The organism is Ammoniphilus soli, from assembly GCF_040813775.1.
The window spans coordinates 113,395-171,065 of record NZ_JBEGDL010000009.1; the positions used below are offsets into that span (position 1 = coordinate 113,395).

A 57,671-nucleotide genomic window follows, 5' to 3' on the forward strand; every position below is an offset into this window, starting at 1 on the left:
AGATTTTAGATGACCGAACAAGAATGAAGATAAGCAGAAAGAAAGGGTCTTGGAAAGAATGGATTGACGTCATGAAGGCAGCTAATCGCGAAGGGCTGCATACGACAGCTACAATGGTGATCGGATTCGGGGAGACCTACGAAGAAAGAATCCTGCACATGCTGCGCATTCGTGAAGCCCAGGATGAAACCAAGGGCTTTAAGGCTTTTATCAGCTGGACTTTCCAGCCGGATAATACGAATCTGAAGGCGGAGCGCGTATCCGCAGATGAATATTTGAAAACAGTTGCGATCAGTCGGCTTATGCTGGACAATATCGCAAACTTCCAATCCTCGTGGGTCACGATGGGGCCTGAAGTCGGCAAACAATCCCTTCGCTTCGGATGCAATGACTTCGGATCCACAATGATGGAGGAAAATGTTGTATCCGCTGCGGCCTGCACGCATAAGGTGAATACCAATGAAATCTTGCGGCTGATTCGCGAAGCAGGAAAAATTCCGGCCCAGCGCAATACGAAATACGAGATCCTGCGTGTCTTTAAAGAAGGTGAATCGGCAGAGACGGATTTTGTCATGCAAAATTAAGCTAGGAGATTGGTGAATCATGAGCTGGGGATTTTTAGTATTTACTCAAATTGTTATCGTTCTAGCCGTGCTTGGCTTGCTTGGCTGGTCTTTAATGGTTGTCGTGCGATCTCTTACAAGAAAAAACGGAAAATAGGGGTTTAGATCCCAAATAACGGGAGATAATAATAAGGAAGACAAGAGCTTCACTATTATGTTTCTCTCTCCCTTTTACCAACCACTTGATTAGCATCGAGTGGTTTTTTTTCATATTTAATTGAGGGAGCAATCAATTCTTAATCATGACGTATAACCCCTCTATGTGTTCATATACTATGAAATAAAGAACCAAAATTTAACACATCCATTAGCAGGGGAGGTGGGCCATGAAAGTGATTCAGGTTGCTTTGCCTAAAAATGAAAAGAATCTGTCCCAATTCAGGGATATTTTACATAGTGAGTTGCGTTCATTAACGAATAAGCTCGTTAAATATCATATTGATGAGCGTGAAGACTCTGAGCGAATTTTTTTCCATTGCCAATTTTGGCCGATGCATGAACATACGGTTGATACGTTTGATATCATCCGTCAAGCGATGAGTTTTGCGCTTGCTGAGTTTATTGTTCAGCATAAAGAGAAGGATATTCTGCGTGAAATACTTGTTCAGGAGTTTGCTCTTGATGATGAGAAGCAGATTGACGATATATCCAAATATACCTTTTTTCTTCTGAACCTGGATGAGCTGGGCGAGGAAGCGGAAACGGCCAGGAAGTCTCAGCTCAAGCAAGGGATAGCTGCCAAAGCTATGGACTTTTTTTTGCTTGAGAACCAGTTGGCCGTAGAAGGGTTCATCCGGTTTCGATTAAAGGAGCAGTGGGAGGGCTGGAGGTCAGCCATAGAGCACGCACTTGATGAATATTGGGTGGAAAAGGAGAATAAGGAGTTTATTTGCCTTTTGCGCCACTTTTTGAACAATAAGGAAAGTGTGCATCCCCTGGTCCATCTTATTCACATTGATGACCGCAATTTGTTGCTGTATAATCAGGGATGGACAATGATTCATCCGACAGTGAATGAAAAATCGCCGGAAGCAAAAGCGAGTTATGAAGATGCGATTTTGCATTCTCTCATTTCATTGGCACCGGAAAAGCTAGTCGTACATACGGAGCAACCAAACCACCATATCATTTACACCATTAGGCAAATATTTGAACCGAATATTCAAGTTTGCCGTACCTGCAAGAAGTGTAAAGGGCTTTTAAAGAGCGATGGAGCATCTTCTTTTACGAATTAATTAATTTTGAAGTTGACTTTTCTAGATCGTTTGTTATAATTAGAAATTGTTAAGCGAGAATAACGGGTAATCAAAGCAGAAGCGTCCGCTTCTCACCTGATGCGACGTCCATTGGATTGTTGACAGGTCAATGAATGAAGTTCTTTTATTTGAAGAACTATTATGCGGGCGCCTATGGTGTCTGCATTTTTGCTTTGTTTCCGTTGCTTGATTGAAGTAATGAGGGTAGCAAGAGTTTCACATATCTTGCAAAAAACTGTGGAGGTGGCAGGCAATTAGTAAGGAACATTTAATCAATGAGGCGATTCGCGCAAGGGAAGTTCGGGTTGTTGGTGCTAATGGTGAACAAGTAGGTATTATTCCTTTGAGAGAAGCTTTGCAAATGGCTCAAGAGGCTAATCTTGATTTGGTTGCAGTGGCGCCGACGGCAAAACCGCCTGTATGTCGTGTTATGGACTACGGCAAATTCAGATATGAGCAGAGCAAGAAAGATAAGGAAGCTCGTAAGAACCAAAAGGTGATCAGCATCAAGGAAGTCCGCTTGTCGCCAACAATTGAAGAACATGACTTTCAGACTAAATTGCGCCATGTTCAGAAGTTCTTGGAGCAAGGTGATAAAGTGAAGCTTAGCATCCGTTTTCGCGGACGGGCCATCACTCATTCTGAAATAGGAAGAAATGTTTTGGAAAAGCTGGCTGAACAGGTGAAAGAACTTTGCATCGTGGAGCGTTCCCCTAAAATGGAAGGACGCAGCATGCTCATGATCTTAGCACCTAAGGCCGATAAATAGCTGCATCTGTAGATGGGAGGATATTTCAAATGCCAAAGATGAAAACCCATAAGGGAGCTCAAAAACGCTTTAAAAAGACCGGTTCCGGTAAAATTCGCCGTCACCATGCCTATACGAGCCACTTGCTAGAGAGCAAGACTTCTAAGCGTAAGCGCAAGCTTCGCAAGGGCGCTATCGTAAGCAAAGGCGACCAAAAACGCATTGAGCAAATGTTAACTTATTTGTAATTGAACACTGATTGATCGTATAGATTCTAGGAGGGAAATGTTATGCCAAGAGTTAAAGGTGGTACCGTTACTCGCAAACGCCGCAAAAAGGTTCTTAAACTAGCTAAAGGTTATTTCGGTTCCAAACACCGTTTATTTAAAACTGCAAAAGCTCAAGTCATGAAGTCTTTGCTTTATGCATACCGTGACCGCCGTCAGCGCAAGCGTGATTTCCGCAAATTGTGGATCACTCGTATCAATGCAGCTGCGCGCATCAATGGTTTGTCTTACAGCAAAATGATGCACGGATTGAAAGAAGCAGGTGTTGATGTTAACCGCAAGATGCTTGCTGACCTTGCTGTAAATGATAAGGCTGCTTTTGCTGAACTTGCGAACGTGGCTAAACAAAAGGTGAACGCTTAATATAGCAAGTACAAAGAAGAGGACGAGCGAATCGTCCTCTTCTTTTTTTTTTGGGCTTATCTCTTCTGGGTTTAACATCACTATTGGGTATCAACCTATATGTCCCAGTGCATAGAATATGTACGGAAAAGGCGATTACTAGGGAGGTGTCTTATGGAAATTCTGGATTTTTCAATAGAAGAAGTGAACCGTTCCATGAAGGATGAATCTCCTCATAAATTGCTGCGATGGGCTTACCAGCAGTTTGGCGAACAGATGGTTCTGGCCTGCAGCTTTGGGGCAGAGGACGTAGCGCTTGTTGATATGCTATGCAAAGTCGTAGAGAAACCGAGAATCTTTTATTTGGATACAGATAAGCATTTCGAAGAGACGTACGAAACAAGGGATCGCTTGGCTGCAAAATATAAGATAGAGTTCATTCAAATGAAGCCAGCGATTACCTTAAAGGAACAGGCAGAATCGTTTGGTGATCAACTGTGGGCTACAGATCCGAACCGATGCTGTGCCATTAGAAAGGTTGAACCGCTGACGAGGATATTAAAAGAGCAAAAGGCGTGGATTACTGGAATTCGCAGAGAACAATCCGTCACGCGGGCAAATGCTGAACAGGTTGAGTGGGATGAAAGGTTTCAGCTAGTTAAAATTAACCCGTTGGTTTATTGGAGCCTAGAGGATGTTTGGAACTATATCCATATATTTGAGGTTCCCTACAACTCACTTCACGATCAAGACTATCCGAGTATTGGCTGTTCGGTCTGCACCAAGCCTGTTCGGCCAGGCGAGGATCCGCGTTCCGGGAGATGGAGCGGTTTTGCTAAGACTGAATGCGGATTGCATAAGGGGGATTAGGATGGCACCGATTACTCCGCACGGAGGAGAACTTGTTAACCGCATACTCGCTCCTGAAGATAAAGAGTATTACCGGAAAGAAGCAGAGGGATTATTTTGCATCCCTTTAGATCCTTGGGCACTCTCTGATATCCAATGCATTGGGATCGGTGCCTTTTCGCCATTGACTGGATTTATGTCAGAGGAAGATTACCAGAGCGTCGTGAGCCATATGCGTTTAGCTGATGGGACCGTTTGGAGCTTGCCCATTACCTTGGCGGTAGATGAAAATCAAGCGCGCTGCATTCGTTTAGGTGATCGTATCGCATTGCAGGACAGAGAAGGGGTTATTCGTGCTTTCATGAAGGTGGAAAGCATGTTTGAACCGGATAAAGTGTTGGAAGCCAAAGAGGTCTACAAAACGGCTGATGAAGCTCACCCGGGTGTAGCACACCTTTACCGCCGGCCTAGTATTTACTTAGGGGGCCCTATAAGTGTGTTTGAAAGGCCGTCAGGGGGAGCATTTGAGGAGTATTATTTTACCCCTGCAGAAACTCGAGAAATCTTCGAAAAAAAAGGGTGGAGGACAGTAGTTGGCTTTCAGACCCGCAATCCGGTTCATCGGGCTCACGAATATATTCAAAAAGCAGCGATGGAGGTTGTAGACGGTTTGTTTCTCAACCCTCTGGTTGGAGAAACCAAATCAGACGATATTCCCGCACAAGTCAGAATGGCGAGCTATGAGGTCCTTCTTCGGAACTATTATCCGGAGCAAAGGGTTTTCCTAGGCGTTTTTCCCGCTGCTATGCGCTATGCAGGGCCTCGTGAAGCGATCTTTCATGCCATGGTAAGGAAAAACTATGGATGCACCCATTTCATTGTAGGACGGGATCATGCGGGGGTTGGGGATTATTATGGAACCTACGAAGCACAAGAGATTTTCAAACAGTTTACATCAGAAGAGTTAGGCATATCGCTGCTATTCTTTGAACACAGCTTTTTTTGCAAGAAATGTGCCGGTATGGCCTCCTATAAAACTTGTCCTCATAGTTCCGATGACCGCATCGTTCTCTCTGGTACAAAAGTGAGAAAAATGCTAAAAGAAGGAATAATGCCCCCGCCAGAATTTTCCCGCCCTGAAGTGGTTCAAGTTCTAATAAATGGTCTGCGAAATGGATAGTGACTCCCTTAAAAAATCTACGAAACCTCGAGTTTCGTAGATTTTTTGCTGTGAAATGAATAATACCCGATAAAAACCAAAATAATAATTCTGAAAATGGTTGACGAAATCCGCCCGTATTACTATAATAACTCCTAACATCATAATTTTTTGTTTTGTATTTTTTGATTTTTTGTCTTATACAGGCACTGAAGAGGATAACGATAAAGGAATGTTTGTTTAAAGAGAGTCCGGGATGGTGGAAACCGGATAGCAATGCCTTTTTCTACTCACCTCTGAGCTGCTTCTCTGAACGGTTGCAAGTAGGGGAAGACGTTTGGCACGCGTTAAGTGCGACGGTGCAATATTGCACCTGCTGAGGCTGTCATCGCGAGGTGATAGTGAATTTGGGTGGTACGCGGACCTTTTCGCCCCAAGAAATGCACATAATAGTGCAGGGGTGAAAAGGCTTTCTTTTTTTGTACTGTCAGAAATTTATAACTTCGTTTTGGTTTATGATATCAAGAATCCAGGAGGAGAGAACATGAGCAGAGATGTGGCTTTGGTTGTAGGCAGACCTGAGGTTCCCCCGATTGAGCAAGGGGAAGTCATTACCGGGTCAGATGCTTTGTTGAGGTGCTTGCTGCTGGAGAACGTAGAATATGTATTCGGTTATCCGGGAGGGGCAGTGCTTCCTATCTACGATTCTCTTTACGGCAGCCATCTAAAGCACATATTAACAAGACATGAACAAGGAGCTATTCATGCGGCGGACGGTTTCGCCAGAGCAACAGGCAAGCCCGGTGTAGTCATTGCCACTTCTGGGCCAGGGGCAACAAATTTAGTTACGGGAATTGCTACAGCCTATATGGATTCGATTCCGCTGGTTGTCATCACGGGAAATGTACCTCAATCCCTTATTGGGACTGATGCCTTCCAAGAAGCGGATATTACGGGAATCACCTTACCCATTACGAAGCATAACTTTTTTGTTCGGGATGTGACGGAGCTCCCTCGAATCGTGAAGGAAGCCTTTCATATTGCGACAACCGGTCGCCCTGGACCTGTCCTAATCGATGTTCCGAAAGATGTCAATAATGCATCCGCCCCGTTCTATTATCCCGAAACAGTTAATCTTCGAGGATACAATCCGACCATAAAACCGAACAAGATGCAGGTTGATCGGCTGATCAAGGCGATTTCTGAAGCCAAGAAACCTGTTATCATGGCAGGCGGAGGCGTGATTGCGGCAGGTGCGGAAAAGGAGCTTATTGCTTTTGCAGAGAAGACTCAGATCCCGGTCATCTGTACGCTGATGGGATTAGGCAGCTTTCCGGGAACACATCCCCTGGCACTTGGCTGGCCGGGAATGCACGGGAACTTCGTTTCCAATCAGGCTATTTTAAACTGTGATCTCCTCATCGGTATCGGGAACCGATTTGATGATCGGATCACCATGGGACGAACCAAAGAGTTTGCTCCTAATGCAAAAATTATCCATATCGATGTCGATCCAGCAGAAATAGGCAAAAATGTAGAGACGATGATCCCGCTTGTAGGGGATGTTAAGGTGGTACTGGAAGTAGCCCTTCCTAAGGCGGTTCAAGCTGAAACTTCCGAGTGGCTTCAGCAATTGAATGAGTGGAAGGAAGCCCACCCCTTCTCCTATAAGAAGAATGGAAATCTCAAGCCGCAAGCGGTTATTGAGATGATCTATGAAACAACGGAAGGGGAAGCGATTGTTACGACGGATGTTGGGCAGCATCAGATGTGGGCCGCTCAATATTATAAGTTTAGGCATCCACGCTCCCTTATCTCGTCCGGTGGACTAGGAACCATGGGATTTGGTTTCCCCTCAGCCATTGGCGCCCAATTTGCCCATCCGGAACGCACGGTCGTGTCCATTAATGGAGATGGCGGATTCCAGATGAACATCCAAGAGCTGGCCGTTGTATCGCAGCATAATATCCCTGTCAAGATTGTGATTATCAATAACAAATGTCTTGGCATGGTAAGACAATGGCAAGAGCTCTTCTATGATAACCGTTATAGCCATATTGACTTGTCTCACAGCCCTGACTTTGTAAAAGTCGCTGAGGCTTACGGAGTGAAGGGATTGCGTGCAGAAACTGAAGAACAGGCACGCGAGGTGTGGCAGGAAGCCCTGAACCATAAGGGACCAGTTGTGGTAGAATTCGTCGTAGAGCCGGAGGAAAATGTATATCCAATGGTAGCGTCCGGTTGTACATTGGATCAGATGACAATGGGAGATGAGGAGTAGATGCAAAAACATACCATATCCGTAATGGTTAATGATCAGCCTGGGGTATTAGCTCGCGTTGCGAATCTTTTCGGTAGGCGCGGATTTAACATCGACAGCATTACTGTCGGAAGCGCCGAGGAAAAGGGCCTTTCCCGCATGGTTATCGTGACCACTGGAGATGAGAGAACGCTCGAACAAGTCATGAAGCAGCTTCATAAGCTGATCGACGTGATCAAGGTCCAGCACTTAAGTGCTGGATCGATGGTCTCTCGAGAAATTGTTCTCATTAAAGTGGACGCAAGTCCAGCTACCCGCATGGAAATTACCGGTATTGTAGAACCGTTCCGCGCAGCCATCGTGGACGTCGGTCCTCAATCGGTAATTGTCCAGGCAACCGGGGATTCAGAAAAAATTGATGCCTTAACGGAATTGCTTCGCCCGTATGGCATTCGTGAATTAACCCGGACTGGTCTCACCGCTATGGCCAGAAGTATGGCTGCAGTGAAAGTATAAAGTGTAGTATAGAAGATGAGGTAATACCAAGCAATTATTGTGTAAGATAAGCTAACATTAAACCAAACAATGAAAACACACTAGGAGGAATAAACAATGGTAACTATGTATTATGAAAAGGATGTAAATCGTCAGGTATTAGAAGGAAAGACAATTGCTGTAATCGGATATGGAAGCCAAGGTCACTCTCAAGCTCAAAACCTAAGAGACAGTGGATTCAACGTTATCATCGGACTTCGTCCAGGACGCTCTTGGAACCAAGCGGAGCAGGATGGTTTCCAAGTATTCCCTGTAGCTGAAGCTGTAGCACAAGCAGATTTAGTACAAATTCTTCTTCCAGACGAAACGCAAGCGAAAGTTTACAAAGAAGATATTCAGCCTAATTTAAAGAAAGGCGCTGCCCTTTTCTTCTCCCACGGATTTAACATCCATTTCGGACAAATCCAGCCACCAGCTGATGTTGACGTTGTAATGGTAGCTCCAAAAGGACCAGGACACCTAGTTCGCCGCGTATTTGTTGAAGGTTTCGGAGTACCAGGTCTTATCGCTGTAGAACAAAATGCTTCCGGCCAAGCAAAGGAAATCGGATTGGCTTATGCAAGCGGAGTTGGAGCTACTCGTGCGGGTGTTATTGAAACAACTTTCCGTGAAGAAACAGAAACTGACTTGTTCGGTGAGCAAGCTGTCCTTTGCGGAGGAACTGCTGAATTGGTAAAAGCAGGTTTTGAAACATTGGTTGAAGCTGGATATAAGCCAGAAATCGCTTATTTCGAGTGCTTGCATGAATTGAAGCTTATCGTTGACTTAATGTACGAAGGCGGATTGGAGTACATGAGATATTCCATCAGTGATACAGCTGAATTCGGGGATTACAGCACAGGTAAGCGAATCGTGAATGAAAATACAAAAGCAGAAATGAAGAAGGTATTGGCTGAAATCCAAGACGGTACTTTCGCTCGCAATTGGATCCTTGAGAACCAATCGAACAGAGCAGCGTTCAGTTCTCGCCGCCGTATCGAGAGCGAACACCAATTAGAGCAAGTAGGTAAGCAATTAAGAGAAATGATGGCTTGGATTAAGAAGTAATAAAATTAAAATGCCGTGGAGGTGGTAGCACCATGCGAAAAATTGAGATCTTTGATACAACTTTGCGTGACGGAGAGCAATCCCCGGGCGTCAACCTGAGTACGGACGAGAAGATCGAGATTGCTTTACAGCTAGAAAGACTAGGTGTAACGAGGATGGAAGCAGGATTTGCTGCTGCTTCCCCCGGCGATTTAAGATCTGTACAGGAAATTGCTAAGAGGATCAAGAATTCGACCGTAGTAAGCCTATCACGATCCGTCCAAAATGATATCGACAAGGCCTGGGAAGCATTGAAAGGTGCTGAAAGTGCTTGTCTTCATGTTTTCATCGCGACATCTCCCATTCATAGGAAGCACAAGCTTCGCTTGAATAAGGAGCAAGTAATTGAACAGGCGGTTGCTGCTATCAATTATGGGAAGAAATTCTTTTCCCAAATTGAATTTTCAGCAGAAGATGCCGCACGCACAGAAATCGATTATCTTTGTGAAGTAGTCGAAGCTGCGATTAAAGCAGGAGCCAAGATTATCAACATTCCAGATACCGTTGGGTATATGACGCCGCATGACTATGGAAATATCTTTAGGCAATTGAGGCAGAATGTACCTGGAATCGAAGAAATTAAGCTAAGCTGCCACTGCCATGACGATCTTGGAATGGCTGTAGCTAACAGCTTGGCTGCCATTGAGGCGGGGGCTACGCAAGTAGAGGGAACGATCAATGGCATCGGCGAACGCGCGGGGAATGCAGCATTAGAAGAAGTGGCGCTGGCGCTTGAAACCCGCAAGGATTACTATCAAGCAACAACAGATTTAAATCTTGTTGAAATTGCCCGCACAAGCAAGCTTGTCAGCCGCCTAACGGGAATGATAGTTCCAGGAAATAAGGCGATTGTAGGCGCGAATGCTTATGCTCACGAATCAGGCATTCACCAGGATGGGGTACTGAAAGAAATTACGACTTATGAAATTATCCGCCCTGAATCGGTCGGCATCAAGTCTAACAAGCTGGTCTTAGGAAAACACTCCGGCCGCCATGCATTCAAGGATAAGATTTCAGAACTCGGATACCACCTAGAGCAAGAGCAAGTCGATGAAGCTTTCAAGAAATTTAAAGATTTGTGTGATAAAAAGAAGGAAGTTTCCGATGAGGATATCATTGCCTTGCTGGATGCGAAAATTGTGGAAATCCCTGAAACCTACGTTCTTGAATCCCTGCAGCTTTCTTATGGGAATTTGTCCGTACCAACGGCAAGCGTGAGGGTCAGATTGGCGAATGGCGAGCTAAAGGAAGAGGCTTCCGTAGGAAATGGGTCTGTTGATTCCATTTATAAAGCCATCGACCGAGTAACGGAAGAAGAAGTAAGCTTAGATGATTACAAGATTGTTTCCGTTACACATGGTAAAGATGCCCTAGGGGAAGTGTATGTCAGACTTAGCCAAAACGGAATTTCTGTCCAAGGGCGGGGAGTTAGTACGGATGTACTGGAAGCGAGCGCTAAAGCTTATATCCGTGCAATCAATAAGATCATTGCCAAACGAGGAGATGCAGTGGCCATCTCTGACCAAGAACCAATGAGTACGACACTAAGCTAGGACAAGAAAAGAGGCTGGAAAGAAAGATGAGAGAATTTAAAATTGCTGTCCTGCCGGGAGACGGAATTGGACCAGAGGTTATTGAGCAAGCCATTAAGGTATTAGCTGTTGTTGCAGAACAAGAACAAGTTAAGTTCAATTTTGAATATGGCCGTCTTGGCGGATGCGCTATCGATGAGGATGGAACTCCGCTTCCTCAGGCTACAATCGATATTTCCAAAAATGCCAATGCCGTCCTTCTTGGTGCCGTTGGAGGTCCAAAGTGGGATAATAACCCAGGACATCTTCGCCCTGAAACAGGTCTGTTGGGTATTCGTAAAGCGCTTGGCTTATATGCGAATCTTCGTCCAGCCATGATGTTTGAATGTATGGCTAAAGCTTCCTCATTAAAGGAGGAGGTTGTGGCTGGGGTAGACCTCATGGTGGTTCGAGAGTTGACTGGCGGAATCTACTTTGGTGAGAAGAAGAGATACCAGGATGAGAATGGCCGCGATGTAGCTGTAGACACCCTCATTTACAATGAAGATGAAGTGGAGCGCATCGCACGAACTGCCTTTGAGATCGCTCGTAAGCGGGATAAGAGACTAGTCTCCGTCGATAAGGCGAACGTGTTGGAGAGCTCCCGTCTATGGAGAAGCGTAGTGGATAGAGTGGCTGCGGACTACCCAGACGTAGAGTTAAGCCATATGTTAGTCGATGCTTGCGCGATGCAATTGGTTCGTGCTCCGAAGCAATTTGACGTTATTGTAACAGAAAACATGTTTGGGGATATCCTAAGCGATGAGGCTGCCATGTTAACAGGTTCTATCGGAATGCTGGCTTCTGCAAGCCTAAGTGATGGAAGTCTCGGATTATACGAGCCGGTTCATGGATCTGCGCCTGATATTGCAGGAAAAGGAATTGCGAATCCAGTAGCTACCATTCTTTCTACAGCCCTTATGCTTCGTTATTCTTTAGGGTTGGATGCAGCTGCTCAAAGAATTGAGAATGCAGTAGAGAGCATCCTGAATAAAGGAATCCGCACCGGCGATATCGCTGAAGATAAGGATAGCGCAGTAGGAACTGAAGAAATGACCAATTTCATTATTGAAGCCATGAAGCAATAATTGCGATTGGCATTAGAAAGGGGCTGACTCCATCGTATGAGTCAGCCCCTTTAATTATGGCTAGCGATCACTGATTCTATCTTGCAAAAATTCCTTAATGGGACTTTTCCACGAAATCTCTGCAAATGGATATCTTCCGTGAACCAGTTGCTTAAGGTCCTCAAAGTCCTTTTTTTCCAGGCCAACTAATTTCTGATTGTCTCTCGCCCAAATATGAATCTTGATGATTCGAAAGGCATCCGGCGTGGTACCCATATACTTTTCCCCTTCGAACAGTACCCCTTTATAGGCAATCAGGATATTTCGATGGACACTGCTCTTATCGTCCATGATCAGTGTTCGTTTTTCTTGGAGAGCTTGAGCAAGCTTACGCTGAGGATTTAAGAAAAATCGAAAGCACCAGTAAAAAGCAATCGCTATAAGGATGAATAATAACGTGCGAAAGATAAGAATCAAGGTCCTTCCTCCAAACTATGGCGAGATTAGAACAGCTACCTTTATATACGGATGGATGCTGCAAATAGATTCATTGAATTTAAACTTAATAGTGAGATAAAATGAAATGATCGCCAAGGTGACTAAAACCTGGTCCCGGAGGCAAAACCAATAATAACCGCGAAAGGGAAGGAGGTTTACGTTGTGAATACGGTTATTGCAACCTTGAATGCCAAATACATACATTCATCATTAGCCCTTCGCTATCTGAAAGCCTATTGTCAGAAGGATTTCCCAATTGAGATGAGGGAATTCACGATAAAAGACACACCGATGAATATTGTGACCGACATATTTCTTCACGAGCCTGATGTGGTGGGTTTTTCCTGTTATATCTGGAACATCGAAGAGACCATTATCGCTATTGATATGCTTAAGAAGATTAGGCCCGAACTGAAGGTGGTACTAGGGGGACCAGAGGTCTCTTACGACGTGGAATACTGGATGGAGAGACTGCCTTCCGTTGACTTTATCGTGGTGGGGGAAGGGGAGGAGACGTTCCATCACCTGCTGCAGGAGATCTCAGGTGATCAAAAATACCATATGGTTTTTGGACTGGCCTATCGGAAAGACGGGACAACCGTAATCAATCCTCCGCGACCGAAACTGGAATTAAATGATATTCCTTCCCCTTTTCAAGGATTTGAGGATATCCCTGAGCTGCGAAACAGGGTGGCCTATTTTGAAACCTCAAGGGGATGTCCTTTTTCTTGCAGCTTTTGTTTATCCTCTATCGAGGTCGGGGTTCGATACTTTCCTATCGAGCGAACCAAGCAGGAACTGAAATATTTGATAGACAATGGGGTCAAGCTGATCAAGTTTGTGGACCGGACCTTTAATATTAAAAGGGATTATGCATTGGAGATTTTTGAATTTCTTATCCAAAACCATAGCGGTACCGTCTTTCAATTTGAAATTACGGCGGATATCATGCGACCGGAAGTATTAGATTACTTAGCCAAAAATGCCCCTCCCGGGATTTTTCGTTTTGAAATCGGGGTTCAATCCACAAGGGATGAAACAAATCTGATCGTTAATCGGAAGCAGAATTTTCAAAAGCTCAGCCATACGGTAAAGACAGTGAAAGAAGCAAAAAATATAGACCAGCACCTTGATTTGATTGCTGGACTTCCCGAAGAGGATTATCAGTCTTTCCGAAAGACATTTAACGATGTTTTTGCCTTGCGGCCAGAGGAACTGCAGCTAGGCTTTTTGAAGATGCTTAGGGGGACAGGGGTCCGCTTGAACGCAGAGAAGTATGGGTATGTGTGGATGGAGCATTCTCCCTATGAAATTTTGGGCAATGATGTTTTGCCATTTAGCGATATCATTAAGATTAAAAGGGTAGAGGATGTGCTGGAAAAATATTGGAATGCCCATCGGATGGATCTGACCCTTGAGTTTCTCGTTACGCGAACATTTGAAACCCCTTTTGACTTCTTCCAGCAATTTGGGGACTATTGGGAACAACGAGGCTGGCAAAGAATTGGGCATCAGCTTGAGGACTTATTTACGAGGCTGTATGACTTTCTCAAAGAGGCTCAGGTCGAAAACCTTTCGGTTATTAAGGGCTTGATGCAATTGGATTACTTCCTGTCCCAAAAGAATAAGCCGCGTAAGACTTGGTGGACGTTTGACATGGAAAAGCAGGAGCAGCAGCGCTATATGCGTCTTGTGGCGGACAATCCTTTATGGTTAGGAGGAGAGTTTGCCGGCTTGGGCTTGGATGAAAAGGCGCTTCATAAGCATGCGGTTCTCGAGGTGATTCCTTTTGATTTGCCGCTTTACTTAGAGCAAGGGGAAATTAAGGAAGAGCCTCATTTGTTAATTGTCTATTATGGTACAGGCAAAGGGCCAGTGTATTTTACGGGTGCTCTATCCAATGTGCAAATACTGGAAAATTAAGTTATAATGAATGGAATAGGGCATGATAAGCCCCAACCGTAATAAGGAGGGATAGAATGGAAGATAAAACTTTAGAGATGTTTAAAGAACTGACGGAGACTCCTGGGGCTCCAGGACATGAAGGACCTGTTAGAGAAGTGATGAAAAAGTACATATCTCCTTATGCGGATGAGGTATATACCGATAATTTGGGAAGTTTGATTGCTAAACGAACCGGCAATGTAGAAGGACCGAAAGTGATGGTAGCCGGGCACTTGGATGAAGTGGCATTTATGGTTACGATGATTACGGATAAGGGATTTTTGCGCTTTCAGCCCCTTGGGGGCTGGTGGGAACAAGTCATGCTAGCCCAAAGAGTAACTGTTTTGACTCGGAAGGGGCCGATTGAAGGAGTGATTGGATCCACACCGCCACACATCCTTTCGCCTGAGGCGAGAAGAAAACCGGTTGATAAGAAGAATATGTTCATTGATATTGGCGCCTCCAGCCGGGAAGAAGCTGAGGATTTTGGTGTAAGGCCAGGGGACACCGTCGTACCGATTTGTCCTTTCACGGTCATGAAAAATGAGAAGCTGATGATGGCGAAAGCTTGGGATAACCGAATTGGCTGCGCTATTGCGATTGAAGTCCTTCGTCGTTTAAAAGAGGAAGGTCATCCCAACGAGGTTTACGGCGTCGGAACCGTTCAGGAAGAAGTCGGGCTGCGTGGAGCGCAAACGTCCGTTCATGCTGTAGGGCCAGACATTGCTTTTGCTGTCGATGTCGGTATCGCGGGGGATACGCCAGGAATCAAGAAGGAAGATGCACAGTCTAAGCTTGGGGGAGGACCTCAGCTTTTATTGTTTGATGCTTCCATGATTCCACATCGGGGGTTGCGCGACTTTGTGGTAGAAACGGCGGAGCAGTTGTCCATTCCTTACCAGTTCGATACCGTGGCTGGTGGAGGGACTGATGCTGGTCGCCTACACCTGCATAACAAAGGGGTTCCTTCCATGGTTATTAGTATCGCAACGCGTTACATCCATAGCCATGCGGCGATCCTTCATCGGGATGATTTCGAGAACGCGGTTAAGCTATTGGTTGAGGTCATTAAGCGCTTGGATCAAGCCAAGCTAGAGGAAATAAAGCAGGTTTAGTTGCTTTGAGAAAAACAGCTCCTTTGTTGTTCATTTATACAACGAAGGAGCTGTTTCTTTTGGTCAAACTGCAAAAGGGCAGGAAGTTGCCCCCTGCCCAAATGAGGAAAAAATAAATGTTTAGCAAGTGGTTATTTCTGTCCTAGCCCCTGATGCAATAACTGCAACATTTCACCTTGCTTGGAAGGATCAGATTGGTTCCAGAGAACTTCAAACAGAACTCCGAGTCCAGGTAGCGTCTTGTCTTCTTGGCTTTCAATGGCATCGACGATGGTGCTTCTCAATTCGCCAAGGGATGAATCAGCGACATTGGCAATGACAGCTTGCCTTAAGTTAACTTGGCTGATACTCATCTTTAAGCGCGGCCTCCTTTTGTTGGATTTAATAAGGCGGGGACATCGGGCTAAATGGAATGAGGCAGGGTTGAGATAACAGGAGAAAGTCCGACTTTTTTTAAAAATGGATAATTTTTAGCGGAAATAGTTAAGGTTTAGCCGGAAAAAGTCCGCTTATTTTACACTTCTTCAGTCTAAAGTGGTTGGATAGTCGGAATAACTCCCGTTATCAACCAGCCTGCCCCCCTTGAAATGCCTACCATCCCCTATTAGATCTAATAGTTCATCACTTTTCTATTGTTTGTGACCTACCCCCTTTTCATCCTGACCCTAAAAAAGATGATTCCATTCGCATTCCTAAAAATGGCTATGCTATAATGAAGCATTATATCCGGTACAGGGGGAAAAATTCATGGCTGCGAAGACATTTGCGGTTATTGGGATGGGGCGTTTTGGCTCTAGTGTCGCAAAGACCTTATATGAGATGGGCTATGACGTGATGGCGATTGACTCCAGCGAGGAGAGGATTCAGGAGCATATCCAATATGTTACCTACGCTGTTCAAGCGGATTCGACCGATGAGCATTCGCTAAAGGAATTAGGTATTCGGAACTTTGATGTTGTTGTCGTGGCAATAGGTGAAGATATCCAGGCAAGTATACTGACATCACTCATCCTCAAAGAACTTGGAGTTAAACAAATTGTTGTAAAGGCCCAAAACGAACGCCATGGTAAAGTCTTATATAAAGTGGGAGCAGATCGCGTGGTTTTTCCCGAAAGAGATATGGGAAGCCGTGTCGCGAATAATTTAGTATCGCCTGGAATTCTGGATTTTATCGAACTGGCAGAGGACTACAGCGTAGCGGAGATTGCAGCTACGGAACGAATGGTGGGCAAGAATCTCATTGAGTTGAACATTCGGGCCAAGTTTGGCGTCAACGTAATGGCGATCAAGAGCGGGCCTAATATCAATATTGCCCCGAAAGCGGAGGACACCATTGCAGATGGGGACATCCTGGTGGTCATCGGTCATAATATAGACTTGAAGCGCATGGAGGAAAAAACGAAATAGGAGTGATTTGTGCGTGTGGGAAACCATCCAGTCCGTTCAAAATACAAAGGTAAAAGAGTGGGCCAAGCTGAGCACAAAAAAAGGCAGGGAAAAAGAGGGGGCTTTTCTCATTGAAGGACCCCATCTCGTTGAGGAAGCATTGAAAAGTGGAGCAGACGTCCGCGTGATTCTAATCGAAGAGGGATATTCACTCCCAAGCGGATTGGAACAGTCCATTTCGGATTTTCAGGGCTTAATCTATCGGATTTCAGAACCTGTGGCAAAAAAACTTTCCGAGACGGAAAATCAACAAGGCGTTTTTGCGGTGGTAGAGATATCATCCAGCTCCTTAGATGAATTACTGGTGGGCACACCCATCCTTTTATTATTGGATGCGGTACAGGACCCAGGAAACTTGGGAACAATCATTCGGACAGCAGATGCAGCGGGAATTCAGGGTGTGATCATGGGAAAAGGAACGGTTGACTTATATAATGCGAAAACGGTTCGCTCAACGATGGGGTCTATCTTCCACATTCCCATTTTCCAGGCCGATTTGGAGTTGCTTTGTTCGAAATTAGCCAGCCAGGATTTTAGACTGATCGCTACGAGCCTAGAGGGGGCAGTCGCATACGATGAACCTATATATGAGGGCAGGGTAGCCATTATTATTGGCAATGAAGCCAATGGGGTATCTTCTGAGGTTCTGAGACACTGCAAAAATAGGGTGAAAATCCCTATTTATGGCCAGGCAGAGTCCCTCAATGCAGCCATGGCCGCGGGAATCATCATGTATGAAGCAGTACGTCAGAGAAAGTAAAGTTGCAACCCATGACCTGATTGATTATAATAAATTTTGAAAATCAAAACGAATGTCAAAAGCTTTGATGGAGACTAGTACATAGGACGTTCTACGAAGTTACGAGGGAGTATTGTCCCGTGGTGACGACATAGGGAGAGAAGGTCGCGACTGAAAGCCTTCTTACGCGTAGGAACCTAAAGAATTCACTCCTGAGCTGTCCCCTGAAATGAAAAGTAGGGGGTACCGGTTTAGAGTCCGTTAACTCGATTAAGTGAGAGCGTAAGTTCATTTTCAGGCTTAGCTCTAATAAGGGTGGTACCGCGACCTCTCGTCCCTTACGGACAAGAGGTCTTTTTTATTTTTTAGCAGGGAGGAAAGAATGTGCGAGATCAATTAGTCGAACTCAAGAGCCGGGCGTTGGAGCAGCTCCAAGCGGCAGGCAATTTGAATGAACTCAATGAGTTAAGAGTCAAGTATCTGGGAAAAAAAGGCGAGCTTACAGATATCATGAAGGGAATGGGCAAGCTTTCCCCGGAAGAGCGTCCGTTGATGGGGCAGCTCGTGAATGAAGTTCGTGATGCTTTGGAGCAAGTGCTGGAGCAAAAGAAGGAATCCTTTGAATCGGCAGCTTTACAAGAACAATTGAAGAGCGAGCGGCTCGATGTCACGCTCCCAGGAAGAAAGCTGTCTAAAGGAAATAAGCATCCGTTAACTCAGATTATCGAGCAAATTGAGGATATATTTATTGGATTAGGCTTTGAAATAGCTGAAGGGCCAGAGATGGAGACCGACTATTACAATTTTGAAGCTCTCAATTTGCCAAAGGATCATCCTGCCAGAGATATGCAAGATACCTTCTATATTACGGAAGACCTACTCATGCGTACCCATACCTCCCCTAATCAGGCGAGAGTCATGGAAAAGAAGCAAGGGGAAGTGCCTGTAAAAATTATTTGCCCGGGTCGGGTATACCGAAGAGATGACGATGATGCGACACACTCTCACGTCTTTACCCAAATCGAAGGCTTAGTCATTGGCAAGGACATTCGCATGAGTGACCTGAAGGGAATTCTTCTTGCTTTCTCCCGTGAAATGTTTGGTGAAGATGTCAGTATTCGCCTGCGGCCAAGTTTCTTCCCTTTCACAGAACCAAGTGCAGAAGTGGATGTTACCTGTGCAGTGTGTAAAGGGGACGGCTGTCGCGTGTGCAAGGATACCGGCTGGCTTGAGATATTGGGTTCAGGGATGGTTCATCCGAAGGTATTAGAAATGTCAGGCTATGATTCAGAAAAATATACAGGCTTTGCCTTTGGAATGGGTGTAGAGCGGATCGCCATGCTGAAATATGGCATCGAGGATATACGTCATTTCTATAACAATGATATTCGATTCTTAAAGCAATTCAATCGTAAGTAGGTGGTGAAAAATTATGAAGGTTTCCTATAACTGGTTAAAGCAATATGTAGATTTGGAAGGAATTGCACCGCAGGATTTAGCGGAAAAGCTAACGCGCAGCGGGGTTGAAGTCGAAAGCGTGGAATCCCGGAATAAAGGGGTATCCAAAGTTGTCATCGGCCATGTCGTGGAGAGGGAAAAGCATCCCGACGCAGATAAATTAAACGTATGCCAGGTTGAAGTCGGAGAGCCGGATCGGCTTCAGATCGTCTGCGGTGCGCCGAATGTAGCCGCAGGTCAGAAAGTTGTCGTCTCGGTGGTTGGGGCAGAGCTGCCGGGAGGATTAAAAATCAAGAAAGCCAAATTGCGCGGCGTGGAATCCCAAGGGATGATCTGTTCAGCGAAAGAGCTGGGGATTAATGATAAGCTTCTTCCAAAAGCCCAGCAGGAAGGGATCATGGTTTTGCCGGATGAAACCGAAGTGGGGCAAGACGCACTCGCTTATCTTGGATTGGACGATTATGTTTTAGAGTTGGGACTGACGCCTAACCGCTCGGATTGCTTGAGTATGGTCGGCGTGGCTTATGAGGTAGGAGCTATTTTAGGGCGCTCCGTTAATCTGCCGCCGACTGCAGTCGAGGAAAGCCCAGACAGCTCGATCAGCGGAAAAGTTCAAGTAGCTATTGATGCACCGGAGCACTGCACGCAATATACTGCTCGCTTAATCTCTAACATTAAGCTTGGATCTTCACCGCTCTGGATGCAAAGTCGCTTGATAGCAGCAGGCATTCGCCCTATCAATAACATCGTGGATATCACCAACTATGTGATGCTGGAGCAAGGCCAGCCCTTGCATGCCTTCGATTATGATCAGGTCAAGGATGGTCAGATCGTAGTACGGCTAGCCAAAGAGGGCGAAAAGCTAATTACTCTTGATGATGTAGAGAGAACGCTGGACGGAGAAATGCTGCTCATCACGGATGGAACGAAACCGGTTGGTATCGCCGGAGTGATGGGTGGTGCCAACTCGGAGGTTTCTGAGCAAACGTCAACGATTTTGCTTGAATCCGCTCATTTTAGCGGAAAATCGATTCGCAGAACGGCCAAGAAGCTAGGGCTTCGTTCGGAGGCCAGCCTTCGATTCGAGAAAGAAGTCGATCCGGAAGCCGTGATTCGCGCACTTGACCGAGCATCCCAGCTCATGGTTGAATTGGCTGGCGGCACGGTAGCCCAAGGGATGGCGGCAGCTGTAGTCAATGAACATAAAAGGGAGCAGGTAACCCTTCGTTTATCTCGCTTAAACATGCTTTTGGGAACTTCTCTGGAGGCCGAACAGGTGGAATCCATTCTTCGCCGTTTACAGTTTGAATTTACGAGCAACGGGGAAGATTTCCAGGTTGAAGTCCCTTCTCGCAGGCAGGATATTACCAGAGAAGTGGATTTAGTGGAAGAAATAGCGCGTCTCCATGGCTATGATCACATCCCGACAAGTCTGCCGATTGGGCCTTCTACTAGGGGAGGACTAACGGATTATCAGGCCTTCCAGCGGAATATCCGGAACTTGTTGACTGGAGCCGGATTATACGAGGTGTCTACGTACTCTTTTACGAACGAGCAGATCATGTATGACTTTGCCTCCTTGTATAAGGAAACCAAAGGTATCCCTCTCGCCATGCCAATGAGTGAAGAGCGGAGCCATTTGCGGGTGAACCTGCTTCCTCACCTGTTGGAAACAGCGGCGTACAACCGCAATAGGCAGAATCTTGATGTAGCCATTTTTGAACTTGGCCGGGTATTTATCAGTGAAGAAGAAAAGTTAAGTGTCCTTCCTCAAGAAAATCTGGGCCTCGCTGGTCTCCTAACGGGAAATTGGGCGGGAGAGCATTGGGCCTCTGCCGTGGAACGCGTAAACTACTATCATGTAAAAGGCCTTGCAGAGCTATTGCTTGAAAGCTTTGGAATCCGCCAAGTACACTATAAGCAGGCTGAGGATCTGAAGGGAATGCATCCTGGAAGAACAGCGGATTTATATATCCAAGATGAACGCATCGGTTATCTTGGTCAAGTTCATCCGGAACTTCAAAAGAAATATGATATTGAGGAAACTTATGTGTTCTACCTAGACGTTGAAAAACTCTTTAGTCATGTTGACAGCATTAAGCAATATAAAGTGTTGCCTAAGTATCCGGCTAGTACCCGAGATCTCAGCATCGTAGTGGATAAAGAAGTTGCTTCAGCTGCCTTGCAGCAAGTTATTGAGGAACAAGCGGGGGACATTCTTGAGAGAGTGCAATTGTTCGATGTCTATACGGGAGAAAAAATTGGAGAAGGCATGAAGAGCATGGCCTTTTCCTTAGTTTATCGGAGAGCGGAAGCCACATTAACGGATCAGGAAGTTAATGAAGCTCATGAACGAGTCGTGCAGGGGCTTGCGGAACAATTTAAGGCTCAGCTGCGATCCTAGATTGAAGGGTGGGGGATTCCCCATCCTTTTTTCTTTTTCAGTTCCACAGCTTTAACAAAAAATGTATAATTATTAGTTGTAAGGACAAGCTGATATTTGGAAGGGGTAATGAAGTCGTGCGTGAGGATGAAAAAGTTAAGATAACTGTTGATATATATGGACACCAATACCGTATGGTCGGAAAGGCAAGTGTTGCCCATTTGCGTTCAGTGGCTCATTATGTAGATGAAAAAATGAGATTCATTGCTAACGGGAACACCCGCTTGGACACGGCAAAAATTGCGGTACTCTCTGCTGTCAATATCGCGGATGAGTATTTTCAGCTCAAGCAGGAGTATGAGGAATTGCTTCGCATTTTGGAGGAGGAGGAAAGACGCAAGGAATGAATACTGTCGATATGGGTCTTATCGGCCTCTTTTTAGTTGGCCTTTTCTATGGACATTATAGGGGGTTTGTCAAGCTTGCTATCGGATTAGTAGGGCTGACGGCTTCCCTTGCTATTGCTTACTCCTTCTCACAGGACACCGCGGTCTTCCTGCAAGAGCAATTTCCTCTCCCGAAAGAAAGTGCCAATCCTCTTTTTCAAGCAATACTGAGTATGGATTCTTTGCACCGATTGGTTTACTCCGCGATAGCCTTTATTTTGTTATTCTTTATGGTCCGCTTTCTCTGCAGGATCCTAGGCAAAGTACTGCAGTCCTTTGCCGAACTGCCGATCATCTCCCTTCTGAATCGTTGGCTTGGAGCCATTTTAGGAGGGCTTTTGATGCTGATGGCTGTGGTTATATCTGTACATTTGGCGGATATGGCTCCGGATGGAAAGTGGAAAAAAGCCTATTACCAATCCGTCATTGCCCAATATTTACTGGAGCTGTCTCCTTTTATTTCCCAACAAATTCGAATGGTTCCAAGTCCCCGCCCACAAGACCGGAGCGATATCCTTTAGTGCCCATGAACCCCTTAATTTTCAGGGCATGAACCTTATGCTCGAAAGGCATTATAAAGGTACACTCAATTAAAGGAGGTTTGCTAAATGGCTAACCGAAACAAATTGATTGTTCCCCAGTCTTCTTCCTTAATCGACGAAATTAAGTATGAGATCGCCAACGAGTTTGGTGTTTACGATTTTGGAGCGTATGCCACAGCTCGCGGAAACGGATCTGTTGGCGGAGAGATAACCAAGCGTCTGGTTAAAATGGCAGAAAGCGCCTTGGCGGGTCAGCAACAGTAAGACCAATTTCATATTATGGAATAAAAAAGAGACTGCATGCAGTCTCTTTTTTTATCTAATTTTTTTCCCAAAAGCGTGATTTCGCAGGAAGAAATAAGTCGATAATTCCAACTAAAAGCGAAGCGAGCAATGCGCCAATCAAGGTGGCGCTCACTCCGTTTACAATGAACTTAGTGAAATAAATAATGAGCGCGGTAGACAAAAAACCTGTAATTCCCCTTCCGTATGGAGAAAGTTCGCCTCCAAAAAACGCCTCGAAAATCCATCCTAAAGCTGCAATTACGGCGGCAGCGACAAGGGCGGTGGAAAAACCCCGGATAGTAAAACCCGGTACAAGGAAGCCTACAAAGTAGAGCACGATGGCGGCTATGAAAAATCGAGCAATATGGCTAACCCATGCCATCATTACCATTCCTTCCCTTAGGAGTACATATAGTTTTTCCAATCCTGGCATTGCCTATACTTTTCTGTTAGGCAATGAATGAGATATAATAGATCAGATATTGTTTGAAAGGGGATTCCGCAGTGGAAGAACGCTTGTATCGGACACTTGAGTTTACAAAAGTGATTCATCAACTTATGGACAACGCCTCTTCCTCTTTAGGAAGAGAAAAAATAGAACAGCTGGCGCCAACTTCTGATTTAAATGAAGCGCGTTCCAGACAGCAATTAACGTTTGAAGGGTATACCGTTCTCCGGTTGAAAGGAAGTGTGCCTTTTGGCGGGATTCGGGATATTCGCCGGTCCCTGTCCAGGGCTAAGCTAGGCGCTTCGCTTAATACGGGAGAGCTTCTCGATGTCGCTGGCACCGTTTACGGAGGCTGGAGACTAAGAAGATACATTGAGGCCTTATTGGAACAGCAGGATCTGCCGATGCTGAATGAATTAATCCAGCAGATCGAGCGGCTGCAAAAAGTAGAGGAAGAAATCAATGACTGCATTGATGAGCATGGCGTTGTGATGGACAGTGCCAGTCCTGCTTTAGGACAAGTCCGTTCTCAAATTCGGGCGACAGAAGGCAGAATAAAGGATCGGTTGGAAAATATCATCCGCTCGACTTCATATCAAAAGATGCTTCAGGAAAACATAGTTTCCATCCGCGGGGATCGCTATGTCATCCCGGTCAAGCAGGAGTACCGCCATGTTTTTGGCGGCATGATCCATGACCAGTCCGCCTCAGGGGCAACGCTTTTTATCGAGCCGGAAGCCGTCGTACAAGCAAACAATCAGCTTCGTGAGCTTCGCTTTAAGGAAGAGCGGGAGGTAGAAAAGATCCTTCAGGCCTTAACGGGTATCGTAGCGGAACATGCGGAGGTGCTGGGACATAATGTAGCGGTACTGGCAGAGCTTGATTTCACCTTTGCCAAAGCTTCCTATGCCCACCGCATCAAAGCTGTTCAGCCAAAGCTTAATGATAAAGGCTATATCAAGCTGAAAAAAGGCAGACACCCTTTGATTCCTCGACAGGAAGTGGTTCCCATCGATGTGGAAATCGGGAGAAATTGCACATCCCTGGTGATTACAGGACCCAATACGGGAGGAAAAACGGTCACATTAAAGACGATTGGACTCCATGCATTAATGGCGGCTTCCGGTCTTCATATACCGGCAGAAGAAGATAGCGAAATGGCTGTTTTCGCTGGCGTTTTCGCTGATATTGGAGATGAGCAAAGCATTGAGCAAAACCTAAGTACCTTCTCAGGGCACATGACCAATATCATCCGAATTTTAAGGGAGATGGACAGCAATAGCCTGGTTCTCCTGGACGAGCTTGGAGCGGGGACAGACCCGACTGAAGGGGCTGCCCTAGCGATGGCGATTTTAGATCACATGTACAGGTTAGGGGCAAGGGTTGTTGCAACCACCCATTATAGTGAGCTCAAAGAGTTTGCCTATAACCGGCCTCAGGTCCTGAATGCGAGTGTTGAATTTGATGTAGAGACGCTTCGCCCTACCTACCGATTGCTGGTCGGGGTTCCCGGACGAAGTAATGCCTTTGCTATCGCCCATCGTTTGGGATTGCCTGAGGACATCATTGAGGACGCCAAGCAGCACGTGAGCATGGAAGACACAACAGTTGAAAATATGATTGCTTCCCTAGAGGAAGATCGTTTAGCGGCAGAGCAAGACCGGCTGAAGGCGGAAGCTCTCCGCAAAGAAATGGAATCCCTTCGGGATCAGCTGGAACAGGAGAGGGCCGCTTTTGCCAAGGAAAAGAACGGACTTCTGCAGAAGGCAGAGGAGGAAGCTGCACGCTCCGTAGCTAAAGCGAGGAAAGAGGCGGATGAGATCATTTCTGAGCTTCGAAAGATGGCTCAAGAAGAACAAGTGGGCATTAAGGAGCACCGATTAATTGAAGCCAAGAAAAAGCTTGAGGAAAGCGTCCCTTCCTTTGAACGGGAAAAGGAAAGAAAAAAGGCGGTACGGGATAAAGATACATTCAAAGTAGGGGATGAGGTCAAGGTACTCTCTATCGGCCAGAAGGGTGAGATTATTGCGGACCTTGGAAACCAGGAATACCAAGTGCAATTAGGGATTATGAAAATGAATATTAAGGCTGCAGACTTGAACTTGCTCAAAGCAAGCAAGAAAAAGGAAGTGGCCCCTTATACCCGCGTCAAATTGTCTAGAGAAACCATTCGCCCAGAACTAGACCTGCGTGGATTTACCATTGAGGATGCGGTTACGGCGATTGATAAGTACTTGGATGACGCCGTCATGTCCAATCTGCACCAAGTATCTTTGATCCATGGAAAAGGGACTGGGGCACTGCGAGTGGGAGTTCATAATTTCCTTAAAAAGCACCGGAGTGTCCAATCCTATAGGCTGGGAGGCCAAGGGGAAGGCGGCCTTGGGGCTACAATTGTTGAGCTGAAGTAAGACAAAGTGCAACCAAATCACTTCACTGCCGTATATTACAGGGGAATGAGCGCAACAAGCAGGGAGGAGGGGGTCCGCCGTGTCTGGTTTATTAGAAAATCCCTATATCTTAACAACGGCATTTTTTGCAGTAGCGATTTTAGCTCTAATTTTGTTTTTGACCATTTTCGAGCTGGTGACACGCTATGATGATTGGGAAGAAATCAAAAAAGGAAATGTTTCCGTAGCCATGGCTGTCGGAGGGAAAATATTAGGAATCACGAATATCTTCCGCTTTTCCATTGAAAGCAATGATACCATTGGGCAGGCACTGATATGGGGAGCTTTTGGATTTATACTATTGCTTATAGCCTACTTTATCTTTGAGTTCATGACTCCAAAATTTAAGATAGATGATGAAATCGCAAAGGATAATCGGGCGGTCGGATTGCTTTCGATGGTCATCTCGATCGGGTTGTCTTATGTGATCGGTGCCAGTATAGTATAATTTTATATTTGATGGCAAAATTTCTTTATTTACGTTAGGCAGAGAAATCGTTAATATGAAGGTAACAACCTAAGGGTTTAGGTTTGAGAGTGAATGGCGGCCATCTTTGGCCGCTTTTTTTTGAGCTAGTTGGAGAAAACCGCCGAATAGTGTATAATTCTTGAATAGTTGACACTTGGAGGACACGCATGTTAAAGAGGTTAACTCTTATACTACTTTTCTTTTCGATTCTTTTTTTACTAAGCGGCGCAGCCTATTGGTACATGACCACGAAATAGATGACCTTCGGAGGAATACATATGGAATCAGCTAAACAACTTAAGTTAGCCGTCATAGGAATGGGGTTTATTGGTCTGCCCTTGTCCTTAAGCTATGCAATGAAGGGGGCTGACGTTTACGGGATTGATGTCTTGCCTCATTTGGTAGAGGAAATCAATGAAGGGAAATCCCATCATCTTGAATATTATCAAGGGAAATCTCTTACAGACATTTTAAAAGAGCAACTGCAAGCAGGTCGTTTTAAGGCGACTACGAGCTATGAGGAAGCAGCAGGTCAGGTCAATGCATATATCATCACCGTCGGCATTCCTGTCGTCCATGGGGATCCTAATTTATCTTATCTAATAAGTGCCTGTGAACAATTGGCTAAGGTCCTGAAAAAAGGAGACAGCGTCATTCTTAGAAGCACCGTAGTTCCGGGAACAACAGAAGAAATCGTGCTCCCTCTGCTAGAGAAAAGCGGCCTTAAGGCAGGATCCGATTTTTACTTAGCCTATTCCTCTGAACGAATTGCGGAAGGAAAGGCTTTTGAAGAATTCATTAACATGCCGTTGGCCTTAGGAGGCATTAATGAGGAAAGTGCCCAAAAGGCGAGGGACATCCTAAGCTTTGTCACCGAAGCTGAAATTACCGTATCGGATATTAAGATCGTGGAAACAGCCAAAGTCATCGAAAATATTCAAAGAGACGTTAATATTGCAATGGTTCAGCAGTTTGCCCGCTTTGCGGAACGGATGGGGATGGACACGTTTGAGCTCATTAAGGTGGCCAACACCCATAAGCGCGTAAATTTGCTTGTTCCAGGACCAGGGGTTGGGGGGTATTGCCTTCCCAATGCTCTCTATTATCTGCAGCCTAAGGCCCGTGAATTGGGCGTCAATATTAATATGCTGGAATTGGCAAGAAAAATTAATGATTCGGTTCCGTCTACCCTTGTGGATATGGTAGAGGAAGAGCTAAAGCGGCAGGGAAGGTCTTTGGTGGGATGCCAAGTGGCTGTGTTAGGCTTAGCCATGAAAGACTTCTCCAACGATGACCGCATCAGTCCGGCTCATCAGGTGGTAGAAGTTCTGATGCAGCGCGGGGCCCATGTCAAAGCTTATGATCCGGCTGTACCGAGCGTTTATCCTTATAAAGTAAATAGTTTAAAAGAGGCCGTATCCGGTTCGACCGTATTGATTTATCTGAATGCTCAAGAGGATTTCTTGGAAATCGATTGGAATGAAGTGATGGAGCTCATGACAGATTCTCCTGTTCTATTGGATGCCAAGCACCGCATTCCTAGCCGTGTTTCTGCTCAAGCCAAACTGATTCGAATCTAATAAAAGTAGTGATAACGATGAACCAATCAAGGAAAGTACTTATCATCGCTTACCTATTTCCGCCTATAGGTGGCGGAGGGGTGCAGCGGGCCTTAAAAATGGCCAGGTATCTCGGCGATTTTGGGTGGGAGCCTCATATTCTGACGGTTGAGCCCAATTACCATGTTTCTTTGGATTACTCTTTGCTGGAGCAGCTCCCGGATGGGGTTCATATCCATCGCTCCCGGGAGATCTTCTTAGGAGCCCCGCCAGCAGCTGCCGGTGCAAAAATGGAACAGGCTGAAGCGGGAAGCGAGGCCATCGGGCTGACCGCCCGGCTGAAGAAGAAGGTGTTCCCAACCCTAAAAAAGTTAAAAAGGCATGTATTGGTTCCGGATGATCAAATCTTATGGTTTCCCTATGCCATGCGAAAAGGTCTTGAAGTGGTGAAAGAGCATCAAATCGATGTGCTGTTTTCAACGTCCGGACCCTATACTAATCATCTTGTCGGACTTTACCTCAAGCGGAAGACAGGGCTTCCTTGGATTGCGGATTTCCGTGATCCCTGGACCCAAAATATGCATCGCCCCGGGATCGCTTGGCGGGAGTGGCTGGAGGAGCGGTTAGAGAGGATGGTTCTGCGGGAATCAGATCTTCTGCTTACCGTCACTCAATCTTTTGCGGATAATTTCCAAGAGAAGTTTGAGGATGAAATTAAGCGGCTAGAGGTCATACACAATGGATTTGACCCGGAAGACTATAAGCAGCTGCAAGGGATAAAAACCGATCATCCGGAGCAATGTACATTTATTTATACCGGTATCTTCTATAAAGAACGCAATCCGCGGCTTTTCCTGCAGGCCATTAAAGAATTGATTGACGAGGGAAAGCTTGCCCGGCATGAAATTCGCATGAATTTTGCCGGTGTCTTTGATTATCCCGGCTATTCCGAAAATGCAGATTGGGTAGGGAAGCTGGGGTTAAATGATCTAGTTCATGTGCTTGGCCATTTGCCGCACCAAGCGGCACTCAAGGAATTGAAGAAATCAGACATTCTCTTGCTTATAGGGGATACCGCCCCTGATTCGGGGGCCTATATTCCTGGAAAGCTATTTGAATATATGGCAATCGCCAAACCGATCCTTGCCTTAAGCCTTCAAGGGGAATCGACGAGGATCATCGAAAGGTATCAGCTTGGCCAGGTTGTCGATCCAGGTTCCCTAAACGACATTAAAGCGGGGATCCTAGCTCTCTATGAACAGTGGAAAAACGGAAATAAGCAAGAGAAGGCAGCAGAGCGCCCATCGACTTTGATTTATGAAAGAAGAGAACAGGCCAGATTGTTAGCGGAATTGCTAGAGGAATTAAACCGAACAGCTCAAAAGAATAAGGAATAGAATGAAAAGGGTGTCCTGGAAGCCGTTGGCTTATGGGACACCCTTTTCATGTGCTGCTGCAGAGTAACAAACTTCCAGTTTAAACCGTCTAAATAAAGAGGAAAATATATTCTACTCTGGGAGGTGCACATGGTAAAAAAAGTATTACTTCTATTTGCACTCGTATTTCTTAATATGAGTATAGCCCCTATGAAAGCAGAGCCTGTCCTGCCCCTTCCTGCTGAAACGATGGAGGAAGCTGTTTTTGGAAATGGACAAGTCCGGGTAAAGGACGTCCGCTTTCCCAATGGCGATCAGTATTGGATAAAGCAATACCAATTCAAGTCCAATGTAAACCAGCCTTATACCGGGAAATTTGACATTCCGGGCAAGGAGGGAACATTTAAATATGTGGCTTTCGAAGAGGGACAAAGGGTTTGGAAGACCATTCCTCTTGAGGGGAAGCTGCCTTTGGCAGCGGGCTTTATTGACACGACGGAAGCTCATTGGTATATTAGCTATCCTGCAAATTTTGTCACAAATGATTCTTTCTTCACCATTACGGAGGTCAAGGGAGCTATACCCGTAGAGGTGACGGAAAGTGACAAGGGTTATACTCTGACTTATTCTTTGCAGCAAATCGCTGGCACGGCGGGAGAAATGTGGGCTACTGGATCCGTGGAGGAATTAGTTCCATGGAATGAGAATCCGAATATGGAGCCGGTCTGGTCTTTGCTGGATATGTCCAGGGATGGTAAATGGTCATGGGAGGGTATGCATGTCAAGGCGCCCAGCACCTATGAACCTACCGGAAATCTTGTGTACTATAGATTCCCTGACAACTTTATTGCCAGGTCCTTTGTTCGGACCGGAGGCAGCCGCATCGCTGAAAATCTGGGCTGGGTCATGCTGGACCAAGGCATAGACAATCAAAATGAGCATGGATATTGGCCAACGGGGCCGAAGTCAAAATGGCTCTGGAAGGATTACCAGATTGGCCCGAATTTTTATGATACGCGGTTTAATACCGACTTTGCCCGTTTGCTGTTAGACGGTTATGCGAAGTATGGGGATGAGAGATTTTTAGATTCCAGTCTGAATTATGCAAAGTGGTTAATGAATCATGCCAATACCCGGGGATATTTTATGAGGCAGCAAGAAGAGATAGGCGTATTAGTGTCTGATTACGCTCATCCGAGCGTACATAAGAAAACGCATGTATCGCTAAACCACCAGCTTAGCGAGATCAACTACTTTTTCGATTTGTTCCGATTGACTCACCAACCCTATTATCAAACTTATGCGAAAAACATGCTGAATGGCATCAAGTGGACAAAAGATAAGTGGTTAAAGAAAAATGGGGACTTGGAATACGGTTTGTTCAATGGGGTGGGGATGGGTCAGGATTATCCCTACTTGACGTATAACGACCTATGGGAAACGCAAAACATCCTGGAAGAGCTGTACGGTAGCCGAGATGCTGATTTAGACTTTCTTATGCAAGTGAAAAAGAAATGGATGGATCAAAATAAAATTACGGGATATAGGCAGTAAGGGCGTACAAATAACAGGACTTTCCTCCGGTTAATGATGAAAACTGAAAAATAAAAGGAGAATCTCCCTTTAATTTCCGTAAAACATACTTTTTTTGTACGTTTTGTAGAAATAAGCGGATTTTCTCCTTTTATTTTGCTTTTAATCCGGCCATTTTTGCTAATAGCCGGATTTTCTCTTGTTATTTCAGGTCGACTGTCTCTAGATCAAGCACCCGAAGCTCTCGCGAAGACTTCTTTACTCCTCATCCGTTACCGGCTGTTCTTCAGGCAAGTCCTTGAGCTCTCCAGCTTTGATTTTTTCTTCGAATTGAGTGACCCATTTCTCCACTTCTTCGGGAGGACTTATGCGGCTATTGATTCCCGGATCGCCAAACTTATAAAAGCGGAAGAAAGTTTCTTGGTCGAAATACCCTCCGCCAGGAAGCGGCATCACGATCCATGTACTGTATTGGTAGATGTATCGGTCTTTTTTGCCAATCCACAAGGTGGTTTTTACAACAGTATTATCGAGCACATTGCCGAGAGAAGGGTCACCTTTAAGCTTTCCTTTCAGTTCCTCAAATAACGGAGAAGTCGATTTCTCAATCCATTCCTTTCCGCTGATTCGAACCTGTATGACATCCGCAGGAATGCTTAATACTTCTTGATCTGGAAGCTTTTGAGCCTCTTCCATCAGCGGTAGCCAATCTAGGAAGCCGCGGAAAGGATCATACGGGAGAACTTCGTCTTCAGAAGCGCGAAACCATACATCTCCTTTTTTCATATAAAAATGGTCTTCCCAGCGATAGTAACTGAAGGGAATACCAGCCATTCTTCCATTGACTAAATAGGCTTCCATTGGGCGAATAAGAATGCCTTCATACATACTTGTTGTCTTTCGATCCCCAATGCTGTTGGAAACATATCCTGTGTACCAAAACTGCGCATTGGAATCGTCCTTATCATCCGGGTGTCCTTCTATAGTTGTTTTCACCGCTTCCTGCAAGAGGCTGCGGGCATCAATGGCAGTCGTCGCATCAGCGGATGGCGTTTCCGCAGTTGTGAAGACGGTTTTACTGGAAGGGACCACGGAACATCCGCTAAGGATCAGTGTCAAGCATAGGCCAGCTAAACAGGTCTTAAGCCGTTTGTTTCCCATGGCGAATCCTCCTTCCCGCTAGATAGATCACGAGCGCGCCAGTCATCCCTATTAACAGGTAGATAACAGGAATGGAATGCCTGCCCCAGACAAAAATCTTATGGGTCCCTTGGATGGACGTAATGAGCTCTTTTTCGCCATCGCCATCGATATCCGCATAGGCCGCATTGTTCATGGTGAGGAACACTTTCCAAGTCTGCTCTAATCCTTCTTGAGTATAGCGGAAACCTGTAAGATAACGGGTATCCTTTGCTCGAACAGCACTTTTGCTCAAGCCGACTAGTTCATGCGTATCACCGGCATGAAGCGAGTCTTCAAAACGGAAGCTTCGCTCCTCTGTACTCCATAGGATGTCCCATGTTCCATCCGGTTGAGGAGATAGTAATGCCGAATAAGGATGCTTCAACATAATTTCGTCTTTCCCGTCGCTGTTAAGATCAATCATTTTATATTGGCTTTGCGCCAAGCCTTTATGCATATTTCTTGTAAGTTCATGCGTAACTTTCATTTTTCCCTCTACCATTTGCAAGAGGTGAACATCTGCTCCAAGCACCAATATTCCTTCCTGCCCATTCCCCATCTTCACCGCATCAATAATTTTTGTAGCAGGAGAGGGAGTCTCGAAGAAGGTACCATCGTATATTCCGCTTAAGGTCCCATTCTTGAGGGTTACATTCTGATATTTGGAACCGACCTGTTCCTTAATATCGTAGGCCCCATTATACTTGTCCAACTCCCGTTCGATATTTTCAATGTTTAACAGCAAGGCCCGGTAAGGAGCAGTACCGAACTGCATCATGCCTTCAGTAAGGGGCTGGCGCTGAATCAGGGGTTCGAGCTCCAATTGCTCATTCAACGTATAATATGGGAAACCAATGTATTCCTTGGGCAGGAGGGAAAGGATTCTTTCACGGTCTAACTGCTCTGGCGGAATGCGATTCATCTGATCGTTTTCCCAAGTGTAAACATAAAGAGATAGCGGCTCTTGCTCCAGCATATAGGTCGGAACAGTCGGCCTTGATGAATCCAACGATGCTTTGACTTCTTCGGCGTTTCCTAGAGTAATAATTTCCTCTTTCCCATCTCCAGTCAGATCCCGCGCAGCTATGGAGAAGTGAGAGGTCATCTCCCCGATATAGAGCTGCTCCGAATTCCACTTCTTATAAAAGTAAGGACTCATCAGCACGGTCTTATGAGGAAAGAGTACATTGAATGTCACAGCAATGACGATGGCGATGGAAAAGGCGGGTAAGCGAATATGGGCATACCAGCGACTTATCGGATAGAGAAACAGGAAGATAAAGAGGACCGATAAGCTGAAAGGAATAAGGTCCAGCTCTCTAAACGCATTTTCCATGGATTGATCCAACAGCAGAAACAGAAAGGTATAAACGATCGCCTTTTTCCGTTCGGTCCGAGGAACCAGCCAAAATAAAATTAAAGCAAAAGGGACAATCAAGAGCCCGTAGTAGGAAAAATCAGCCAAGGCCGGAATCACTAATAATCGATAAATGAAATAAAGGTATATACAGTAAAGCAGCAGCAGGAAATTATTCATAGCTTCCGTCACCTCCCGATTGCTTGTCCTTCAAATATGGGAAGGAAAGCATCATCCCAGTGAGCAGCCAAAAAAAGGTGTTCATAAAAGGAACCTCGAAAATGTTTTCTACAGCATTATGAAGAATCACGGCAACAATTCCGGTGAAGAGGCCTCCGTATAGAAAAAACGAAGAACCCTTCGTTTGCCTTCGCCAGACCTGGTACCCGTTTTTCGCTAAGGTGCCCATGAGCCAAAAATACAGGCCGAGGCCAATCAGCCCCATCTCTGCCAAGGTTTTAAAATAGTAGCTATCCACATAGATTGTACCGAAGTGGCGATCCCCGACAGCGCCGCCGTAATGCCCCAGCCCCAATCCGTATGCGGGGTTGGCTCTCATCATATCATAAGCCCCAAGCCAGCGTCCGATTCGGCCGTCATTAGAGCTTTTCTCAATATACTCCTCACTGAACAGGTTCTCGATGCGGGAAGTGACCGGAGGAACGAAAAGGGTGGTAAGAATGGCAACAATGATTAGCACAATTAATAGCTTACGATTAAAGAATGCCGTGATGAATCCAATGGCCCCGGCAAATGCCAGCCAAGCGCCGCGTGAGTAAGTGAAGAAAAGGACACTGAGCATCATAAGTCCAACGAGCATCCAAAGCCACCGGTTCTTCCCTTTTCGGGTAAGCGCATAGCCAAAGGCAATGGGACTCATGAGCGCCATATAGCTCCCTAGAATGTTAGGGCTTTGTACAATGGAAAAAGCACGGGTCGTAATATTTTCACTAGCATCCACCCAGGCTTTTGGGGTCTCCACTTGCAGGATCACTTGCCCCAATCCATATAGGGCAACGAGTGTTGCTGTAATCAGCAGTTTCTGCAGTACATTTTTCACTTCTTTCCGATCGTCTAATATGTAGAAGCCTATCAAGAAGGCGACCATGTACTGGTAGACAGCACGAAAGCCTTCAATATTTATAAAGAAGTTTTTCATGTCGGATACCCAGAACGCAAGGCCAAGGACGACAAAAGCGACTAAAGGGACTTTAATGGATGGCAGCTTTCTATTGGTTTCAATGACTCTCCAGCTGCAGATGAGAAGCAGGACCACGAGCACAGCTTCGTCCCACAACGAAGAAAGCACAGGAATCGGGACAAGAACTCGGAGAAAATAATCAATAATAGGGAAGAATAAAAGCAAATATAGCCATGAGAAGCGATTAAACAAGATGAATTGGCCCTTAGCGAGCATGGGCAAGAACCTCCTAGTGCAAGACTGATTTTTTGCCTTCTTGCTTCTATAAAATAACTATATAGGCAAAGAAAAGCGAGTGGGTTACCTATACTATTACCGCACATGCGATTATAAAAATCAAGTCTAATGATTGCACAGTGAGGGTGATCTGAGATAAAATTAATTTACTTATTTTTTATTTGTTGTGCCGTCAGGAAGTGAGAAGAAACGATGGAACAGAATAGAACGGTAGTCCATGTGATCGGCGGGGGAGAGTTCGGTGGAGCGGAGCAGCATATTCTTCAGCTCCTTTCTCTTATGCCGCAATATGGCTTTAAGGGGAAAGTCGTTTGCTTTTATGAAGCATCCTTTTCGAAGGAACTGCGAAACCGTGGAATTGAAGTTGAAGTGCTGAAGTTTGACCGTTTTGATTTCCGCCTTTTCACGGGATTGCGCGAGGTGTTTTTGCGGGAAAAGCCGCACATTATACATACTCACGGAGTTAAAGCGAATTTCTTTGGCCGCTTGGCCGCAAGGAAGTTTCCTCAGATTCCCTTGGTAACGACAATACATAGTCTGCTTCATTTTGATTATACCAATCAGTTAGCTTACTTTTTTGCTTACCGTATGGAGAAATGGACTAGAGCATACAATGATCACTTTATAGCCGTATCCCAATCCATTGCTGAATATCTTCGGGAAGACGGGGTAAAAGCTGAGAAACTCTCGGTGATCCACCACGGGATAGATGTGGACCTTTTTTCCAAAGGGAGTCCTGTATTACGCGATGAACTCGGGTTGAGCGATGACGACTACCTAATTGGAATCGTATCTCGCCTGGTCAAGATTAAAGGGATAGACTATGCCATCTCTTCTATGCCTAGCATATTGCAAGCCAATTCAAGGGCACATCTGATCATCGTAGGATCAGGACCGGAAGAAGAGGAATTAAAGGCATTGGCAGAGAAGTTAGGGATCAGAGAGCATGTTCATTTTGTCGGCTTTCGCAAGGATATTGCGAATTGTCTGCATAGCTTTGATTGTTTTGTCAGTGCTTCCCTTTCGGAAGGCTTGGGGTTAAACATCTTGGAAGCAATGGCTGCATCAAGGCCTGTGGCTGTCACAGGAGTAGGAGGGGTGCTGGACTTTACCGAAGATCGGGAGAATAGCTTGATCATCGAAACGCGCTCTTCGGAGGATTTAGCGAAGCATGTCATAGAACTAATGAACAACCCCGATTTTGCCCAGAGATTGGCGGAGGAAGCGCATCGTCAGGTGAAGCAATCGTTTTCTCTGGATGCGATGCTGACGAATACGGTCCGGTTGTATGAACAGATACTGGAGGAAACCGATGGCTAATTTCTTTAAGGCAACCATGATTCTTTTGGCCGTTACCATTTTGGGACGGCTTATTGGTTTTTTAAGAAATGTTTTTGTAACGAATGAATTTGGTTTAGGTATAGAAACCGATGCCTATTTTATGGCTGTAACGATTCCCTTAACGCTGTTTCTTGTGATTCCCGGAGCCATCAATGCCGTGCTTATTCCTATTTTCAAAGGGCTGATGGGCGAGGAACAGCAACAGAGGCGAAATGAGCTGTTTCAAAAGGTAATGACCGCGATTCTGATCCTTTTCGCCGTGCTGACTCTTGGCGGAATGATCTGGGCTCATGAGCTTGTCTCGCTTCTAGCCAAAGAGTTCGATGCCGAAAAGCAGAAGCTAACGGCTGATTTGCTTCGCATCATGATGCCCTCCGTTTTCTTTATTGGGCTGATATCCGTTTTCTCTAGCGTGCTCAATGCCCATAATGAATTCTTTGCTCCTTCCCTGGGGACGGTGATTTCAGGCGTGCTGGTCATTGTTTCGCTGTATACGTTAGCTCCGTGGATTGGGATGAAGGGGGTAGCTTGGGGAACGACCATTGGGTATGTTTTGTTTGCCTTTTATTTGATCGGACCGCTGAAGAAGAGAGGGTATTTTCTAAGGTGGAATGCAGGGTTCAATCAGGATGAACAAATCCGGCTGATGAAGCAAAGATTCCTGCCGATTATGGCTGGGATGGCGATCTCGCAACTATACGTTTTTATTGAGCGTTTCCTTGTTTCAGGACTCGGAGATAAGAAATTGTCCTCTCTTGTGCTTGCCAATAGTATCGTACAATTGCCCATTGCTGTTTTTTCCGGTGCTTTGGTTGTTCCCTTGTTTCCGCTCTTATCCGAATATGTGAAAAAAAAGCAGCTCGATCAGATGAAAGCCGTGATGGGAAAAGGCATCCTTTATCAGTATCACGTCCTGTTGCCTACGACACTCGGGCTGGTGCTTCTTTCGAAGGAAATCGTTGAATTCTTCTATGCGCATAAAGAAACATTTACAGAGGAAGATGTCGCGTTGACTGCCTGGGCCACGATTTTCTATGGGATTGGCATCTTGGGCTGGATGGGCAGAGATATGCTGACGCGCGTGTTTTACTCTTTAGAGAATACAAAAATTCCGGTGATTGCAAACGGCATTAGTGTGATTATCTATATTGGGATTAGTGTCATGCTTATCCCCTTGTTGGATCATGGAGGAATAGCTTTTGCATTTTCCCTTGCTTCGTTTATTAACTTTTCCATTCAAGCCGTTCTTTTGAGACGTGCGATCGGTCAGCTTTTCTCGGCGGCCTTCTATCAGTCCCTTGGGAAAGGGGTTCTAGCTGTTATAGGTATGTCTCTTGGCGTATGGTTCCTGAAGGGGCCAACAGGGGATTGGGGCATGCTGCAAGTGCCTGTCATCGTGCTGGCCGCCATGGTATTGTACTTCGGAATGCTTTACGCCATGAAGGAAGAATCAGTAAAGGAGTTGCTGGGCAGGTTCTTTTCGAAAGTTAAGATCCGACCGCATCGCTGAGTTGGTAGTTTACCAATCGCTCCATGGCCCATTTTTTTAAGTCATCGTGATTTTTCCCAGTGAATGAAGCGAAGATATGCTTATCCGCGCCCGACTCGTCAACGGAGAAAAAGGATAGAATCCATTTCCCTTCATCCTGCTCAATCGAAAATCGGATAAATTGTCCTTCTTTTCTTTTCCAATCAAATAGCAGATGAAGTAGTTCCTCATTGGCATGGTGGATCGCTTTCATGAAAAAAACCTCCCTTAACGTCATTCGTTATTAGGAGGTTTCTCTCTTATTCCAATCTTTTCCTTCCGTCTCTACAAAACAAGTGCTAACCCGACAAAACTAGAACGGATTAGACAAGAAAACTTAGCTATCGCAAGAGAAGAGGCCTGCGCATGTATGCACAAGCCTATATTTTCTCCATTAATTCTATGGCCAAATGACTGCTCTTCTCCGCTTGGTGCAGGAGCTCCTGAATCTTGGGGGATAAGCGTTCTTTGACTAAGGCAAGCTCGTCTAAATTTCGATGGACCACTTCATGCAGGGATTCGTAGGTAAGGGTTTGGATGGATCCAGCGGAATCCATTTCGACCCGCTCAATGAAGCGGTCAATTTTCGGATCGTAGGAAATTCCTACAAACGGAACACCCAGCACAGCGGCTATGATGATGGAGTGGAGCCTCATGCCAATGACAAAGTCCATGTTTCCAATAAAGCTAATGATTTGCTGGAAATTCATTTGTTCATCCAGAAGAATAGCCCCAGGCTCATTCATATATCGGATAATGTCCCTTGAAGGGGCCACATCGGCCGGATATTGCATAGGGAGAAAATATACGTTCCAGTTTTTCTGAATCAGCTCATCAGCCATCTGGGCGATGACTTTTTTATAATTCTCTTCATTTTTCCACTTGCGGATAGAGATCGCTATGGATTTTTTCTCATTGGGAACGAGCTTGGGCTTAGCCAAGCTCAAATCCACATCCGAAGCCCGTATGGTAACGGCCGGGTCTGCCGTAATGTGGATCGGTCGGGTGACGCCCAAGCTTCTCATGTCGTCCGCCGATCCCTGGTCCCTAACGGTGATGACATCTACCTTATTGACAATGGTCTTAATGAGAATTTTGCTTAGCGGGTGCGTGATCGGACCAAATCCTTGGGCAAAAAAGATGACAGGTTTATTTAAGAGCTTAGCCATGGTCACAATGCTTAGGTAATACATCACGCTGCGCGGACTAGTCGCGTCCTGCAGCAAGCTTCCGCCGCCCATAAGCAGCAGATCAGCGCGCTTCAATTGGCGAAGGATGGTTGAAAAACTCCAGCGATTATAGGCAGGGATGCCAAACAAAGCCGTTGTTTCCCTTGGCTTGTTGGAGAGGACAGCAATGTCTATAGCGGGGTGATGTTTTCTGAGGGAGCTGATAATGCCGAACAGGACGGTATCATCGCCTGCATTATCGAATCCATAATATCCAGAGATTAACACCTTCTTCATGAAGCGACCTTCTTTCTTGCGTTACTCAGGAATGAGCGGGATCATTTCCAAAAAAAATGTCGAAGTGTTGCATAGTACACTTTAGTATATCAGTTTGAAATTAGAAAGGGAAGTTTTCACCCGCTCAAGGGGAGTAGATCCAAGAGATTTGTCAAATACTTTAGTTATATGCATAAGAAGGGGCAATAAACATGCGGCGAGTGATTGTACTAGCCATTCTGTTTTTTTTTATAGGTACTGTAGGGGTGGCTGGATATGGCTACTATAAATATAAAGATATGACAGAGCAGTGGTATGAACCATTGGAAGGTGAAAGGCACGAGGAGCAAGAACCCCCCAGCAAGGGGAAGCCTCAGGACAAAGAACAGGAAAAAGCCGAGAAAGTGGAATTGGATTCTTTTTGTGTGATGCTTCTTGGCGTAGATACCCGGGGAGAGAGAAAATCCCGATCGGATACGATGATGCTGGCTGCAGTCAATCCCATGCTGCAAAAAGTTACGCTTCTATCCATCCCTCGGGATACTCTGGCCAATATCCCAGGCTATGGGAAGGATAAATTCAATCATGCCATGTTCTATGGGGGACCGCCCCTGGTAAAAAAAACGATGGAGAACTTTTTTGATATTCAGGTAGATCACTATATCACTTTGGATTTTGAAGGCTTTACCAAGCTTGTGGATGAATTCGGAGGCATTGATGTAGATGTGAAGCGCCGCATGAAATACTATGATCCCACAGACGGAACGAATATTGATATTAAGGCGGGACCTCAGAAACTAGATGGGAAACAGGCCTTAGACTATGCAAGGTTTCGAAAGAGCGATATCGGTTCTGATGCCAGTGATTTTGACCGGATGGACCGGCAGCAGGAAGTCGTGCGGAAGCTAGTGGATAAAGCAACAAGCTTTGCTTCCATTCTAAGGATCTTTCATATCATGGAGATTCTCGGGGAAAACGTAAAGATGGATTTCAGGGAAGATGAAGTGAGAAAGCTAGCCTCGCTTTTTAGAAACTTTTCTTCGTCTGGCATTGCTACGGTGGAAGTCCAGGGAACGAATGAAAGAATGCCGATGCATGGGTATAACATGTGGGTATATAGAGTCAGCCCTGAGGAAAAAAAGAGAATCCAAGGCATTATTCAAGATACGCTGGAAACGCCCAGTGAACCCATAAGTTCTGAACCATAAAGGAGATCCTCTCATCATGAGGTATCTCCTTTTCTTTTAATGGAAATAAATGTTGAAGTAGGAGATGAGCATAAAATATTCACTGGGGGTGAAAGTATGGACAATCCAGAAAGCGGAAAAGCACAAAAAATGACAGAGCTAAGTTCGAAGCTGGAAGAGAATGTTTCCTTCCTCAAGGAAGCTCTTGGTATCGGAAAAAGCTTTGATGTCATACATCGCGAGCTTGAATTTGGCGGGAGAAAGTTTGGGCTGTTTTTTGTTGACGGTTTCGCTAAGGATGATGTGATGAACGTGATTACCATTCATCTGGCGAAGCTCGACCGGGAACAGCTGGCTCCGGATGCTGTATCGAAGCTGCTCAAGACGCATATCGGCTATCTGGAAGTGGAAAAAGTAAAGGAAATGGATAAGATCATTTCCTCCGTTCTGGCGGGGCCATTGGTGCTCGTTATTGATGGAACGAATGAAGCGCTGATGATTGATGCGAGAACCTATCCAGCCAGATCGCCGGATGAACCCGATACTGAGAGGGTGGTACGGGGAGCAAGAGATGGCTTTACTGAGACCTTGATCTTCAACACGGCCCTTACCCGGAGGAGGCTTCGCGACCCTTCTTTGCGGATGGAATATATGCAGGTCGGGGTGCGCTCCAAGACTGATATTGCCATCAGCTATCTGGAGGATGTGGCGGATCCGGAACTCGTCAAAAGCATTAAGGAAAAAGTGGAAAAGATCGAGATTGACGGTTTGCCCATGGCGGAAAAAACGATCGAAGAATTCATGTTTGAAAAAAACTGGAACCCATTTCCCATGGTTCGCTATACCGAGAGGCCGGACGTGGCGGCTGTCCATTTACTTGAAGGACATGTCCTGATTTATACCGATACATCGCCAAGCGTGATGATTACGCCGACTACGTTTTTCCATCATGTCCAGCACGCAGAGGAGTACCGGCAAAAGCCAGTCGTGGGCGCTTACCTTCGATGGGTCCGCTTTATTGCTATGCTAGCCTCTGTATTTATTCTGCCGCTATGGTTACTGGCTGCTTTCGAGCCGCAGCTTCTTCCAAAGGAGCTTGACTATATTGGTGTAAATAAACCTGGCAATATTCCGCTGTTGGTTCAAATCCTGTTTGCTGAAATCGGGATTGACGTATTACGGATGGCCGCCATCCATACGCCTTCCTCCCTGGCGACCGCATTGGGCTTGATTGCCGCACTGATGATCGGGCAGGTCGCGGTTGAGGTGGGGCTGCTATCAAATGAAGTCATCTTATACTTGTCTATTGCAGCCATAGGCACCTTTGCTACTCCCAGCTATGAATTTAGTCTGGCTACTCGGATTGTGCGATTAACTTTGCTTTTGGCGGTGGCATTCTTCCATCTCCCTGGATTCCTAATCGCTTCCGCTGCGTGGATCATTTTACTGATGTTCACCAAGTCCCTTAATACGCCTTACCTTTGGCCATTGCTTCCGCTGAATATTCGGGCACTGATGGATATTATTGTTCGCTCCCCGATGCCAGCGAAAACCAAAAGACCCAAAATCCTGGATCCGCAAGACTCCACCAGATAGAAAAAAAGCACTGCAGCTTACGGGAATGTGTACAAACCGCATTCTCATAAGTATTAGTAGTGCTTTTTTCTATGTCTTTTTTTGGGAGGGGGTTTCATGGACAGTAAGCCTTGGGTTACCCATTATCCCCGTCAGGTGAAGGAGCAGTTGGATTATCCGGATGTCCCGTTAACCCAGTTATTGAAAGATGCAGTCGAGCAATTCCCCAACCATAGGGCGGTACACTTTTTGGGCAAAGATTTAACCTATTCCCAGTTGAATGATAAAGTTCAGCGCTTTGCTTCCGTATTGAAATCGCTAGGCGTGAAAAAAGGGGATCGGGTGGCAATTATGCTGCCGAACTGTCCACAGGCTGTCATTTGCTATTATGGGATCCTCCAAGTTGGGGGAATCGTAGTCCAGACCAATCCGCTTTATATGGAGCGGGAGCTGCTCCACCAATTGAATGATTCCGGGGCAGAGATCATGGTTTGTCTTGATCTTGTTTTTCCAAAGGTGAAGAAAGTATGGGAGCATACCCAATTAAGAGAAGTGATCGTGACAGGGTTGCAGGATTTCCTGCCTTTCCCTAAAAATTGGCTTTTTCCCCTCATACAAAAAAGAAAGGGATTATTCGTCACCATTGATTATACTAGGGAGCCTTGTCAGCCATTCAGTCGCCTTCTTGAAAAGACAACGCCTTACACGGATCAAGAGCCCGTCAATCCGCGGGAAGATCTGGCTCTATTGCAGTATACGGGAGGCACAACCGGGATAGCGAAAGGGGTTATGCTTACCCATCGCAACTTGGTGGCGAACGTCATCCAAGGCAAGGCATGGTTCTATAAAGCGAGGATCGGAGACGAGAGGGTGCTTGCAGCCGTTCCTTTTTTCCATGTTTACGGGATGACCATCGGAATGAACTTCTCCATCCTGTTGGCTGGGTGTCTGGTGATGATCCCACGGTTTGATATCCCATTATTACTGAAAGCCATCCACAAACAAAAACCTACCATTTTTCCCGGTGCGCCTACTATGTATATCGGATTATTAAACCATCCTGGATTGGAAAGATACAATATATCATCAATTGATGCCTGTTTGAGCGGATCTGCAGCATTGCCGCTGGAAGTGCAGGAGAAATTCGAATCCATTACGGGAGGCAGGCTGGTAGAGGGGTATGGCCTGACAGAGTGTTCTCCGGTAACGCATGCCAATCCTGTTTGGGATCGAAGAAAAACAGGAAGCATTGGAGTTCCCTGGCCTGACACAGAAGCGAGAATTTTGGATTTGCAGACAGAAGAGCCCCTTCCCCCTGGGGAGATTGGGGAACTGGCCGTCAAGGGCCCTCAAGTCATGAAGGGGTATTGGAACAGACCGGAGGAAACTCAAGCCGTTATGCGGGATGGCTGGCTGTTGACGGGCGATGTAGCGTATATGGACGAAGAAGGATACTTTTATATCGTGGATAGAAAGAAAGATATGATTAATGCTAGCGGTTTTAATGTCTACCCAAGAGAAGTGGAAGAAGTATTGTTCGAGCATAAGGCTGTGATGGAGGCTGCGGTTGTAGGAATACCCGATCCCTACCGGGGTGAAACGGTAAAGGCATATATTGTACTTAAGGAGGGGGCTGAAGCTACACGCGAGGAATTAGATGCATTTTGCAGGAAAAGACTATCCGCATACAAAGTTCCTAAAGATTATGAATTCCGTAAAGAGCTGCCAAAGACGATCGTTGGAAAGGTGCTGCGAAGAGCGCTTGCCGAAGAAGAAAAGGATCACCGCCCGTAGTCTGGAATAGGGAATCTATTTAGGAAGGTTCCCTATTCTGCAAATTTTTTGTTATAATAGAGGTAAAATTCAAAAAATTAGCAAATAAAAAAGGAAGGGATTGACAAAAAAGGTTGATCTGGATAAACTGAATATTGAATGAATGATCATTCACCTTATCATGGTTAAAGAGGTACATAGCATGGCTAAGAAAACAGGAGAAAAATATCAGGCAATCATTACAGCCGCAGTCAAGGTGATAGCGGAAAATGGATACCACAATGCACAAGTGACCAAAATTGCCCGTGAGGCTAATGTCGCAGATGGAACTATTTACCTCTATTTCGATAGCAAAGAAGATATTCTTATATCCCTTTTTCATGAGAAGATGGGTGAGTTCATCAGAACGTCGAGGCAGCGGATCGAAACAGCCGAAACGGCTTCAGACAAGCTTCGCCAGCTTGTCGTAAACCATTTTGATCATTTGTCCGCTAATGTCGATTTTGCCTTTGTCACACAAGTGGAGCTTCGGCAATCGAATCCAAAGATTCGCCAGGGCATACGCCAATCGATTAAGAGTTATCTGAGCTTGATTGATGAGGTAATAGAGTTTGGGATTCAGGAAAGCGTTTTTCGCGGGGATGTTCCTTTGTTTATCATCAGAAAAATGGTATTTGGAACGCTGGACGAAGCTGTAACGTCTTGGATTATGAATGATAGAAAATACGATTTATTGGCCTTAGCTGACCCGATACACAATCTATTGATTAATGGATTGCGTGTCACAAAATAATCAAGAGATAAAGGATGAAATGGATTGTAAAATATATACATACCTATATTTGGAGGGAGAAACATGGAGTTTGCCAATGTAGGCCTGAAGGCAGTCAACCGAGTGGGTTACGTAACGATTAATCATCCTCCCGCTAATGCCCTTAATGGGGTGACTTTCGCTGGTTTAAACGATTGCTTGGATTACATTCTCAAGCAGGATGAAATCAAAGTGGTCGTTGTTACTGGGGAAGGCAAATTCTTTGTTGCCGGTGCGGATATCAAAGAGTTTGACCAGGCATTCGGGAATGCGGAAAAAGGAAAACAGCTGGCAGAGGTAGGCCAAAGGGTTTTTGATCGCATGGAGCAATTCCCTAAACCGATTATCGCCGCTATTAATGGGGCTTGTTTGGGCGGCGGCTTTGAATTGGCGTTAGGCTGTCATATGCGGATTGCCGCAGAGCAGGCGATGTTAGGCCTGCCGGAACTAAAACTTGGTTTGATTCCTGGGTTTGCCGGTACGCAGCGCTTGGCTCGCATTCTTCCTAAGGGCAAAGCGATAGAGCTTTTGCTTACGAGCCAATTTATTACGGGAAAAGAAGCCGAAAGGCTTGGGCTTGTCAACTATGCGGTTCCGTTGGAAAATGTCATTCCAAAGGCAAGTCAGCTGGCTGAAATGATTGCTGCGGAGAAGGGGATGCCATCCATTTCAGCGGCTCTCCGTGCGGTTAATCAAGGGTCTGAGATGACAATTGAAGAAGGCCAAGCATTGGAGGCGGAGCTGTTTGGCCAGATGTTTCTAACCGAAGATGCCAAAGAGGGAATTACGGCATTCCTAGAGAAGAGAACAGCCAATTTTAAAGATAGGTAATGATACAGCAAGAAAAGCTTTTAGTTCGGCGTCAACAAGTTTTCCTCGTGCTGTCCAAATGATGGTAACGCAGTTATAAATTCTGACAGTAGAAAAAAGGAGGAATAGGAATGAATATTTTGGTAGTAATGAAGCAGACCTTTGATACGGAAGAAAAAATCAATATACAGAATGGCCAGATTGTGGAAGATGGGGTTGAGTTTATTATCAATCCATACGATGAATATGCTGTTGAGGAAGCTATTAAGCTGAGAGATGAGTTTGGAGGAGAAGTGACGGTCATTACCGTAGGGCCATCCAGATCGGAGAGCGCTTTGCGCACGGCGCTTGCCATGGGAGCAGATAAAGCCGTGATTGTCGATGATAAATCTTTATTTGGGGATGAATACACCATCTCTCACGTTTTAGCTGCTGTTATAAAGGATCGTCCATTTGATATTATCCTTGGCGGGAATATGTCTGTTGACAATGGCGCGGGTCAAATCGGTCCTCGTCTTGCAGAAGTGTTAGGCATTCCGCACGTAGCCACCATAACGAAACTAAGCATTGAAGGTTCTGCTGCTACGATTATTAGGGATGTAGAAGGAGATTCAGAAACGATCGAAGTTCAGCTTCCGGTACTCGTAACGGCGCAGCAAGGATTGAATGAACCGCGTTATCCGTCTCTTCCAGGAATCATGAAAGCGAAGAAGAAGCCAATGGAGCGCCTTTCAGCCGATGATTTAGGCTTGAATCCGGAAGAGCTCAAATCCAAGACGGCTGTGATCGATCAGTATTTGCCGCCAAAGAAAGAAGCAGGCCGCATTCTGTCCGGTGATTTGGGCGACCAAGTGAAAGAGCTTGTACAACTTCTTCGAAACGAAGCAAAGGTGATATAAAGGGGGAGACCATAGATGAGCAGAAAAGTTCTAGTACTAGCAGAAACCCGTGATGGAGCTTTAAGAAACGTATCGTTCGAAGCGCTGTCTGCCGCCCAAAAGGTTGCAGAGGGAGGGGAAATCGTTGCAGCGGTATTAGGCAAGGTGAACGAAGGCTATGCTGAGGCTTTAGCCCAATATGGTGCCAGCAAAGTAATTCATGTAAACCATGAGCAGCTGTTTCAATATACGCCAGATGCTTACACGCAAGCTTTCACTCAATTATATAAGCAAGTAAGCCCAGACGTGATTTTTATGGGGCAGACTGCCATCGGAAAAGATCTTGCTCCGCGGGCAGCAGCACGGTTAGGCTTAGGGCTAGTGTCCGATATTACGGATCTAGCAGTAGAGAATGGAGAGATTATCTTTATACGGCCGATCTATGCTGGAAAGGCTTTCCAGAAAAAGAAGTTCGTTGATGGCACACCGGTAGCAACGATACGCCCAAATAATATTCCTTTAGTTGATGCGGATCCAAGTCGTCGTGCAGAAACGGTTTCATTCGATGTGGAAATCAAAGATTTGCGAACGATTGTAAAAGAGGTAGCCCGCAAGGCGGTTGATGGCGTTGATCTTTCCGAAGCTAAGGTTGTCGTAGCAGGCGGAAGAGGGGTAAAAAGTGCAGATGGCTTTAACCCGCTGAAAGATTTGGCGAAGGTCCTAGGGGGAGCGGTGGGAGCTTCCCGAGGTGCTTGTGATGCAGAGTATTGCGATTACTCCTTGCAAATTGGCCAGACGGGTAAAGTCGTTACTCCTGATCTTTATATTGCATGCGGAATCTCGGGAGCCATTCAGCATTTAGCCGGAATGTCCAATTCGAAAGTGATTGTTGCCGTTAATAAAGATCCGGAAGCGCCTATTTTTAGTGTTGCGGACTATGGCATCGTTGGGGATTTGTTTGAGGTGGTCCCAATGCTGACGGAAGAGTTTAAGAAACTGCTCCAGCCTTAAAAGCCGAAAGCTGCGGGGATGTTCGCCGCAGCTTTTTTCTGTGGATAGCCAAATCAGCGTTGTTGCATATTAATAATTGTATCAGAGCCTATTTGAAGGATGGAACTTTATAGGAAATATGGTATACTTACTTTTGGAAAGTTGATCCAAGTGGTGAAGGAGGAACAGATGATATGGCAATTCAAAACGTTACAGACAATAACTTTGCACAAGAAGTAGAAAATGCGGGTACGGTGTTAGTTGATTTCTGGGCTCCGTGGTGCGGACCTTGCAAGATGATTGCTCCGGTCTTGGAAGAACTGGATGCAGAGATTGGCGATAAGATCAAGATTGCTAAGTTGAACGTGGACGAAAATCCAGAAACAGCTAGCCGTTTTGGAGTAATGAGCATTCCTACCCTATTAGTGGTTAAGGATGGAAGTGTCGTTGACAAAGTGGTTGGTTTCCAACCGAAGGATGCTTTGCTCGGGACTTTAAATAAGCATTTATAAGAATTCACGGTTTAGGCCGAGTAACGGGAGATCTCCTGTTATTCGAGAATTTTTATAGATATGGTTCAAATCAAAGGAATTTCTCCTGTTAGTCCATGTGAAACGCTCATTTTCTCCAGCTTTCACGGAAATAGCCGGAGATTTTCCTTTTATTTTAGGCCGAAACAACGGGATATTTGAGACTGTGCAATTAATAGTTCTTTTGAGATAACAGGAAAAAGTCCGACTGTTTTTAAAGATGAGGACCTTTTGGCGAAAATAAGAAGAGAAAGGTTTAGTCGGAAAATCTCCGTTTTTTTTCATTTTCAGTCTAAACGAACGAATAGTCGGATAAATTCCCGTTATTATCCAGATACCTAAAATTAATTAACAGTTTTTATTCGCCTCAACCCAAATCCTCTCCCGCAGCCCATCTTCCTGGCGGAACCTTCCGTATTCCGCACCATTCCCCCTATGTTAAAATGAAGGCAATATCCATATGAGGGTGAAAAATTAATGAATACGAAAATCAAAGAAAAGCTGGCCGTTCTTCCGGATAAACCGGGCTGTTATTTGATGAAAAATGAAGAAGGCCAAATCATATATGTCGGGAAAGCGAAAATCCTCAAAAACCGAGTCAGATCGTATTTTACAGGTAGTCATGATGGGAAAACGCAGCACTTAGTTCAAGAAATCGCAGATTTTGAATATATCGTAACAAGAAGCAACATGGAAGCCATGCTTCTGGAATGCAACCTCATCAAACAGCATCAGCCTCGCTATAATGTCAATTTAAAGGATGACAAAACCTATCCGTATATCCGGGTTACCAATGAGCCGCATCCGAGACTAGAGGTTACCCGAAAGGTCGTGAAAGATGGGTCAAAGTATTATGGCCCTTATGCAAATGCGGGGGCGGCTTCACAAACCAAGAATTTATTAGACAAGCTATATCCATTAAGGAAGTGCCGAAACATCCCCAAAAAGGTTTGTTTATATTATCATTTGGGCCAGTGTGTAGCCCCATGTGAACAGGAGGTAGATCCTGCCAGCTATAAGCCTTTAGTGGATGAAATCCATCGTTTTTTGAATGGGGGACATGGGGAAATCAGGGAACGGCTCGTCGAGAAAATGATGGAGGCCTCCGAGCAGCTGGAATTTGAAAAAGCAAAAGAGTACCGAGACCAGATTCAAGCGATAGATGCGTTAATGGTCAAGCAACAGGTTACATTTACCGATTTGTCCGACCGTGACATTTTTGGTTTCGCTACAGATAAGGGTTGGATGTGTGTCCAGGTTCTCCATATCCGGCAAGGAAAGCTGATCGAGAGAAATGTATCGATGTTTCCTTACTATGGAGAGGCGGTGGAAGACTTTATGTCGTATGTGACCCAGTTTTACTACGATGGGCAAACGAAGCCGAAAGAAGTGTTTTTACCGGAGGCGACCGACTCTGATTCCTTGCAGGAGTGGCTGGATGTAAAGGTGCTGGTTCCGAAAAAAGGAGAAAAGAAACAGCTTGTGGACTTGGCGGTCGAAAATGCTCGGGTAGCGCTTCAGGAAAAGTTCCAGCTGATAGCTAAAGATGAATCAAGGACGATGCAAGCTGTCTTCAATTTAGGGGAGAAGATGGGGATCGGAACCCCCCGCCGCATCGAAGCCTTCGACAACTCAAATATCCAAGGGACGGATCCAGTTTCCGCTATGGTTGTATTTACTGACGGGAAGCCTGATAAAAAAGAGTATCGAAAGTATAAGATCAAGACAGTCAAAGGACCGGATGATTACGAATCGATGCGTGAAGTGGTGAGAAGGCGATATACCCGTTTGCTGCAGGAAAAGCTTCCTTTACCCGATTTAGTGCTAGTGGATGGGGGGAAAGGCCAGATATCTGCTGCAGTCGATGTTCTGGAAAACGAATTAGGTCTGTTTATTCCTGTATGTGGTTTAGTGAAGGACGAGAAGCATAAAACCTCTAATTTGCTCTTGGGTGACCCGCCGGTTCTCATAGAACTTCAAAGAGATAGCCATGAGTTTTATTTGCTCCAACGGATCCAGGATGAGGTCCATCGGTTTGCGATTACCTTCCATCGACAAGCGCGTGGAAAGTCCATGCTATATTCCCAGCTGGATGATATTCCAGGAATAGGGCCGAAGCGGAAACAGTTATTGCTTAAGCATTTTGGTTCGATTAAAAAGATGCGCGAAGCGACGGTAGAAGAGTATCGCAATCTGGGGATTGGAGATAAATTGGCAAAGGATATTTTGCATGCCTTGAGGCGGGAAGAACAATCCCCTGAATAAATACATTTGCCATAAAAGGGATATTGTGATAGAATATAAGGCGAAAACTTTGATAACTTGATAATGTTGACACCTCACTTCTAGATCGTGAGGTAGAGGCGCGAAGATTCAGGAGTACTCTATTGGAGAACCGGTTAGTTCTGAGATGATAGAGGAAAGGGGGCTTCGCCGAAGTTCAGCCTATTAACCGAGAGGCTGTGCTGGGTCTGCAGTAAATAACTGCAGGACTGTCATCGCAGGAGTTCCCGTTTCTGCGATGGAGTACTATCTCCACTTAGGGAAGAGAAGGATGGGTCTTCATGTTGTTAGATAGCTGCGCTCATGAGCGATGGCTTTCTAAACTATGTTAATTAAGACAACATAAGGCGTGCCTTTATGTTGTCTTTTTTATTCTTATTTTTCAAGAAAATTCAAAAAAAGAGGAGAGATCTGTTGATGGGGTTAATTGTCCAGAAATTTGGCGGGACTTCGGTAGGTACAATCGAAAGAATTCAGAAGGTAGCAGACCGAATTATCCAAACCAAGAGTAAGGGAAAGGATGTGGTAGCTGTCGTTTCCGCTATGGGGAAATCTACGGATGTTCTAGTAGATATGGCGAAGCAAATCTCATCTAACCCATCTGACCGGGAAATGGATATGCTTCTGACAACCGGGGAGCAGGTAACTATCGCTCTTTTATGTATGGCTCTACAGGAGAAAGGCTGTCCAGCAGTGTCCATGACCGGATGGCAGGCCGGGATTGAGACCGAGAGCATCCACTCGCGAGCCCGCATTAAAGAAATTGAAAATAAGAAGATACAAGAAGCTCTCTCGCAAGGGAAAGTAGTCATCGTTGCTGGATTTCAGGGAGTTACGGCAGACGGGGAAATCACGACCTTGGGCAGAGGGGGCTCTGATACAACGGCTGTTGCGTTGGCGGCAAGCTTGAAGGCAGAGCTCTGTGAAATCTATACGGATGTAGTAGGTGTTTATACCGCCGATCCAAGAATCGCACCACAGGCCCAGAAATTAGATCGCATCTCCTTTGATGAAATGCTCGAGCTAGCCACTTTGGGAGCCGGGGTGCTCCACCCCAGGGCTGTGGAGTGCGCCAAGAAGCATAGCGTAAAGCTTACTGTACGTTCGAGCTTTTCGGATGAGGAAGGAACCATCATAGAGGAGGAGAAAGATATGGAGAAGGGACTTATTGTAAGTGGAGTAGCGCATGATGAGCAGGTAGCCAAAGTAACGGTAACGAATATGTCCAATCAGATTGGTACGCTTTCGAGTCTATTTACAACGTTAGCAGAGGCTCATATTAATGTTGATGTAATTATACAGAGCTCTTATGAAGCAGCCTTAACGAATATTTCCTTTTCGGTTTCCGGAGACGACTTAGACAGAACGCTCGAGATTCTTCGCTTAAACCAAGAAAAGCTAAACTATGAAGAAGTTATCTATGAAAAGGGGCTGGCAAAAGTATCTATTGTGGGGGCAGGTATGGTGACCAACCCGGGGGTAGCGGCCAATATGTTTAAAGTATTAGCAGAAGCTAATGTCAACATTAAAATGGTAAGCACATCTGAGATCAAAGTTTCTTGCATAATTCCTGCAGAATTAACCCAAACCGCCGTAAAAAGCCTGCACACTGCATTTGGGCTGGATGTAGCGGAAACAGCCATGGTTCAAGGATAATCGGTCGAACAAGGTAAAAGGGTGGCATATCTTTCTTCACATGCCACCCTCTTTCCAGTGAATAATTATAAAAAAAGCGCTATTCTAGAATAGCGCTCTTCTCTTCGTCAATGGAAATCTCAATAAGGGCATAGGTGATTCCTTTTTGTTCCTGGACCGATAGGGTGGATGCGCAATAGTGCCCTGTCACTTTTTCCATGGCACCTGCCATCAAGCCGGCTTCGAGGCTGAGAGAACTTTCTAATCGGTGCTTCGGCAATAGATTTAATCGATTGTGCGTGATGCGGTAACCTACGGTGGAAGGCGATTGATGCTCCAAGTAAACTTGTCCGAAATCTAATTGGGCAAAAATATCTTCAAGTTCTTCGGGAACTTGAATGTTCAGTGTGTTTCCAATTTCTTTCCCCACCCAATATAAAATATTCGTTTCACTATCTCCTAGAACAATTTCCAGCAACTTCTCGCGAAGGAATAAATACCCTAACAGCGAGTTGGAAATACTTTCAGGAGGGAGTAGAATACGTTCTTTGAATAGGGATGAAACAGCAAAGCTCTGTCGCATAGGCTGTCCTCCTTTAATCAAGTATTACTACAATCTATGACAAGGCAGGAAAATATATGAGAAAACAATTTTGACAATTGGACATCCTTCCTTGACGCTCGTAATTTCAAGGAGTAAAATGAATTTGTCACAATTTGTCCAATCCTTCCGGCTTCCTTGGGAAGCTTTTGCTTTGCATCCAGGATCGGAAGATTCATTTTTATAAGGGGGAGTGCTACTAGAGAAAGATTCAAGATAGGGTTGATGGAGAAGAGACTTAGAAAAAGAAGAAAAATCAAACAGTTTCCGACTACTGAAAGGGGGCCGCACCATGGCGACTAATCGTCATTTCTTTAACAGGAAGCTCCACTCCTTGTTGGGGGTCATTCCTGTAGGCGCATTTTTAATTGTCCACTTATTTACGAACTTCTTAGCGACAGAAGGCAGAGAACGTTTTACCCAGCAAGTTGAATTGATGGAAAGCATTCCTTTCCTTGTTATAGTAGAAATCTTGTTCATTTTCTTACCTTTGCTTTATCATGCGGTTTATGGTCTTTATATTGCTTTTCAGGCAAAGCATAATGTAGGAAATTATGGGTATTTCCGTAATATGATGTTCTTCTTGCAGCGTGTTACTGGGGTTATTACACTTATCTTTGTTGTATGGCATGTATGGCAAACACGCGTTCAAATCGCTGTACAGGACATTCATCCGGAAGGATTCTTTGACCTCATGGTAAGCGTATTTAATAACCCAGCGATGATCGCCTTTTATATCATCGGATTGCTGTCTGCTACTTTCCACTTCAGCAATGGTATGTGGTCTTTCCTTGTTTCTTGGGGAATCACAGTCGGTCCTAGGGCACAACAAATTTCGACTTATGTTTGGATCGGATTCTTTGTTATCCTGTCCTATATTGGAATCATGTCAATGTTTGCCTTTATCAACCCAGTAGAAGTGGCAGCGATCAAAGGATAGGGGGAGAAACAGAATGAGTAAAGTCATAGTTGTTGGTGGCGGATTAGCCGGTTTGATGGCCACCATTAAAAGTGCAGAAGCAGGTGTTCCTGTCGATTTGTTTTCATTAGTTCCTGTTAAACGTTCCCACTCCGTGTGCGCCCAAGGGGGTATTAACGGAGCGGTAAATACAAAAGGGGAAGGGGATTCTCCTTACGAGCATTTTGACGATACGATCTATGGTGGAGACTTCTTGGCTAACCAACCGCCTGTAAAAGCGATGTGTGACGCGGCACCGGGAATCATCTACATGTTTGACCGCATGGGGGTTATGTTTAACCGTACTCCTGAGGGTCTTATCGATTTCCGTCGTTTCGGGGGAACAAAGCATCACCGTACAGCTTTCTCTGGAGCTACTACTGGCCAACAGTTGCTATATGCGCTAGATGAGCAAGTGCGTCGCCATGAAGTAAATGGATTGGTTACAAAATATGAGCATTGGGAATTTACTTCCATTGTTCAGGATGACGAAGGAACCTGTCGCGGAATCGTAGCTCAAAACTTGCGTACGATGGAATTAAAGACTTTCCCTGCTGATGCAGTTATCTTGGCAACTGGCGGTCCTGGGATTATCTTCGGTAAGTCTACCAACTCCGTTATTAACACAGGTACAGCTGCTTCTGCAGTTTATCAGCAAGGCGCCATTTATGCGAATGGAGAATTTATTCAGATTCACCCAACTGCCATTCCTGGAGACGACAAGCTTCGCTTGATGAGTGAATCGGCGCGCGGTGAAGGTGGACGCGTATGGACGTATAAGGATGGTAAGCCTTGGTACTTCCTAGAGGAAAAATATCCGGCATACGGAAACCTTGTTCCTCGTGATATCGCGACTCGTGAGATCTTCCACGTGTGCGTAGACCAAAAGCTTGGCATCAACGGCGAAAACATGGTTTATCTTGACCTTTCCCACAAGGATCCTCGTGAATTAGATATTAAGCTCGGCGGTATCATTGAAATTTACGAAAAATTTATGGGTGAAGACCCACGTAAGGTTCCAATGAAGATCTTCCCTGCCGTCCACTATTCCATGGGTGGATTATGGGTAGACTACGATCAGCAAACGAACATTAAAGGATTGTTTGCGGCGGGTGAAAGTGATTATTCTCAGCATGGTGCGAACCGTCTAGGTGCTAACTCCTTGCTATCCGCTGTATTTGGCGGTATGGTGGCAGGACCTAAAGCAGTGGAATACATTAAGGGCTTGGATAAGTCTTCTGCAGATATATCCAGCAAGTTCTTTGATCAGCAGTTGAAAAAGGACCAAGACAAGTATGAAAGCATCCTGAAAATGGATGGAAACGAAAACGCCTATATGATCCACAAGGAGCTAGGCGAATGGATGTTGGATAACGTAACCGTTGTTCGTTTCAACGATCGTCTGAAGAAAACGGATGATAAAATTTTGGAATTGATGGAGCGTTATAAGAAAATCAATGTATCTGACAGTGCGAAGTACAGCAACCAAGCGGCTTCGTTCACTCGCCAGCTATGGAATATGCTTGAATTGGCTCGCGTAATTACTATTGGTGCGCTTAACCGTAATGAAAGCCGCGGAGCCCACTATAAGCCTGAGTTCCCTGAACGTAACGATGAAGAGTTTATGAAGACAACCATGGCTGCTTGGAGCGCTCAAGGACCTAAATTCCATTATGCAGATGTAGATGCTTCCCTTATTGCTCCTCGTAAGCGTGACTATACGACTGATAAGAAGGGAGCTAAGAAGTAATGTCAGACAAAAATGTAACCTTTATTATCACCCGTCAAGACGGGCCAGAAGGCAAACCATATACTGAGGAATTCTCAATCCCTTATAGACCGAATATGAACGTTATTAGTGCCCTTATGGAAATCCAGCGCAACCCGAAAAACGCTAAAGGACAAAGTGTAGCTCCGGTAGTTTGGGAGTCGAACTGCTTGGAGGAAGTATGCGGTGCTTGCTCTATGGTTATTAATGGAAAGCCTAGGCAGGCTTGTACAGCTCTAGTGGATAAGCTCGAGCAACCTGTTCGATTGGCACCTATGAGCACGTTCCCTGTTGAGCGTGACTTGATCATTAATCGTCACCGTATGTTTGATGCCTTGAAGCGTGTAAAAGCGTGGATTCCTATTGATGGAACGCATGACCTCGGTCCTGGACCACGTATGCCAGAAGCAGATCGTCAATGGGCATATGAGCTTTCCAAATGTATGACTTGCGGAGTATGTATGGAAGCATGCCCGAATGTAAATGATAAGTCCCCATTCATTGGTCCTTTTGCTGTTTCCCAGGTTCGCTTATTCAATGAGCATCCTACAGGAAAGATGAATGCTCATGAGCGCTTGGAAGGATTAATGGGAGAGGGTGGAGTAACCGATTGCGGGAACTCTCAGAACTGTGTTCAATCCTGCCCGAAAGGTATTCCATTGACCACATCGATCGCTGCGATGAATCGTGCGACTACTATTCATAGTATTAAGAAGTTCTTTGGATCTTAATCAAGCCAAGGCTGCCCTTCCGGGGCAGCCTTTTTCGTTCCTTTGCGTATCGTTTGAAAACAGTTGATTCATACTAGGGAGAAGGGTGCTGGGAGATCTATCCTATCGGTAGATCTTTTCTGTTTAGGGGAGGGAGAAGGGTGAAAATATGTTCTTTCACGGGATTCAGATGCGCTTTCTTGCCAAGCAGTTTCCATACCTTAATCCGGATGGACATGTTAGCTCTAAGCATGGAGATCAATTAGCGGACCGTATTCATCTTATAGAAAAATTTGGACTGGAGCCTGTTCACTTACTGGAAAGCTCTCCGGACTATCCGGTCAGTAAATGCCTAAAGGAATGTTTTTCGTTCGGAGATGTCGTGTTAGCGTTTTGCAAGCTTACCCAGCCTATTATCCAATTAAGCAAACATGAGCTAGGAGTGCCTTTTTTGGATGTGCGCTCGTGCCATTATGTTTTTGTGCGTGACAAGGCTTATATTGAATTCTTTAAAGCAGTGCAGCTAAGAAGGCCGATCCTAGTTGTAAAAAATGAAGGTGATTCATCTTGAATTGGGCAAAAAGGATAGGGATAGGATTTATGACGGGGTTAGTAAACGGACTAATAGGAGTAGGGGGAACTTTACTTGTACCTGCACTCATTCACCTTCTCGGAATTGATAGAAGAATAGCGCACGGGACGTCATTGGCTATTATTCTCCCCACGTCAATAATCAGCATTGTGATTTATAGCATGTCTGGAGCTTTGCCATACGAAGTGAGCCTCTATATTTCTATAGGGGGCTTAGTAGGAGGTTATGTAGGGGCGCGATTGCTTAGAAGAATTTCTGTTCTCTGGCTGAAACGATTGTTTTCCTTGCTGATGATCCTTGCTGGGATAAGGATGATTTGGCCATGAGCGATTCGATCTTTTTGTTTCTAATTTTAGGTTTGCTGATGGGGGTGTTATCAGGATTGGGCTTAGGTGGCGGGAAATTGCTGATACCAGGCTTAGTCCTTTTAACTGCCATTACACAAGCTGAAGCGCAAGGGGCTACACTCTTGTCATTTGTCCCGATTTCAATCGTAGCCATCCTCACCCATATGAAGGAACGGAATATCGATTGGTCTTTAGTGGGGTGGGTGGTAATGGGCGCTATAGCCGGTTCTTTGATTGGCTCTATGATGGCAATGGGACCGCTTCTTCCTCATCTTCGTTTTGTATTCGGGATATTCCTGATTGGTCTGGGACTATTCGAACTTTTGGCTAAAGAAAAGGTGAAGAAAAAGATGAACCGTACTAAAGCCTCTTGAATATACTGTAGGCGCAGGCCCAATCCCGCAGGAGTCCGCACCGCCAACCATGCCCAGTCATAGTATATTGTGACTGTATCCTTAGCCTTGTTATTGAGCCCGTAGCAAGGAGGGGTAGGCATTTGAAAGGGAACGACCAGAAGGCGAAGCCGTTGCTAACTAATCGGGAACGAGAAGTATTCGAGCTACTAGTGCAAGACAGAACCACAAAGGAAATTGCAAAGCAACTGTTTATCAGTGAGAAAACGGTGCGCAATCACATTAGCAATGTGATGCAAAAGCTCGGTGTCAAAGGGAGAGCTCAAGCAGTTGTGGAATTGCTAAAATGCGGAGAGCTAAAATTCCCTGAATAGCTTTTCTAAGACACTAATAGGTCGTTACATCACATAACAGTTGTGGTTGGTGAGAAGGACCCTATATGATGCCCCTGTGCTTAGCAGGGGTTTTTTCATTTGTCAGAAGTATTCCATCGTTTTTTAGCTTCAAAAGAGGGTATGATCTCAGAATGAGAAATCATACCCTCTTCATAAAGGTTTTACGTATTATTTTCTTTTAATCCGACGATAGAACCGAGAAAATAATCCCCATAGGGCACTGCTTGGGACGCGAATTGTTCCATTAGGGTTTTCCATCGGCCGAGTCCCCCTTCTTACCATTTTTAATATCTCGACCATATTATGTGGAGTTTTATCCTGGAGTATTCGAAAAATAGTGGTCTGAGATATAAGAGATGGTTTTTTGCAAAGAAGGAATACTTTGCAGAAGCTCTTCAAATTCCAGGGGTGGGGATACTAAATTTACGTATTCCAACTCACGATTCTCTTGAAATAAAAGTAAGGCGATAGGAGTCATTTCCGCTGATATTCCGCTTCCGAGTTTAGAGGCTACCATTTCCATTTGGAGTTTGCTTATAGGCAGCGCAATAACAGAGGGGTGAATCTGTTGGGGTTCCCCAACAATGGTTTCTTCTGCTGAAGATTGGTCCAATTCCTGTCTGACAGTATGGATGAGACGATTCCACAGAGGAATTTTCATTTGATCACGTCCTTTTGTCTTCACCCCCA

At 45.3% G+C, this 57,671-nt stretch carries 55 protein-coding genes, 1 riboswitch and 2 other annotated features (1 of these 58 running past the window's edge); of the genes, 45 read left to right on the forward strand and 10 right to left on the reverse strand.

Annotation, left to right across the window (positions count from 1 at the left end; translation table 11 throughout):
- From mqnC to leuB, 12 genes are all read left to right on the forward strand, one after another.
- Positions 1-584 carry the 3' portion of a cyclic dehypoxanthinyl futalosine synthase gene (mqnC, locus tag ABLT31_RS18265; protein WP_367754209.1) on the forward strand. 526 nt of this gene lie to the left of the window's left edge, so only the last 584 of its 1,110 coding nucleotides appear in the window; its start codon lies beyond the left edge, outside the window; its stop codon occupies positions 582-584.
- A 365-nt stretch (positions 585-949) separates the two neighbouring features.
- A complete protein-coding gene (gene ytxC / locus ABLT31_RS18270) occupies positions 950-1,858 on the forward strand; it encodes a sporulation protein YtxC (protein WP_367754212.1) in 909 nt (302 codons plus the stop codon).
- Positions 1,859-1,925: 67 nt separating this feature from the next.
- Positions 1,926-2,057, forward strand: a sequence feature (ribosomal protein L20 leader region).
- Between the two features lie 42 nt (positions 2,058-2,099).
- On the forward strand, positions 2,100-2,648 hold the full coding sequence (gene infC, locus ABLT31_RS18275) for a translation initiation factor IF-3 (RefSeq protein ID WP_367754473.1): 549 nt from the start codon (positions 2,100-2,102) through the stop codon (positions 2,646-2,648).
- A 29-nt stretch (positions 2,649-2,677) separates the two neighbouring features.
- On the forward strand, positions 2,678-2,875 hold the full coding sequence (gene rpmI, locus ABLT31_RS18280) for a 50S ribosomal protein L35 (protein ID WP_367754214.1): 198 nt from the start codon (positions 2,678-2,680) through the stop codon (positions 2,873-2,875).
- Between the two features lie 42 nt (positions 2,876-2,917).
- Positions 2,918-3,277, forward strand: coding sequence for a 50S ribosomal protein L20 (gene rplT, locus ABLT31_RS18285; protein WP_367754216.1), 360 nt, complete (start codon positions 2,918-2,920; stop codon positions 3,275-3,277).
- Positions 3,278-3,430: 153 nt separating this feature from the next.
- Positions 3,431-4,126 carry a phosphoadenylyl-sulfate reductase gene (locus ABLT31_RS18290; RefSeq protein ID WP_367754218.1) on the forward strand — a complete coding sequence of 232 codons (696 nt, stop codon included), beginning with the start codon at positions 3,431-3,433 and terminating at the stop codon, positions 4,124-4,126.
- Position 4,127: 1 nt separating this feature from the next.
- Complete coding sequence (gene sat, locus ABLT31_RS18295; RefSeq protein WP_367754220.1) at positions 4,128-5,285, forward strand: sulfate adenylyltransferase; 1,158 nt, start codon at positions 4,128-4,130, stop codon at positions 5,283-5,285.
- 179 nt (positions 5,286-5,464) lie between these two features.
- Positions 5,465-5,703 (forward strand) — a binding site (T-box leader).
- Between the two features lie 105 nt (positions 5,704-5,808).
- Positions 5,809-7,545 carry a biosynthetic-type acetolactate synthase large subunit gene (gene ilvB, locus ABLT31_RS18300; RefSeq protein WP_367754222.1) on the forward strand — a complete coding sequence of 579 codons (1,737 nt, stop codon included), beginning with the start codon at positions 5,809-5,811 and terminating at the stop codon, positions 7,543-7,545.
- Complete coding sequence (gene ilvN, locus ABLT31_RS18305) at positions 7,546-8,040, forward strand: acetolactate synthase small subunit (RefSeq protein WP_367754224.1); 495 nt, start codon at positions 7,546-7,548, stop codon at positions 8,038-8,040.
- Between the two features lie 96 nt (positions 8,041-8,136).
- On the forward strand, positions 8,137-9,126 hold the full coding sequence (ilvC, locus tag ABLT31_RS18310; RefSeq protein WP_367754226.1) for a ketol-acid reductoisomerase: 990 nt from the start codon (positions 8,137-8,139) through the stop codon (positions 9,124-9,126).
- Between the two features lie 32 nt (positions 9,127-9,158).
- On the forward strand, positions 9,159-10,718 hold the full coding sequence (locus ABLT31_RS18315) for a 2-isopropylmalate synthase (protein WP_367754228.1): 1,560 nt from the start codon (positions 9,159-9,161) through the stop codon (positions 10,716-10,718).
- A 26-nt stretch (positions 10,719-10,744) separates the two neighbouring features.
- Positions 10,745-11,824 (forward strand): 3-isopropylmalate dehydrogenase, encoded by a 1,080-nt coding sequence (gene leuB / locus ABLT31_RS18320; RefSeq protein WP_367754230.1) that lies wholly within the window; start codon positions 10,745-10,747, stop codon positions 11,822-11,824.
- Positions 11,825-11,884: 60 nt separating this feature from the next.
- Here leuB and ABLT31_RS18325 read toward each other — a convergent pair whose 3' ends face one another.
- Positions 11,885-12,280, reverse strand: a complete 396-nt coding sequence (locus ABLT31_RS18325) for a sigma-w pathway protein ysdB (protein ID WP_367754233.1) — start codon at positions 12,278-12,280, stop codon at positions 11,885-11,887.
- Between the two features lie 183 nt (positions 12,281-12,463).
- On the opposite strand from ABLT31_RS18325, the gene ABLT31_RS18330 reads away from it, so the two are divergent.
- A complete protein-coding gene (locus ABLT31_RS18330) occupies positions 12,464-14,224 on the forward strand; it encodes a B12-binding domain-containing radical SAM protein (protein ID WP_367754235.1) in 1,761 nt (586 codons plus the stop codon).
- A gap of 56 nt (positions 14,225-14,280) precedes the next feature.
- Positions 14,281-15,360, forward strand: coding sequence for a M42 family metallopeptidase (locus ABLT31_RS18335; RefSeq protein WP_367754237.1), 1,080 nt, complete (start codon positions 14,281-14,283; stop codon positions 15,358-15,360).
- 131 nt (positions 15,361-15,491) lie between these two features.
- On the opposite strand, the gene sspI is transcribed toward ABLT31_RS18335, so the two are convergent.
- A complete protein-coding gene (gene sspI / locus ABLT31_RS18340) occupies positions 15,492-15,713 on the reverse strand; it encodes a small acid-soluble spore protein SspI (RefSeq protein WP_367754239.1) in 222 nt (73 codons plus the stop codon).
- A 394-nt stretch (positions 15,714-16,107) separates the two neighbouring features.
- On the opposite strand from sspI, the gene ABLT31_RS18345 reads away from it, so the two are divergent.
- The 7 genes from ABLT31_RS18345 to ABLT31_RS18375 all read left to right on the forward strand — a co-directional run bounded on the left by ABLT31_RS18345 (position 16,108) and on the right by ABLT31_RS18375 (position 22,638).
- Entirely contained in the window at positions 16,108-16,767 is a 660-nt protein-coding gene (locus ABLT31_RS18345; protein WP_367754241.1) for a potassium channel family protein, read from the forward strand.
- A gap of 13 nt (positions 16,768-16,780) precedes the next feature.
- Entirely contained in the window at positions 16,781-17,566 is a 786-nt protein-coding gene (locus tag ABLT31_RS18350; RefSeq protein WP_367754243.1) for a TrmH family RNA methyltransferase, read from the forward strand.
- Positions 17,567-17,929: 363 nt separating this feature from the next.
- Positions 17,930-18,964 carry a phenylalanine--tRNA ligase subunit alpha gene (pheS, locus tag ABLT31_RS18355; protein WP_367754246.1) on the forward strand — a complete coding sequence of 345 codons (1,035 nt, stop codon included), beginning with the start codon at positions 17,930-17,932 and terminating at the stop codon, positions 18,962-18,964.
- Between the two features lie 13 nt (positions 18,965-18,977).
- Positions 18,978-21,407 carry a phenylalanine--tRNA ligase subunit beta gene (gene pheT, locus ABLT31_RS18360; RefSeq protein ID WP_367754248.1) on the forward strand — a complete coding sequence of 810 codons (2,430 nt, stop codon included), beginning with the start codon at positions 18,978-18,980 and terminating at the stop codon, positions 21,405-21,407.
- 116 nt (positions 21,408-21,523) lie between these two features.
- Positions 21,524-21,793: a cell division protein ZapA gene (gene zapA / locus ABLT31_RS18365; RefSeq protein ID WP_367754250.1), complete on the forward strand. Its 270-nt coding sequence runs from the start codon at positions 21,524-21,526 to the stop codon at positions 21,791-21,793.
- Positions 21,790-22,353, forward strand: coding sequence for a CvpA family protein (locus ABLT31_RS18370; RefSeq protein ID WP_367754252.1), 564 nt, complete (start codon positions 21,790-21,792; stop codon positions 22,351-22,353). The genes zapA and ABLT31_RS18370 overlap by 4 nt, the downstream gene beginning before the upstream one ends.
- Before the next feature lie 87 nt (positions 22,354-22,440).
- Entirely contained in the window at positions 22,441-22,638 is a 198-nt protein-coding gene (locus tag ABLT31_RS18375; RefSeq protein WP_367754254.1) for a small, acid-soluble spore protein, alpha/beta type, read from the forward strand.
- A 55-nt stretch (positions 22,639-22,693) separates the two neighbouring features.
- On the opposite strand, the gene ABLT31_RS18380 is transcribed toward ABLT31_RS18375, so the two are convergent.
- Entirely contained in the window at positions 22,694-23,041 is a 348-nt protein-coding gene (locus ABLT31_RS18380) for a phage holin family protein (RefSeq protein WP_367754475.1), read from the reverse strand.
- Positions 23,042-23,163: 122 nt separating this feature from the next.
- Here ABLT31_RS18380 and ABLT31_RS18385 point away from each other — a divergent pair, with 122 nt between their 5' ends.
- The 5 genes from ABLT31_RS18385 (at position 23,164) to ABLT31_RS18405 (ending at position 30,515) form a co-directional block, all read left to right on the forward strand.
- Complete coding sequence (locus ABLT31_RS18385) at positions 23,164-25,518, forward strand: endonuclease MutS2 (RefSeq protein ID WP_367754256.1); 2,355 nt, start codon at positions 23,164-23,166, stop codon at positions 25,516-25,518.
- Positions 25,519-25,597: 79 nt separating this feature from the next.
- A complete protein-coding gene (locus tag ABLT31_RS18390; RefSeq protein WP_367754258.1) occupies positions 25,598-26,005 on the forward strand; it encodes a DUF350 domain-containing protein in 408 nt (135 codons plus the stop codon).
- Positions 26,006-26,304: 299 nt separating this feature from the next.
- On the forward strand, positions 26,305-27,606 hold the full coding sequence (locus ABLT31_RS18395; protein WP_367754260.1) for a nucleotide sugar dehydrogenase: 1,302 nt from the start codon (positions 26,305-26,307) through the stop codon (positions 27,604-27,606).
- Positions 27,607-27,623: 17 nt separating this feature from the next.
- On the forward strand, positions 27,624-28,982 hold the full coding sequence (locus ABLT31_RS18400) for a glycosyltransferase family 4 protein (protein WP_367754262.1): 1,359 nt from the start codon (positions 27,624-27,626) through the stop codon (positions 28,980-28,982).
- Between the two features lie 129 nt (positions 28,983-29,111).
- Positions 29,112-30,515 carry a hypothetical protein gene (locus ABLT31_RS18405; RefSeq protein ID WP_367754264.1) on the forward strand — a complete coding sequence of 468 codons (1,404 nt, stop codon included), beginning with the start codon at positions 29,112-29,114 and terminating at the stop codon, positions 30,513-30,515.
- Positions 30,516-30,752: 237 nt separating this feature from the next.
- Here the strand turns inward: ABLT31_RS18405 and ABLT31_RS18410 are convergent, their stop codons facing one another.
- From ABLT31_RS18410 to ABLT31_RS18420, 3 genes are read right to left on the reverse strand one after another with little or no spacing between them, the layout of a single operon-like run.
- Positions 30,753-31,655 carry a hypothetical protein gene (locus tag ABLT31_RS18410; protein WP_367754266.1) on the reverse strand — a complete coding sequence of 301 codons (903 nt, stop codon included), beginning with the start codon at positions 31,653-31,655 and terminating at the stop codon, positions 30,753-30,755.
- Positions 31,636-33,213 (reverse strand): hypothetical protein, encoded by a 1,578-nt coding sequence (locus ABLT31_RS18415; protein ID WP_367754268.1) that lies wholly within the window; start codon positions 33,211-33,213, stop codon positions 31,636-31,638. The genes ABLT31_RS18410 and ABLT31_RS18415 overlap by 20 nt, the downstream gene beginning before the upstream one ends.
- Positions 33,206-34,450, reverse strand: coding sequence for an O-antigen ligase family protein (locus ABLT31_RS18420; RefSeq protein ID WP_367754270.1), 1,245 nt, complete (start codon positions 34,448-34,450; stop codon positions 33,206-33,208). Before ABLT31_RS18420 ends, ABLT31_RS18415 begins: the two co-directional genes overlap by 8 nt.
- Before the next feature lie 213 nt (positions 34,451-34,663).
- On the opposite strand from ABLT31_RS18420, the gene ABLT31_RS18425 reads away from it, so the two are divergent.
- Together ABLT31_RS18425 and murJ are read left to right on the forward strand one after the other, a co-directional pair.
- Complete coding sequence (locus ABLT31_RS18425) at positions 34,664-35,791, forward strand: glycosyltransferase (RefSeq protein WP_367754272.1); 1,128 nt, start codon at positions 34,664-34,666, stop codon at positions 35,789-35,791.
- Positions 35,784-37,322 (forward strand): murein biosynthesis integral membrane protein MurJ, encoded by a 1,539-nt coding sequence (gene murJ / locus ABLT31_RS18430; RefSeq protein ID WP_367754274.1) that lies wholly within the window; start codon positions 35,784-35,786, stop codon positions 37,320-37,322. The genes ABLT31_RS18425 and murJ overlap by 8 nt, the downstream gene beginning before the upstream one ends.
- Here the strand turns inward: murJ and ABLT31_RS18435 are convergent.
- Both ABLT31_RS18435 and csaB read right to left on the reverse strand, forming a co-directional pair.
- Entirely contained in the window at positions 37,300-37,554 is a 255-nt protein-coding gene (locus tag ABLT31_RS18435) for a hypothetical protein (protein WP_367754276.1), read from the reverse strand. The two genes, murJ and ABLT31_RS18435, sit on opposite strands and share 23 nt — an antisense overlap.
- A gap of 166 nt (positions 37,555-37,720) precedes the next feature.
- Positions 37,721-38,806, reverse strand: a complete 1,086-nt coding sequence (csaB, locus tag ABLT31_RS18440; RefSeq protein WP_367754278.1) for a polysaccharide pyruvyl transferase CsaB — start codon at positions 38,804-38,806, stop codon at positions 37,721-37,723.
- A gap of 191 nt (positions 38,807-38,997) precedes the next feature.
- Here csaB and ABLT31_RS18445 point away from each other — a divergent pair, with 191 nt between their 5' ends.
- From ABLT31_RS18445 to ABLT31_RS18490, 10 genes are all read left to right on the forward strand, one after another.
- The gene (locus tag ABLT31_RS18445) at positions 38,998-39,993 is read left to right on the forward strand and encodes an LCP family protein (RefSeq protein WP_367754280.1); all 996 of its coding nucleotides are present in this window, start codon (positions 38,998-39,000) and stop codon (positions 39,991-39,993) included.
- A gap of 96 nt (positions 39,994-40,089) precedes the next feature.
- The gene (locus tag ABLT31_RS18450) at positions 40,090-41,568 is read left to right on the forward strand and encodes a spore germination protein (RefSeq protein ID WP_367754282.1); all 1,479 of its coding nucleotides are present in this window, start codon (positions 40,090-40,092) and stop codon (positions 41,566-41,568) included.
- A gap of 96 nt (positions 41,569-41,664) precedes the next feature.
- The gene (locus ABLT31_RS18455) at positions 41,665-43,341 is read left to right on the forward strand and encodes an AMP-binding protein (protein WP_367754284.1); all 1,677 of its coding nucleotides are present in this window, start codon (positions 41,665-41,667) and stop codon (positions 43,339-43,341) included.
- A 181-nt stretch (positions 43,342-43,522) separates the two neighbouring features.
- On the forward strand, positions 43,523-44,113 hold the full coding sequence (locus ABLT31_RS18460) for a TetR/AcrR family transcriptional regulator (protein ID WP_367754286.1): 591 nt from the start codon (positions 43,523-43,525) through the stop codon (positions 44,111-44,113).
- A gap of 63 nt (positions 44,114-44,176) precedes the next feature.
- On the forward strand, positions 44,177-44,962 hold the full coding sequence (locus ABLT31_RS18465; RefSeq protein WP_367754288.1) for an enoyl-CoA hydratase: 786 nt from the start codon (positions 44,177-44,179) through the stop codon (positions 44,960-44,962).
- A gap of 110 nt (positions 44,963-45,072) precedes the next feature.
- Positions 45,073-45,840: an electron transfer flavoprotein subunit beta/FixA family protein gene (locus tag ABLT31_RS18470; protein ID WP_367754290.1), complete on the forward strand. Its 768-nt coding sequence runs from the start codon at positions 45,073-45,075 to the stop codon at positions 45,838-45,840.
- A gap of 15 nt (positions 45,841-45,855) precedes the next feature.
- Positions 45,856-46,830 (forward strand): electron transfer flavoprotein subunit alpha/FixB family protein, encoded by a 975-nt coding sequence (locus tag ABLT31_RS18475; protein ID WP_367754292.1) that lies wholly within the window; start codon positions 45,856-45,858, stop codon positions 46,828-46,830.
- 173 nt (positions 46,831-47,003) lie between these two features.
- A complete protein-coding gene (gene trxA / locus ABLT31_RS18480; protein WP_367754294.1) occupies positions 47,004-47,321 on the forward strand; it encodes a thioredoxin in 318 nt (105 codons plus the stop codon).
- Between the two features lie 495 nt (positions 47,322-47,816).
- Positions 47,817-49,604 (forward strand): excinuclease ABC subunit UvrC, encoded by a 1,788-nt coding sequence (gene uvrC, locus ABLT31_RS18485; protein WP_367754296.1) that lies wholly within the window; start codon positions 47,817-47,819, stop codon positions 49,602-49,604.
- An 85-nt stretch (positions 49,605-49,689) separates the two neighbouring features.
- Positions 49,690-49,879: riboswitch (Lysine riboswitch) on the forward strand.
- 160 nt (positions 49,880-50,039) lie between these two features.
- Complete coding sequence (locus ABLT31_RS18490) at positions 50,040-51,278, forward strand: aspartate kinase (RefSeq protein ID WP_367754298.1); 1,239 nt, start codon at positions 50,040-50,042, stop codon at positions 51,276-51,278.
- A 79-nt stretch (positions 51,279-51,357) separates the two neighbouring features.
- Here ABLT31_RS18490 and ABLT31_RS18495 read toward each other — a convergent pair whose 3' ends face one another.
- Positions 51,358-51,840, reverse strand: coding sequence for a DUF2507 domain-containing protein (locus ABLT31_RS18495; RefSeq protein WP_367754300.1), 483 nt, complete (start codon positions 51,838-51,840; stop codon positions 51,358-51,360).
- 310 nt (positions 51,841-52,150) lie between these two features.
- Between ABLT31_RS18495 and ABLT31_RS18500 the strand changes: the two genes are divergently transcribed.
- The 7 genes from ABLT31_RS18500 to ABLT31_RS18530 all read left to right on the forward strand — a co-directional run bounded on the left by ABLT31_RS18500 (position 52,151) and on the right by ABLT31_RS18530 (position 56,960).
- Complete coding sequence (locus tag ABLT31_RS18500; RefSeq protein ID WP_367754302.1) at positions 52,151-52,798, forward strand: succinate dehydrogenase cytochrome b558 subunit; 648 nt, start codon at positions 52,151-52,153, stop codon at positions 52,796-52,798.
- 13 nt (positions 52,799-52,811) lie between these two features.
- Positions 52,812-54,566, forward strand: a complete 1,755-nt coding sequence (gene sdhA / locus ABLT31_RS18505) for a succinate dehydrogenase flavoprotein subunit (RefSeq protein ID WP_367754303.1) — start codon at positions 52,812-52,814, stop codon at positions 54,564-54,566.
- Complete coding sequence (sdhB, locus tag ABLT31_RS18510) at positions 54,566-55,315, forward strand: succinate dehydrogenase iron-sulfur subunit (protein ID WP_367754304.1); 750 nt, start codon at positions 54,566-54,568, stop codon at positions 55,313-55,315. Before sdhA ends, sdhB begins: the two co-directional genes overlap by 1 nt.
- A gap of 148 nt (positions 55,316-55,463) precedes the next feature.
- The gene (locus tag ABLT31_RS18515) at positions 55,464-55,865 is read left to right on the forward strand and encodes a hypothetical protein (RefSeq protein ID WP_367754306.1); all 402 of its coding nucleotides are present in this window, start codon (positions 55,464-55,466) and stop codon (positions 55,863-55,865) included.
- Positions 55,862-56,212: a sulfite exporter TauE/SafE family protein gene (locus ABLT31_RS18520; RefSeq protein ID WP_367754308.1), complete on the forward strand. Its 351-nt coding sequence runs from the start codon at positions 55,862-55,864 to the stop codon at positions 56,210-56,212. Before ABLT31_RS18515 ends, ABLT31_RS18520 begins: the two co-directional genes overlap by 4 nt.
- Positions 56,209-56,607, forward strand: a complete 399-nt coding sequence (locus ABLT31_RS18525) for a sulfite exporter TauE/SafE family protein (RefSeq protein ID WP_367754310.1) — start codon at positions 56,209-56,211, stop codon at positions 56,605-56,607. Before ABLT31_RS18520 ends, ABLT31_RS18525 begins: the two co-directional genes overlap by 4 nt.
- Positions 56,608-56,729: 122 nt before the next feature.
- Entirely contained in the window at positions 56,730-56,960 is a 231-nt protein-coding gene (locus tag ABLT31_RS18530; protein ID WP_367754312.1) for a helix-turn-helix domain-containing protein, read from the forward strand.
- A 334-nt stretch (positions 56,961-57,294) separates the two neighbouring features.
- Here ABLT31_RS18530 and ABLT31_RS18535 read toward each other — a convergent pair whose 3' ends face one another.
- Positions 57,295-57,642, reverse strand: a complete 348-nt coding sequence (locus tag ABLT31_RS18535) for a hypothetical protein (protein ID WP_367754314.1) — start codon at positions 57,640-57,642, stop codon at positions 57,295-57,297.
- Positions 57,643-57,671: the final 29 nt, after the last annotated feature.

Excerpts from the sequence above, each read along its gene's own strand:
- ytxC (WP_367754212.1), top strand. The coding sequence starts at position 950 with ATGAAAGTGATTCAGGTTGCTTTGCCTAAAAATGAAAAGAATCTGTCC.
- rpmI (WP_367754214.1), top strand. The coding sequence starts at position 2,678 with ATGCCAAAGATGAAAACCCATAAGGGAGCTCAAAAACGCTTTAAAAAG.
- rplT (WP_367754216.1), top strand. The coding sequence starts at position 2,918 with ATGCCAAGAGTTAAAGGTGGTACCGTTACTCGCAAACGCCGCAAAAAG.
- ABLT31_RS18290 (WP_367754218.1), top strand. The coding sequence starts at position 3,431 with ATGGAAATTCTGGATTTTTCAATAGAAGAAGTGAACCGTTCCATGAAG.
- sat (WP_367754220.1), top strand. The coding sequence starts at position 4,128 with ATGGCACCGATTACTCCGCACGGAGGAGAACTTGTTAACCGCATACTC.
- ilvB (WP_367754222.1), top strand. The coding sequence starts at position 5,809 with ATGAGCAGAGATGTGGCTTTGGTTGTAGGCAGACCTGAGGTTCCCCCG.
- ilvN (WP_367754224.1), top strand. The coding sequence starts at position 7,546 with ATGCAAAAACATACCATATCCGTAATGGTTAATGATCAGCCTGGGGTA.
- ilvC (WP_367754226.1), top strand. The coding sequence starts at position 8,137 with ATGGTAACTATGTATTATGAAAAGGATGTAAATCGTCAGGTATTAGAA.
- ABLT31_RS18315 (WP_367754228.1), top strand. The coding sequence starts at position 9,159 with ATGCGAAAAATTGAGATCTTTGATACAACTTTGCGTGACGGAGAGCAA.
- leuB (WP_367754230.1), top strand. The coding sequence starts at position 10,745 with ATGAGAGAATTTAAAATTGCTGTCCTGCCGGGAGACGGAATTGGACCA.
- ABLT31_RS18335 (WP_367754237.1), top strand. The coding sequence starts at position 14,281 with ATGGAAGATAAAACTTTAGAGATGTTTAAAGAACTGACGGAGACTCCT.
- sspI (WP_367754239.1), bottom strand. The coding sequence starts at position 15,713 with ATGAGTATCAGCCAAGTTAACTTAAGGCAAGCTGTCATTGCCAATGTC.
- ABLT31_RS18345 (WP_367754241.1), top strand. The coding sequence starts at position 16,108 with ATGGCTGCGAAGACATTTGCGGTTATTGGGATGGGGCGTTTTGGCTCT.
- pheT (WP_367754248.1), top strand. The coding sequence starts at position 18,978 with ATGAAGGTTTCCTATAACTGGTTAAAGCAATATGTAGATTTGGAAGGA.
- ABLT31_RS18370 (WP_367754252.1), top strand. The coding sequence starts at position 21,790 with ATGAATACTGTCGATATGGGTCTTATCGGCCTCTTTTTAGTTGGCCTT.
- ABLT31_RS18375 (WP_367754254.1), top strand. The coding sequence starts at position 22,441 with ATGGCTAACCGAAACAAATTGATTGTTCCCCAGTCTTCTTCCTTAATC.
- ABLT31_RS18380 (WP_367754475.1), bottom strand. The coding sequence starts at position 23,041 with ATGGCATGGGTTAGCCATATTGCTCGATTTTTCATAGCCGCCATCGTG.
- ABLT31_RS18395 (WP_367754260.1), top strand. The coding sequence starts at position 26,305 with ATGGAATCAGCTAAACAACTTAAGTTAGCCGTCATAGGAATGGGGTTT.
- ABLT31_RS18400 (WP_367754262.1), top strand. The coding sequence starts at position 27,624 with ATGAACCAATCAAGGAAAGTACTTATCATCGCTTACCTATTTCCGCCT.
- ABLT31_RS18405 (WP_367754264.1), top strand. The coding sequence starts at position 29,112 with ATGGTAAAAAAAGTATTACTTCTATTTGCACTCGTATTTCTTAATATG.
- ABLT31_RS18410 (WP_367754266.1), bottom strand. The coding sequence starts at position 31,655 with ATGGGAAACAAACGGCTTAAGACCTGTTTAGCTGGCCTATGCTTGACA.
- ABLT31_RS18415 (WP_367754268.1), bottom strand. The coding sequence starts at position 33,213 with ATGAATAATTTCCTGCTGCTGCTTTACTGTATATACCTTTATTTCATT.
- ABLT31_RS18420 (WP_367754270.1), bottom strand. The coding sequence starts at position 34,450 with ATGCTCGCTAAGGGCCAATTCATCTTGTTTAATCGCTTCTCATGGCTA.
- ABLT31_RS18425 (WP_367754272.1), top strand. The coding sequence starts at position 34,664 with ATGGAACAGAATAGAACGGTAGTCCATGTGATCGGCGGGGGAGAGTTC.
- murJ (WP_367754274.1), top strand. The coding sequence starts at position 35,784 with ATGGCTAATTTCTTTAAGGCAACCATGATTCTTTTGGCCGTTACCATT.
- ABLT31_RS18435 (WP_367754276.1), bottom strand. The coding sequence starts at position 37,554 with ATGAAAGCGATCCACCATGCCAATGAGGAACTACTTCATCTGCTATTT.
- csaB (WP_367754278.1), bottom strand. The coding sequence starts at position 38,806 with ATGAAGAAGGTGTTAATCTCTGGATATTATGGATTCGATAATGCAGGC.
- ABLT31_RS18445 (WP_367754280.1), top strand. The coding sequence starts at position 38,998 with ATGCGGCGAGTGATTGTACTAGCCATTCTGTTTTTTTTTATAGGTACT.
- ABLT31_RS18450 (WP_367754282.1), top strand. The coding sequence starts at position 40,090 with ATGGACAATCCAGAAAGCGGAAAAGCACAAAAAATGACAGAGCTAAGT.
- ABLT31_RS18455 (WP_367754284.1), top strand. The coding sequence starts at position 41,665 with ATGGACAGTAAGCCTTGGGTTACCCATTATCCCCGTCAGGTGAAGGAG.
- ABLT31_RS18460 (WP_367754286.1), top strand. The coding sequence starts at position 43,523 with ATGGCTAAGAAAACAGGAGAAAAATATCAGGCAATCATTACAGCCGCA.
- ABLT31_RS18465 (WP_367754288.1), top strand. The coding sequence starts at position 44,177 with ATGGAGTTTGCCAATGTAGGCCTGAAGGCAGTCAACCGAGTGGGTTAC.
- ABLT31_RS18470 (WP_367754290.1), top strand. The coding sequence starts at position 45,073 with ATGAATATTTTGGTAGTAATGAAGCAGACCTTTGATACGGAAGAAAAA.
- ABLT31_RS18475 (WP_367754292.1), top strand. The coding sequence starts at position 45,856 with ATGAGCAGAAAAGTTCTAGTACTAGCAGAAACCCGTGATGGAGCTTTA.
- trxA (WP_367754294.1), top strand. The coding sequence starts at position 47,004 with ATGGCAATTCAAAACGTTACAGACAATAACTTTGCACAAGAAGTAGAA.
- uvrC (WP_367754296.1), top strand. The coding sequence starts at position 47,817 with ATGAATACGAAAATCAAAGAAAAGCTGGCCGTTCTTCCGGATAAACCG.
- ABLT31_RS18490 (WP_367754298.1), top strand. The coding sequence starts at position 50,040 with ATGGGGTTAATTGTCCAGAAATTTGGCGGGACTTCGGTAGGTACAATC.
- ABLT31_RS18495 (WP_367754300.1), bottom strand. The coding sequence starts at position 51,840 with ATGCGACAGAGCTTTGCTGTTTCATCCCTATTCAAAGAACGTATTCTA.
- ABLT31_RS18500 (WP_367754302.1), top strand. The coding sequence starts at position 52,151 with ATGGCGACTAATCGTCATTTCTTTAACAGGAAGCTCCACTCCTTGTTG.
- sdhA (WP_367754303.1), top strand. The coding sequence starts at position 52,812 with ATGAGTAAAGTCATAGTTGTTGGTGGCGGATTAGCCGGTTTGATGGCC.
- sdhB (WP_367754304.1), top strand. The coding sequence starts at position 54,566 with ATGTCAGACAAAAATGTAACCTTTATTATCACCCGTCAAGACGGGCCA.
- ABLT31_RS18515 (WP_367754306.1), top strand. The coding sequence starts at position 55,464 with ATGTTCTTTCACGGGATTCAGATGCGCTTTCTTGCCAAGCAGTTTCCA.
- ABLT31_RS18525 (WP_367754310.1), top strand. The coding sequence starts at position 56,209 with ATGAGCGATTCGATCTTTTTGTTTCTAATTTTAGGTTTGCTGATGGGG.
- ABLT31_RS18535 (WP_367754314.1), bottom strand. The coding sequence starts at position 57,642 with ATGAAAATTCCTCTGTGGAATCGTCTCATCCATACTGTCAGACAGGAA.